Origin of the sequence: Enterobacter oligotrophicus (assembly GCF_009176645.1) — a bacterium.
GTDB classification, from domain to species: Bacteria; Pseudomonadota; Gammaproteobacteria; order Enterobacterales; family Enterobacteriaceae; genus Enterobacter; species Enterobacter oligotrophicus.
Window position 1 is genome coordinate 2,339,076 of the sequence record NZ_AP019007.1, and the last position, 57,671, is coordinate 2,396,746.

Here is a 57,671-nt window from a genome sequence, read left to right on the forward strand (position 1 = left end):
GGCGGACGCCGGATGATGACCTGTCAGATCAGCGACGGCACCGGCATTCTCACCATGCGCTTTTTTAACTTCAGTGCGGCAATGAAAAATAGCCTTGCCACTGGCCGACGCGTACTCGCGTATGGTGAAGCCAAACGCGGTAAATATGGCGCGGAAATGATCCACCCGGAATACCGCGTGCAGGGCGATCTCAGCTCGCCGGAACTGCAGGAGACGCTCACGCCTGTCTATCCGACGACTGAAGGCATCAAGCAGGCGACGCTGCGCAAGCTCACCGACCAGGCACTGGAGTTACTCGATACCTGCGCCATTGCCGAGCTGCTACCGCCTGAACTGGCGCAAGGGATGATGAGCCTGCCGGAAGCTATACGCACGTTGCACCGCCCGCCGCCATCGCTGCAGCTCATCGATTTAGAAAGCGGTAAACACCCTGCCCAACGGCGGCTTATCCTTGAAGAGTTACTGGCACACAACCTGAGCATGCTGGCACTTCGTGCAGGCGCGCAGCGTTTCCATGCGCAGCCATTAAGCCAGCGCGATGAACTCAAAGATAAGCTGCTGGCCTCCCTGCCGTTTAAACCTACAGGCGCACAGGCGCGTGTCACCGCCGAGATTGAACGTGATATGGCGCTGGATGTGCCGATGATGCGTCTGGTTCAGGGCGACGTCGGTTCCGGTAAAACGCTGGTTGCAGCACTGGCCGCACTGAGAGCAATTGCTCACGGTAAACAAGTGGCGCTCATGGCACCGACCGAATTGCTGGCTGAACAACACGCGAACAACTTCCGCACCTGGTTCGCGCCACTTGGCGTTGAGGTGGGCTGGCTGGCTGGCAAGCAAAAGGGCAAAGCGCGCCTTGCGCAACAGGAGGCCATTGCCAGCGGGCAGGTGCAGATGATTGTCGGCACGCACGCCATCTTCCAGGAACAGGTGCAGTTTAACGGCCTCGCACTGGTGATCATCGACGAACAGCACCGCTTTGGCGTACATCAGCGTCTGGCGCTATGGGAGAAAGGGCTGCAGCAGGGCTTCCACCCGCATCAGTTAATCATGACCGCGACGCCTATTCCGCGCACTCTGGCGATGACCGCTTACGCCGACCTCGATACCTCGACCATTGACGAACTGCCGCCGGGCCGCACGCCGGTCACCACTGTCGCCATTCCGGACACGCGTCGCAGTGAAATTATCGACCGCGTGCGCAACGCGTGTACTCATGAGGGGCGACAGGCGTACTGGGTCTGTACGTTGATTGAAGAGTCAGAACTGCTTGAAGCGCAGGCCGCAGAAGCGACGTGGGAAGAGCTAAAACTGGCGCTGCCGGAGCTGAGCGTTGGCCTGGTTCACGGGCGCATGAAGCCTGCAGAGAAACAGGCGGTGATGCAGTCGTTTAAACAGGGTGAGCTGCATTTGCTGGTCGCGACCACCGTGATTGAAGTGGGTGTGGACGTCCCGAACTCCAGCCTGATGATTATTGAGAACCCGGAGCGTCTGGGTCTTGCGCAACTCCACCAGTTGCGCGGCCGCGTTGGCCGTGGCGCTGTGGCCTCCCATTGCGTATTGCTCTACAAAGCGCCGCTTTCAAAAACGGCGCAGATGCGTTTGCAGGTGTTGCGCGACAGCAACGACGGCTTCGTGATTGCGCAAAAAGACCTGGAAATTCGTGGCCCCGGTGAACTGCTGGGTACGCGTCAGACGGGGAATGCAGAATTCAAAGTCGCTGACTTACTGCGCGATCAGGCGATGATCCCCGAAGTTCAGCGCCTCGCCCGCCATATTCATGAACGCTACCCCGAGCAGGCGGCGGCGTTAATTGAGCGCTGGATGCCGGAAACCGAACGGTATTCCAACGCCTGACGATTAGCCGAAGATCGGCAGCAGATTTTCTTGTCCTTTTTTGCTGGCAATCGTTTGCTTTTACCCACTGCTCAGCTAAAATGCCCGCTTTTCCACCGTGGGATTGCCGCCGATGTCCGTTAACACCTTAGAGTCGCCAGATGCGCAACCGATTGCGCAGAAGCAGAACAGCGAACTGATTTACCGCCTTGAAGACCGCCCGCCATTGCCTCAAACGTTGTTCGCCGCCTGTCAGCACCTGCTGGCGATGTTCGTTGCGGTGATCACCCCTGCGCTGCTGATCTGCCAGGCCCTTGGTTTACCGGCGCAGGACACACAACACATTATCAGCATGTCCCTGTTTGCCTCCGGCGTGGCGTCCATTATTCAAATTAAAGCATGGGGTCCGGTGGGCTCTGGGCTGTTGTCGATTCAGGGCACCAGTTTTAATTTTGTGGCACCGCTGATCATGGGCGGTACGGCGCTAAAAACCGGTGGTGCAGATGTTCCGACCATGATGGCAGCGCTTTTCGGCACGCTGATGCTGGCAAGCTGCACGGAGATGGTAATCTCCCGCGTTCTGCACCTGGCGCGTCGCGTGATCACTCCGCTGGTCTCCGGCGTGGTGGTGATAATTATCGGCCTGTCGCTGATTCAGGTGGGTCTGACCTCTATCGGCGGTGGCTATGCAGCCATGGCCGACCACACCTTCGGCGCGCCGAAAAACCTGCTGCTGGCAGGCGTGGTGCTGGCGATCATTATTCTGCTTAACCGTCAGCGTAACCCTTACCTGCGCGTGGCATCACTGGTGATCGCCATGGCGGCCGGTTACCTGATGGCATGGGCGCTGGACATGCTGCCGGAGAACACCGCGCCAACGAACGCCGCGCTGATCACAATTCCGACACCGCTCTACTACGGCCTGGGCATTGACTGGGGTCTGCTGCTGCCACTGATGCTGGTCTTTATGATCACCTCGCTGGAAACCATCGGTGATATCACCGCAACGTCTGATGTCTCTGAACAGCCGGTCTCCGGCCCGCTGTATATGAAGCGTCTGAAGGGGGGCGTGCTGGCGAACGGCCTGAACTCGTTTGTTTCAGCTGTGTTTAACACCTTCCCGAACTCCTGCTTCGGCCAGAACAACGGCGTGATCCAGCTGACCGGGGTTGCCAGCCGTTACGTTGGTTTCGTCGTCGCGCTGATGCTGATCGTCCTCGGTCTGTTCCCGGCGGTAAGCGGCTTTGTGCAGCATATCCCTGAGCCGGTGCTGGGCGGCGCGACGCTGGTGATGTTCGGCACTATCGCGGCCTCTGGCGTGCGTATCGTCTCCCGCGAGCCGCTGAACCGCCGGGCGATCATGATTATCGCGCTGTCGCTGGCCGTTGGACTGGGCGTGTCTCAGCAGCCGCTGATCCTGCAGTTTGCGCCGGACTGGGTGAAAAACCTGCTCTCTTCCGGTATTGCGGCTGGTGGTATCACTGCGATCGTCCTGAACCTTGTTTTCCCGCCTGAAAAAAATTGATCGTCATCACGGCAGGCTGTCAATGCCTGCCGTGACATCTCTTTACACCATTCCCGCCTTGAGCATTGCGCATAAATCGTGCATAACTCCTTTATGTGCGTTTCACGGGATGGAAGACCATGAAATTTATTGGAAAGCTGCTCGTCTATCTTCTGGTTGCCCTGCTTATTGTGGTGCTGACGTTCTATATTCTGCTCCAGACCCGCTGGGGCGCGTCGCAGGTCAGCAGTTGGGTAACGGCTAATACCGATTACGAACTCAGTTTCGACCTGATGGATCACCGCTTTTCATCGCCTTCCCACATCATTCTGGAAAACGTCACCTTTGGTCGCGATGGCAAACCCGCCACGCTGGTGGCTAAAAAAGTCGACATTGGTTTAAGCAGCCGCCAGGTCACCGATCCGCTGCATATGGATACCATCACCCTGTTTGATGGCACGCTGAATCTCTCGCCTCAGACCGCGCCGCTGCCCTTCCAGGCGGATCGTTTGCAGCTGAACAATATGGCCTTCAACAGCCCAAATACAGAGTGGGACCTGAGTGCGCAAAAGGTGACGGGCGGCGTTAATCCCTGGGAGCCTGAAGCAGGCAACGTGCTGGGTAAAAATGCGCAGATCCAGATGAGTGCCGGTTCACTCACCCTGAACGGCGTTCCGGCGACTAACGTGCTGATACAGGGGCAACTCAACGGTAAAGAGGTGGTGCTGAACACCATAGGTGCCGATATGGCACGCGGTTCGCTTACCGGCTCCGCCCTGCGCAATGCTGATGGCAGTTGGGTAATCGATACCCTGCGCCTGAATGACATCCGCCTGCAAAGCGATAAATCGCTGATGGATTTCTTCGCGCCGCTGAACACAATCCCTTCTTTGCAGATTGGCCAGCTGGAAGTGACGGATGCCCGTCTGCAGGGACCGGACTGGGCCGTTACCGATCTTGATTTAAGCCTGCGTAATCTGACGCTCAGCAGAGGAGACTGGCAGAGCCAGGAGGGGCGCTTATCGATGAATGCCAGCGAGTTTATCTACGGCTCATTGCACCTGTTCGACCCGATCCTGAATGCGGAGTTTTCTCCTCAGGGCGTGGCGCTGCGTCAGTTCACCTCCCGCTGGGAAGGCGGCATGGTGCGCACCTCCGGCAACTGGCTGCGCGATGGAAAGGTACTGGTACTGGATGATGTCGCCATCGCCGGGCTGGAATACACCTTGCCCGAAAACTGGAAATCGCTGTGGATGGCCCCCCTGCCAGAATGGCTGAACGGCATGACGCTGAAGAAATTTGGCCTGAGCCGCAACCTGGTGATCGACATCGATCCGACTTTCCCGTGGCAGATCACCTCCCTGGATGGTTACGGTGCCAACCTGCAACTGGTAAAAGATCACCAGTGGGGCGTGTGGGGCGGTAGCGCAACACTTAACGGTGCAGCGGCAACCTTTAACCGCGTGGACGTGCGTCGTCCTTCACTGGCGCTCAATGCTAATGCGGCAACGGTTAATATCTCCGAGCTGAGCGCGTTCACCGAAAAAGGCATCCTGGAGGCCACCGCCACCGTTTCGCAGCTGCCACAACGACAAACGACCATCAGCCTGAACGGGCGCGGCGTGCCTCTGAATATCCTGCAACAGTGGGGCTGGCCTGAATTGCCGATTGCAGGAGACGGGAACCTTCAGCTCACTGCCAGCGGCAGCATACAGGATAAAGTGCCATTAAAATCCACAGTGAATGGCAATCTGCGGGCAGAGAACATGGATAAACAACACGTTAATCAGACGTTACTTAATGGAGAAGAAATAAAAAACACGACTTCTCAGTAAGTGTAATATTATTAATCTGATTAAGTATAAATGGCATCCGGCTTTCTGAACCCATCCAGAAGCCGGATACATTGGAGGCATAAACAAGCAATATATCAATGAGATAATCGAGAACACATTTTTGTAATTTATTGCTTTAGTATAAATAAAAAACAATATTAGAAATTATAAAGACTATACTCAGATAGTTCTTAATATAATCCCATCACACCCATTCCTATTTTCTTGATTCATTATTCCGGAAAGGACTCCTGTGATGCGATTTTACGCAAAGATTACCGCCTGTTTGCAAATATTTCTGCAATTAATAATTATCTTCATCAATTCATTTGTTTTTTCAATTCCTGCTATTGCCAGCAGTCGCCAAACACCATCTTCACAAACGACGGCAGCAGCGTCAACCAGCACAGCAAAAGAAGACGATGCGGGTAAAAACCTCGCCAATGTGCTTTCCAGTACCGGTTCAATGCTGAGCCAGGATAATAAAACGGATGCCCTTATTAATTCAGCGATTAATAACAGCTCTGCATACGCCACTAATGAAATTCAGTCCTGGCTTGAGCAGTTTGGTACTGCGCGAATAAACCTGGGATTCGACAACAATCTGTCGCTGGAAAGTGCAAATCTGGACATGCTGTTACCGCTTTACGATGATAAAAAACAAAACCTTATCTTCACCCAATTAGGCACACGACGTGATGACGATCGCAACATCATTAATGCAGGCCTGGGTTACCGCTATTTCGCCGACACATGGATGTGGGGCGTAAACGCATTTTACGATCAACAACTGTCTGATAACACCCACCAGCGTTTGGGTCTTGGGGCTGAACTCGGCTGGGACTATTTCAGGCTAAGTGCTAACGGTTATCAGCGCCTTTCAGGCTGGAAAGATTCAAAAGATCACAAAGATTATGAAGAACGCGTAGCCAATGGTTACGACGTGCGGGCTGAAGGCTATCTTCCGTCTTATCCACAGCTCGGCGCTCAGCTGATCTGGGAACAATATTATGGCGATGACGTAGCCCTGTTTGGTGACAACGACGACGACCGCCAACGCGACCCTTATGCTGTGACTGCGGGTATCAACTATACCCCCGTTCCGCTGTTCTCTGTCGGGTTAAACCAAAAAATGGGTAAAGGCGATCACAACGATACCCAGGTTGAATTGGCGCTGAACTGGATGCTGGGTTCGCCGCTCAGTGCGCAACTTGATGCCGATAAAGTGAAAGATCGCCGCACGCTACTGGGCAGCCGTCTTGATTTGGTGAATCGTAATAACACCATTGTGCTGGAATACCGTAAAAAAGAGCTTATCTCGCTGAAATTACCAGCAAAAATATCCGGCATTGAAGCAGAAACCGTACCTTTTAACGTTAATGTGAAAAGCAAGTATCCGGTGGATCACATTACCTGGCAGGACGATAGCCTCGTTCAGAGCGGGGGGAAAATCGATGAAAAAAACGGTACGTGGACCGTTACCCTTCCTCGCTATCAGCAAAATGGCGCGGAGAAAAATATGTACGTCGTCTCAGCCACGGCGTATGACAACCAGGGGAATAAATCCGATGTCAGCCACATGACGGTAGCCGTTAGCGGGTTCAACCTTGCCGATGTTACGACAACGACGTCAGCGGCGAGTGCTTCGCTTCCGGCGGATGGCACGAGTACGACTCAGATAACCGTTACGGTCACCTCCGGCAGCGGCGAAAAGATCACCGGTCTTGCTGGCAGCCTCAGCGCGCAGTTGAGTCGTAGTGCGCAAAGCCAGAAGGTAAGCGCCTCCCCCGTTCAGGAAAAAATCAGTTCATTTAAAGAACAAACCCCTGGCGTTTACGTCAGCACCTTCACGGCCGGGACACTACCGGGTGCGGTAGTAGTCCAGCCTCTCTATAACCAGACGACGAAGCTCAGCAATACAACCGTTACCCTCACGGCGGTGAGTGATACATCTCATTTTGCCGCGCTTGATGCTTCTAAAACGTCGGCGCTGGCAAACGCCCAGGATGCGATTCCACTCAAAGCGCATGTTGTTGATGCAATGAATAACCCTGTTCAGGGTATGACCGTGCACTGGAGCAGCGAAAACGGGGATGCGCTTCTGGCCGCAACAACAAGCACCACTGACGCACAAGGTTATGCCGTCAACTCACTGACCAGCAGCAAAGTCATCACCACCACGGTTAGCGCGCAGCTTGATAACGGCGAAGCTATCCAGAGTAAAGCGCTGCAATTCACGGCTGACACCCGCAGTGCGCACGTCACCCAGATTAACGCCGATAAAAAAATCGCGCAGGCGGATAACCAGGATCAGATTACCGTCAGCGCCATGGTAACGGATGCCAGCCAGCACCCGCTGGTCAATCAGCCTGTTGACTGGGCAATAGACACCGCAAGCGGTACGGCACGTCTGGCCGACAAACAGAGCAATACCGATGAGAACGGTATTGCGACGGTGACGCTGAAATCGACAAAATCCGGACAAGGTATTGTCAGTGCCTCAACAGGAAGCAGCGACGCGTTAAAAACAGACGTGTTGACCTTCCTGCCGGATGTTAAAACCGCTACGCTCGGCAGCGTGTCAGCCACTAAAACATCGGCGCTGGCGAATGGCCATGATCCGGTCACCTTTAAAGTGAAGGTCGAAGATGCCAATAAAAATCCGCTGAAAGGCGTGAAAATTAACTGGAGCACGGCCAGCGCTCAAGCCAGCCTGTCCGGCGCATCCACCAGCACGGATGCGAAAGGTGAAGCAACCGTCGATCTAACCTCCACTACCGTCGAAAACACGTCAGTAACCGCAACGTTAGGGGAACAATCGCAGACATCACCGGCCATTAACTTCATCGCCGATAATGCAACGGCGTTCGTGCAAACGCTCGATACAGATAAAACACAGGCTGTCGCAAACCAAAACGATCGCATCTCGCTGACAGCACACGTCATTGATGCGAACGATCATCCGGTATCTGATAGCGCAGTACAGTGGAAAATTGTTGAGGGACAAGGCACGTTAAGCGCTGCGCAAAACAACACCAACGCTCAGGGTGATGCCACCGTAACGCTGGTTTCATCCATGCAGGGTAAGGTTGTTGTATCTGCCAGTGCCGCGGCAGGCGCGGCAGTAAACTCGCAGGAACTCACCTTTACCGCAGATACCGCGACGGCAAAAGTGACAAACGTTGCTGTGGATAAATCGGCGGCCATTGCTAACGGTAAGGATAAGATTACCTACACGGCTACCGTCACGGACGCCAAAGGCAACCCGGTGAAAGACCAGAACGTGAACTGGACGGCCTCACCCTCTACGGCAAAACTCTCTACCGCCACAACGAAAACGGACGTTAACGGAACAGCCTCCGTTACCGTCACCACCGTGAAAGCTGGCGAGGTCAACGTCACGGCTCAGGCGGGGTCGGGCGCGGCGTGGAATGCACCCGCAACGCGCTTCACAGGCGATGTCACCACCGCACAAATAGAAAACATCAAAGCGAGCAAAAACACTGCGGTCGCAAATGGCACGGATAGCATTACCTTCACCGGAACGGTTATCGATGCGAATAATAATATCCTTACAGGCGTAGAGGCAGCATGGACGGTAAACCCGACGACAGGCGCGCTGTCAGCATCAAAAAGCACATCAAATGATGCAGGGAAAGTGTCCGTATCCTTAACGTCAACCCAGGTGGAAAGCTACGCCGTCACCGTGAAGGTAAACGGCACGGATGAAACCTCAGAAACGGTGAACTTCACTGTTGATGAGAGTACGGCTGGCATTCATACGCTTACAGCGGATAAAACCGACAACATTGCCGCGGGCAGAGACAACGTCACCCTGACGGCAACGGTACAGGATGCTGCCGGGCATCCGATCCCGAATGCTACCGTGACCTGGTCATCTGATAACACCACCGGCCTCTTCAGCGAAACCAGCGTCACCACAGACGCAGAAGGTAAAGCGATCGCGACGTTCAGTGGCACACTCGCACAAGCTACAACCGTCACGGCCAGCAGTGTCAATAACAGCCAGAAAACGGTTCAGCTCACCCTTGTGCCGGATATGCTCAGTGCAAAACCTGTCACGATCACCTCACCGGGATATGATTACGACGCCATCGCCGACGGAAAAGATGTCATCGCTTTAACGGCTACGGTGAAGGATGATTATGGTAACGCCATCAATCAGGGCGACGTTAACTGGAAGGTGATACCTGCAGGTAATTACCATCTCTCAGCTAACACCCAGGCGACTAATGCGCAGGGGAAATCGACGGTGACCATTGCCTCTGAGGACGTGGTGGCCTGCAAAGCGGTTGCCACCTTTAACAACGTCAGCCTGACTTCCGGCACAATGCGCTTTATCGCCGATGTCACGACGGAGACAGTCACGGATCTCACTGCGAGTAAAACGACGGATATCGTCGCAGGTAAAGACGTGATTACGCTTCAGGCAACCGTAAAAGATGCGTCCGGTAATCCGGTGAACAATGAGACGGTGCACTGGGGTACTGATAATCCGGGCGGTACGTTCCAGCCATCCGATAGCAGCAACACCGACACTAACGGTGTAGCCAGCGTGTCCTACACCGCAACCAAAGCAGGCCCGACGGTTATCGGCGCGGGTATTAACCATTCTCAACAAACGGTGATAGTGAACATTATTGGTAACGTTGAAACCGCAGCGCTGTCGAACATCAAAGCGGATAAAACAAAAGCGGTAGCCGATAATACCGAGCTGGTTACCTGGTCCGTCACGGCGAAAGATGCAAATGGCAATATTCTGCCTGGAACCGCAATCACCTGGAGCAGCGATGACCCGGATCTGACGCTTGCCGCCAGCAGCAGTACGACCAATGAACAAGGTATTGCAACCATCACAGGCCGTACCATGAAAGCGCGTGATGTCATAGTCTCGGCCACCATTCCAGGGAATGGTCAAACACTGAAAGCGACAAAAGTCACCTTTATTGGTGATATCAAAACAGCCTCACTGCTTTCACTGACGCCGGACAAAACGACTGCGCTCTCTAACGGTTCAGATTCCGTCACCTATACCGTGGATGTTGAAGATGTTAACCACAATACGGTGCCTGATGCCGTAGTCGCCTGGCAAACAACGATGAACCATCTGTCAGCGGCGACAACCAAAACCAACAGTTCAGGAGTGGCCACTGTCAAGCTAAGCGGCAGCGATCAGGGCATTGTGACGGTGACAGCAACCATCAATACCTCGACGCTGGAAGAGAACAGCGTGAAATTTATCAATACCATAGAGGATACCTGGGTCATCACAACGGATTCATCAAGTTATACCTCAGCGCCTATCAAAGGATATTCAGACCTGGGCTTTATAACATCGTCACCAACCACCGGCCCGACGTCGCTGGACTGGGCTCCCTCCGGTGCCTCACAAGTTTCCACACCCGTCACTCTGGTGGATGACAGCGGCCAGCAGTATGAGGTTCAACTGAAAGGTTACCGTTTGTCCGATTGCTCGCAGCGTCCGCTCAATGCGGCCGTCGGGTGTAGCGGTCAAGGTGGCTACCGTGCGAAGTTTACCTGGAACATAAGTGACAACCCTGATATTCCACCGGGGCATTACACTGGTCTTATCCATTTCGCCGGTAAAGACTGGCACACCGACTGGGCGTTTGAATATCGCTTAACGATGGATTTAACCATCAATTAATCGACATAAAAAAAGCGAGCCGTTTGGCTCGCTTTTTGATTCCGCCGCGGTTACAGGTGAACCACCACCACCTCATTCCCTTGTGCGTTCACCACCACGCCCCACTCGCTGCCCGCATGTGAACCACCTTTCACGCCGCCGACCTTCTGCACGTTGCGCAGGCAGACTGACCAGTTCCGCGCCTCGCCTGCCCCCGTAATAGTCACTGTATCGCCCTGACGTGACGCCTTCAGCGTAAACGCCACAGAGCCGTCCGCCGCAGGCACTTCGCTCACCGCCGTTGCGCCATCATCCAGGTTAAACAGCTGGAAGGCCGTGCCCTCGTTCCACGCGTAGTCCGGTTTCTGGTTGTTGTTGCCCAGCGCCAGCAGCGTGTTGCCGCGCACGTAGACCGGCAGGCTCAGGAAATCATGCTGCTGTTTATGCCAGCGGCTACCCTGGATTTCATCGTTGTGCCACAGGTGTGTCCAGCGTCCTTCCGGCAGGTAAAACTGCACGTCGCCCGCTTCGGAGAACACCGGCGCAACCATCACCGAATCCCCCAGCATGTACTGACGGTCAAGGTAATCGCACGCCGGATCGTCCGGGAACTCCAGCATCATCGCGCGCAGCATCGGCGTGCCGAACTCGCGAGCCAGCGCGGCCTGACGATAAAGGTACGGCATCATCCGGCATTTAAGCTGCGTAAAGTGGCGCACCACATCGCAGGATTCGTCATCATAGGCCCACGGCACCCGGTAGGATTTGCTGCCGTGCAGGCGGCTGTGGCTGGAGAACAGCCCGAACGCGCACCAGCGCTTGTAGACGTGCGCCGGGGCGGTATTTTCGAACCCGCCGATATCGTGGCTCCAGAACCCGAAGCCGGACAAACCAATCGACAGCCCGCCGCGCAGGCTTTCCGCCATCGACTCGTAGTTGGCGTAGCAGTCGCCGCCCCAGTGCACCGGAAACTGTTGCGCCCCCACGGACGCAGAGCGGGCAAACAGCACCGCCTCTTCTTCACCGACCGTCTCTTTCAGCACGTTCCACACCAGCTCGTTATAGATATAGGCGTAGTGGTTGTGCATTTTCTGCGGGTCAGCGCCGTCGAACCACTGGACGTCGGTCGGGATGCGCTCGCCGAAATCGGTCTTGAAGCAGTCCACGCCGATATCCACCAGGCCTTTCAGCTTGTCGGCGTACCACCGGCACGCGTCCGGATTCGTGAAGTCGTAAATCGCCAGCCCCGGCTGCCATTTGTCCCACTGCCACAGGGAGCCGTCCGGACGTTTGAGCAGGTAGCCTTTCTCTTTTAACTCATTGAATACCGGTGATTTCTGCCCGATATACGGGTTGATCCACACGCAGACTTTCAGCCCTTTCTCTTTCAGGCGGCGGATCATCCCTTCCGGATCGGGGAATGTCACCGGGTCCCACTCAAAATCACACCACTGGAAGGCCTTCATCCAGAAGCAGTCGAAGTGGAACACATGCAGCGGCAGGTCGCGCCCGGCCATGCCGTCGATAAAGCTGTTGACCGTCGCTTCGTCGTAGTTGGTAGTGAACGAGGTAGTGAGCCACAGTCCAAACGACCACGCTGGTGGCAGCGCCGGACGGCCAGTGAAGCGGGTATAGCGGTTCAGTACCTCTTTCGGCGTTGGGCCGTCGATGACGAAATACTCCAGATACTCGCCTTCCACGCTGAACTGCACTTTGGAGACTTTCTCAGAGCCGATTTCAAAGGAGACGTTTTCCGGATGGTTCACCAGCACGCCGTAGCCGCGGTTGGTCAGATAAAACGGGATATTTTTGTACGACTGCTCGGTGCTGGTGCCGCCGTCGCGGTTCCAGGTTTCGACCGTCTGGCCATTGCGCACCAGCGCAGTAAAGCGCTCGCCCAGGCCGTAGACCGTTTCGCCCACGCCCAGATCCAGACGTTCAAACACATAGTTACGATCGGTATTGGTATCCTGTACGTAGCCGTTATTTTTCAACTGGCTGCCGGTGATGCGCTGCCCGTTACGCAGAAAATCCAGCGCCCAGACTTCACCTTTAGTGACGCGCACGCTGACGCTGCCGCTTTTTAGCTCGGCAAATTCCGCGTTGTTTTCAATCTCAACTTTTACATCCTTCAGAACGTTCAGCGGATAGTGCGGGCCGTTGTTCAGCGCCCCCTGGAAATGCTCAATGCGCACCCCGACAATCCCGTCCTGCGGGGCAAACAGGCGAACCGTGAACATCAACGTGTCGAGCTGCCAGGTGCGTTCGCGCACGTCACGCGGCGCAACAAAGACCACCAGGTCATTGCCCTGCTGCTCCACGTCAAACACCTGAACCGGATATGTCACGTTCAGGCCCGGTTGAATGAGCCAGTTTCCGTCACTGATTTTCATACTCTCGTCCTCTTAGTTCTGTAATTCTTTGCTGACCGGCAGGTTTTCGAATTCCTGCTGATTGCGGCGCGCGCCCTGCGCCAGCTCGCCCATAATTTTGATCAGGAATGGCGTTTTCAGCGTGTAGTAGCGTTTGGCGATCACCGCGCTCAGCACGTAGCAAACCGCTGGCACCAGCGTAAACAGGCCGATAATGATGCTGATGGTCGCACTGTTCTGGGTTTTCGCTGCGGCGTCATAACCGCCGCCTGCCAGCATCCAGCCAATCAACGCTCCGCCCAGCGCCAGGCCGAGTTTCAGCACGAACAGCGTGCCCGCAAAGCTGATGCCGGTAAGGCGTTTGCCGTTGGTCCATTCGCCGTAGTCGACGGTATCGGACATCATTACCCACTGAATGGGCGTCACTAACTGGTGCAGCACGCCGATGACGAAGATAAAGGCGAACATCAGTACGGTGGCATGCATCGGCACGAAGAACATCGCCACGCTGACCACCGCCAGCGCGGCGTTGGTCCACCAGAAGATGCTGACTTTGCATTTCCAGTCGGTGAGCGGTTTCGCCAGCGCGGAGCCAATCAGGTTGCCGACGCAGTAGGTGGTGAGGAACGCGACAAACACTTCCGGCGAGCCCATGATCCAGGTGCAGTAGTACATCATCGCGCCGCCGCGCACGCAGACGGCGAGAATGTTAAGGATGGTGAGCACACCGACGATGCGCCACTGGTCGTTGTGCCAGATGTCGCGCAGGTCTTCACGCATGGAGGTGGTGCTCGGCGGCACCTGGATGCGCTCTTTGGTGGTGAAGAAGCAGAACGCCAGCATCAGGAATGCGACCACCGACAGCACGGCGATCCCGCCCTGGAAGCCGAAGGCTTTGTCGTCGCCGCCGATCAGGTTCACCAGCGGCATCATCAGCACCGTGGAGAGCATGCCGCCCGCTGTCGCCAGCACAAAGCGCCAGGACTGGAGGGAGATACGCTGCGTCGGGTCGTTGGTGATAACACCGCCGAGCGCGCAGTAAGGGATGTTGACCACGGTATAGAGCAGGGTCAGCAGGGTGTAAGTTATAGCGGCGTAAAGCATTTTCCCGTTGAGGCTAAGGTCTGGCGTGGTGTACGCCAGCACACAGACGATGCCGAACGGGATAGCGCCAAACAAAATCCACGGACGGAACTTACCCCAGCGGCTGCGGGTACGGTCGGCAATCAAGCCCATGCATGGGTCGGAGATCGCATCCAGCGCGCGCGCCAGCAGGAACATGGTGCCGACAAACCCGGCGGGAATGCCGAAAATATCGGTATAGAAAAACATCATGTACAACATCACGTTATCAAAAATAATATGGCTGGCGGCGTCACCCATGCCGTAGCCAATCTTCTCTTTTACTGACAATACTTCGCTCATCTTTTTTTATCCTTCACGCTGTAGGGGGCGCTGAGACCGGTTACAGTGGTTTTAAACCATTGTTTCAAAGGCGGGTATTGCGTTTTCTGGTTAGCAGATTACGTTTCTTGTTTTTTGTGATCGCGGTAAATGTTGGGAGCACGAAAGGCTAACCTGAGGATTTTCTTAAGAATTAACCGAAACAGGGGTGTGCAGGTCAAAAGAGAGGTGAAAAAAGTGTGTCGGGGGATGTGGTAAATGCCTGAAAGTAGCTATAATGCGCCCCGCCTCCATGTAGCAATGCAGGCGCGGAAGATCGTCATCTCCGGTGAGGTGGCTGGACTTCAAATCCAGTTGGGGCCGCCAGCGGTCCTGGGCAGGTTCGACTCCTGTGATCTTCCGCCAAAAATGTTCATATTATATTCAAATATTTTTATATTTCAGTTGTCGTAACCTTCAAAATTAAGGAAAAGACATGAACTGGGCACTGGCTATCGCTACTATTTTTGCTACTCTTTTCAGTCCATTACTTGCGGTTAGAGTGCAAAAACTTATCGAAAAGCATTCAGAAAAAAGAAACATAAAAGTTAATATATTCACTGAACTTATGGCAACAAGATCAACAGCGGCCCGCCTTTCTAATGAGCATGTTAGAGCCCTGAATATGATCGACTTAGCATTCTATGGCGATATAAAAAGAAGTATCAGTAAAAGAACAAAATCAGAGAAAAAAGTCCTTGATGCCTGGAAAGAATACTTCACCCATTTATGTACACACTGTCCAGAAAATGAAAGCGGTAACACGTTGTGGAATCAGACTAGCGATAGATTATTCGTAAATTTACTTTCTGTTATGGCTGAAGATATTGGCTACGATTTTGATCGGGTTCATTTGCAGAATGCTATTTATATACCTGTTGCTCATGGACAAATGAATTTAGATAACCAAAAAATTCGCAAAGGACTAGCTTCAATTTTTTCTGGTGAGACTGCATTAAAGATGGATGTAATTTCTTTTCCTGAATCATCTGATGATCAAAAGTCGCAATAAAACTAACCTACATTTTTGGCTTAATACCTAATTTAAGTAATTCATTTCGCCCCAAGGATTTGAGCCAATTTCCCAAACTCATCCCCGCATCTTTCGCAGCCTCTTCAAACTGTGCTTTCAACTCCGGTGTAATACGAATCTGAAAAGTCGGTGCTTTTCCGGATTTAGATTTGTTAGGATCGCGTTTAGCTGTTGACATGTACGTACCTACAAGAGCAAGATATCTTCGCTGAGGTACGTACCTTAGCATACGAAAACCTCAAATTGAAACGCCCTCGCCAGGTACTCGCAATACCGGACGAGAGCTAACCTCACCAACTATCAAGGAGTTGATTATGGCTGATTCGCATTCTACCCCAGACACCGACCAATCCGGAACCGAGCGTTCGTTAATTGTGGGATACCGCCCGAATGTTTTCGACAAATCTACGCCGAAAATCATCCTTTCCGGCAAATGGCTGCGTGCGGCGGGGTTTGATACCGGGCATCAGGTCACGGTAAAGGTCATGAAAGGGTGCATCGTTCTGGTGGCGTATAACGAGCACGAACAAAGGTTGCTGGACGATTATAAACAAGCGAAGGCAAAGCTAACCGAAATCGAGGGTACGCTGTCGCTGCTACTTTCCTCTCCAGCCTGAATGGTAAAATGCCGGAAAGCGCCTCGCAGTTTCTTAATTGTGCTATCAAATTAATATCCCATTTTTGTCATACTCCGTTCCCCAAAGAGCTGGCTGCCCATGGCAGCCATTGCATTTATAAACTACAGCTTATCATGGACGAGAGCATGTGGACGGTACTGTTCAGTAAGGTGTTCGAGCCATGGTTGCATGAACAGGAAGAGGGATTACAGGAAAAGTGTTGGCAGACCTGTTGAACCTGCAAAACTATGGGCCTCGTCTTCCTCGTCCGTATGCGGCGGATACCGTTAAAGGTTCACGGTATAAGAATATGAAGGAGTTACGTATTTAGTTCGAGCTTTCTTCGCTTTTGATCCTGTACGTCAGGCCATTGTGCTGTGCGCAGGAGACAAAAGTCACGACAACACTTTTTATGAACGACTTATCCGTATCGCTGATGGCGAATTTTCTCTTCATCTGGCAACTCTGGAGGCAACAAAGTGAAAACCTTAAATGAAGTGATTGCATCCCGCACACCGGAAAGCCAGAAGCGCATCAAGGAAATGGGCGATGAAATGATTCTGGAAACCGGGCTTCAAATGATGCGTGAAGAGTTGAGGCTATCGCAAAAATATGTGGCTCAGGCAATGGGTATTAGCCAGCCAGCCATCACTCAACTGGAGCAACGGGGTAATGAACTGAAAATTGCCACGCTCAAGCGTTATATTGAAGCCATGGGAGGAAAACTCAGCATTGATGTTGAACTTCCCACCGGAAAGCGTGTGGCATTTCATATCTAGAAAGATTGAAAAGTATTGTATTGCGAGCCCCGTGATTAACCATGCAATCTCATACCCAGCAACGGAAACGGCTACCGTTTCCGGCACCCAGTCAAACCGAGCTACGCTTTCACCTCCATCACCGCATACACCCCATCTTTCGGCACTACCACGGTGACATTCTCCACCGGTACGCCCGCCGCGATGTGGATATCCTGCAGTTGCTGCAAAGTGCGCGGGAAGATAGGTTCCCAGCCAATACAACGCAAAACAAAGTCTATTTGCGGGCTGCTGGTCAACATATTGGACACAACCATCGCTCCTCCGGGCTTCACCAGCCTCAGGGCGCGTTGCAGGAAAATCACCGCATCGGTGTCGTTGAAATATTCGAAAATCCCCAGCGCGTCCACCAGCTCGGCCTGATGCTCACCCAGTTCAAGTAATAAATCTTCATTGCGCACCAGGGTATGGACCAAATCACGCCTGAGCAACGTCAGTTGTTCACCCACGGTAAGCCCCTCCTGAGCCGCCATGGTTTCGGCCCAATCCAGCGCAACAGGATCTTTATCTACCAGCGATAAAAACACCTTCTGCCCGTCAAGCGTTGCGTTACGCAGCGCCTCCAGCACGGGGATCGCCGCCCCGCTCGCCAGGCTCACCCAGTTGTTTTCGCTGTCGTTGTGGATGTATTTTTCAACCAACATACTGAGCACCTTCGCGCGGGAACGTACACCGATGGCGTCGTTGGCATGGATAAACCACTGGCGGCTTTCGCTGTCCATTTTTGTGCCTTCAGGGAGCCGTTCTTCGAGCGGGTTTTGCACCACAAAGAGCGCCAGCGCGCCTGGTACAAGCCGGGCGCGCCAGGCGGCCAGTGCGGGACGGTGGCGAAAAGCCTGTTCTGAAAAGTGATGTTGAGGGATCAAAACCGGCAGTCCTCCCTCTTCGTATTCACGGAGAGGCGGCTCCAGATCCGGGTTCGCTTTCAGGGCCTGATCAATCGCGTTGATCTCACGGGTTACGTCATCTTTCATCGGCCACTGGTCGCTGACATCGGGAAACGCCGCGCTATAAATGGTCATGTTTGCAGGTGCAGTACCGCGATACGGTTGCCAGTTCATCTCGTTCCCCCTTTGGCCATTAACGGAAGTCTACTTACCCGACCGTTTTTTTACCCTAAGAAGAAAGCACGAGATAACGCGCTTAATTTTCACCCGCAGGGTGTCGCTTTGGTCTGGTAAGAGACCGGAGCAATATGAATGAAAAAACTCACCTTCCTGCTGTTACTGCCGCTGCTGCTGAGCGGCTGTGCCGCTATCGTTGGCAATAATGAAGAGACAATCACGATCAACAGCCAACCGGCTAACGCATTCTTTATCATCGCGGACCAGAGCGGCAGGATCATCACAACAGGTAACACGCCAAAAACCGTCACGCTGAAGAAAGCGGACGGGAGTTATTTCGGCAAGCGCGAGTACACGCTCACGGTGAAACAGGACGGGTATTACTCATTGATAATGCCGCTGGAGACGCGCTTTAGCCACTGGTACACACTGGGCAATGTTATCTTCCTGGGCGTGCCGGGCTGGTTGATTGTCGATCCGTTCTTCGGCGGCATGTACACCTTCAAAACCGATACCCTTAACGCCGTGCTCCGTCCATGCCCGTCGGGGCCGTTTAACTACATGTGTACTTAACTCTGCGACGTGCGCCAGACGCCTGGCGTGCGGCCGTATTCCGTCTGAAAATGACGAATAAAATGCGCACAGTCGCTAAAGCCCATCCGCAGGGCAATGTCCGTAACGCTTTGTTGGGAATTTTTTAATAACCAACAGGCATAGCGCAGCCTGGCACTGCGGATAAACTCACGGGTGGTTTTACCAAATTCAGCATGGAAAAGACGGTTAAGCTGCCGCTCGCTCAGTGCCACTTCGCTGGCCAGCCCGGCGGTCGTCAGCGGGCGGGTGAGAAACTGTTCAATGAGCATCACTGCGCGACGCAAACGCGAGTCGGGGATCAGCGCAATATTGGCCGGACGGGGGGTGGCGAGTTCATGGGGAACAAGAGACAAACGCTGGCAGGCGGTACTGGCGGTATCACTGCCGGCATGTAAACGAATCAACTCGGTTGCCAGCGTGATGGTCGAAATGCCACCCGGACAGGTCAGCACATCGCCTTCATCAATAAAATCATAGCCTTGCTCAGCGTATACCTGAGGAAAAGCCTGTCGAAACGTCTCCAGGTGGAAGGGATGAATCGAAGCACGTCGCTCATTCAGTAAGCCTTCCTGGGCGAGCACAAAACTGCCGGTGCCTATCCCAATCAGCGGGACTCTGGCGTGATGGGCGTGCGCCAGATACTCTCTGTCTCCCTGGTAGCCGCGATTCAGATACTGCAAACCGCCGCCAATGACAGCAATATAGTTAAAGGAATCAGGGGGAGCGTGAGCGGAATCGGGTCTGATACTGATACCCGCATTGCTGGCGATCGGGATAGCAGGGAATTCGCTTATCAACCTGATTTTGAATGAAATTTTCTTTTGTGCTTTCGCTGCATAGCGCAGCGCTTCCATCAATCCGGATACCGCCAGCAGTGAATAGTGGGGCCATAAAAGCAACCCAATATGCAGCCGCATTTCCGGCGCAGGTAAACCGTGACCGGAAGGTTCAAATACAGTTTTCATCAACTTGCCAAAGTTAAATAACAATTACATTATTGCAACACGCTGGTTGCTTTTTATATTTCTAAGGTAATTCTCAAACCTTAAATCAAGCATAAATGAAATTTGAAGTCTTTATAACGTTTTTTTGGCCGGGTCATTCTTTTTTTGAACTGCGACACACATATGTTGGCAATGTGCCTAACGTGAAGAGATAGTTACCATTCTGTTGTTTATTTATACGTATATAAATACTTTTCTCTGGATAAACATAAAATTGCGGTTCATATTTTGCCAGCCAGCTATCTTCCACATTATCGTCCGGAAATTTCATGTTTTTTTCAGAGGTCAATAAATAGACGTTGTCCTTCCGCTCAATCTGGAAGGATATTTTCCGGTCGATTGTTTTATTTGAACCGCTCAGAGTGCTGCCATTCATGCTCAGCGTGCCACTTTTTCCATCAAACGTGTAATTCAGCCAGAGCGATAACGTCTCTGACGGATGGTGCTGCACCAGGTTTGCCTGGCAGGAAAACGGCTGAACATAGTATCGGTGCCACAGGTAGTAACCCATCAGCGCCCCGCCAGTGACCAGGCACGTCGCGAGAATATACAGCATCTGACGATAACGGCTCATGCTAGCGATCCTCAATGAAATAATCAGAGATACAGCGGTTCGGTTCTTTCATTGCTCTGTCACAGCGAATAACAGACGCACGCGGAAGGCGGGCGTACCAGCTGATATAAATCCAGGGATAATTTGCGCACTCAGCCTTAAATTGGTCCACATACGCCAGCGCCTTCGCGCGTTCGTTTTGGGTCTGAATATCGTTTGCCAGGTAGACACGGCAGCTTCCCACCGACGCCGCAAAACGATAATCATCGACAAAACGGTTTTCACGGGCGTTGCTGTGGCCAATCATCCCCACCCCCGCCAGTATGAAGAAAACAAACAGCATACCGCCCAGCCAGCGCGAATGCCTCACAGGTGATATTGTGGGTTCCGCTACCTGTTCAGGTGGCGGTAAAGGCTCGGTTATTGGCTGCGTCTCCACGAGCGGCTCGTCCACTGTTTCAGACGGGCGCGCGCAAGCACCTTTAATCGTTATTTGTGTATCGCTTGCCAGCGTCAATCCAATGCGGGGAATGGTCACAATAGGGTCAACGTCAAAACCAATCTTTTTGAGCCCTTTGCGCAGAATAGAGATGTTCTGATAATAGGTATTCGAAGAGACAAGCATGCCGCGGCTTTGCCAGACAACATCAAGAAACTCTTGCTGTGTCACAATCGATCCCGCTCTCTCGATTAATAACAACAGGCAACGACCTGCGGGTGAATTTAACACCACGACGCGGTCGGGATTGTTGAGATCGCGTAACGTGCTTGCCGCAGGGTGAAATTCAACAATGTTGTTAATAATATAATGCTTATGCATAGGGTCAGTATGAATTCTCCTGTTAATCCTGAAGCCGCCATGTCTGAACATGGATGGAGTATTTGCGTGATAACCGCTCGCAAGGATTAATGTGACTGATAAAGTTTATGCTGTATATCTCAGCAATTGGCGAAAAATCTTATTTTATCTCACATTCCTGCAGCTTCACTGAACTGAAAGACATACTGAAACCCTGGCATAATGCGGCCTGGAGCACTACTTCATAAACTAAACAACGCATTTCTCATCTTTTGTGAAGCTCCCTTTTATCATTCTGAAACATCTGAACCGCCCCTACTCCTGATTAATGATATAAACCTGAAAAGAGGGTTAGCCCACCTCTTGACATTGACAAAACCAGACAAAAGCTCAAATTGAACGCAATGGACATGGATGTCTGAAATATTCAGAACGGTTAAGTCTTAACTTTTGTGAATCTCCAGCAATATCAATATTTACGCCGCCACTCTGTATAAAATGCGCACACCTTATCATCAGTATAAATCGATGATAACACTCGGAAATTGTTATCCATCGTCAGTATCTGGCCCCTCCGATTGACACCAGCAGACACTCTCCTTACAAAACATTTATCAAAGCTAAATTTTCATTAAAAATTGCGGGTATGATTATTTGCAGACAACGAAGCGGGAGCAATCCAATAAGAGGATAACGTCGTCACCGGTGTCGATAACAGCGATTAACACAAATTAAGATTAATTCAGATTACCTCTTTATTGGCCAGCGTATAGTAGGCCTACACCATGCAATGCGTGATTGCTTCGAGAAAACAGGCTGACATCAACAGTAATGATCCGCCTGATACTATTATAAATCGAGGGAATAACATGGCGAGTAACTCCGAAACAACACAACCTATAAATATTGCATTGATGGGCGGCGATCATTATGCACGCCATGGTATTACAACATTATTAAGGAGCGTTAACCCGGATTCGCAAATAAAAATTTCCGTTGGCGACTATCAGCAACTGGATACGGCGTTGTCATCGAACCGCATTGATATTTTACTGGTATCTGGCGCTGAGAAATACCATACGGGATATGACTGCCTGAAATATATAAAAAACATCAAAGCGAATTATCCTGAAGTGATTATTTGTATGTACTCCGCTCCGGCCAATTCTCTGCTGTGGGTCAGGGGAGATATTGATGCCTATATCTCCTTGCAGGACCCCATATATCAGTGGCGAGCGAAGTTATTAAAAATGGTCGATAGCCGACATCGACCTAAAAAGAAACCCGCAGCGTTATCGCTGACGCCGGGAGAATGGAGGGTATTAAAGGAGATCAGGAACGGACTGGATATACGTTACATCGCAGAACTAGAAAAGCTGTCTTATCGCCGGGTTAGCGCATTAAAAAGCTCAGCGATAAGAAAACTTGGGCTCAGGAATAAGACAGATTTGCTGGTCTTTTTAACCAGTTAGACCTGCCGCTTTCAGAGCAAATCTCGTAATAAAAAATAAGGAATTAAGAAAATGAAAGCACGCGTAAAACACAACACTCTGCTGGCGTTAAGCATTGCAGCCCTGCTGCCAGCTGGCTCCGCACTGGCGGCGAGCACCAGCGGCGGTACGGTGAATTTTCACGGAAGCGTCGTCACGTCTGCCTGTGCCATCAGTGCTGGCAGTGCCAACATTGATGTCGATATGGGCGAAGTTCGTACCGCTACGCTAGCCGCTGCGGGAAGCGAGGCCAGCACCGCGAAAGCGTTCGCGATTACCCTGGAAGATTGCGAAATCGCAGACACCTCCGGCTCTACGGAAGAGAACCCGATCGCTGCAACAACCGTGGCCGTGACTTTTACCGGTACGCCAGATAACTCGGACGCCAACAGCCTGGCAGTAGGCTCTAACGGCAGCGCCACGTCAGCACAGCACGTCGCGATCCGCCTTTACGACGAGCAAGGCAACGTCGTGAAACTGGGTGAACCTGCCGCCGCGATCCCGCTGCGCAGCGGCTCCAACACCCTGAACTTCAGCGCGAAATATTACTCCCCGGAAGGCAATGCCACTGCGGGTGATGCCAGCGCAGTTGCGACTTATACCGTCACCTATTCGTAATTTTCAGGCCCGGTCTGTCGGCCGGGCCTGACTCAGTTTTCAGGAGAAGCACTATGCGCGCAACAACAGGGATCTGTCTGGCGGCCTCGTTATGTTCATCCGTCGTTTACGCAGGCGGCGTGGGATTGGGCGCAACGCGAATGGTTTACTCCAGTTCCACCACGCAATCCATGCTGCAGGTCAGAAACACCCATCCCGATGCCACATTCCTGATCCAGTCCTGGATGGAAAGTGAAAAAGGGGAACGCACCAACGACTTCGTCATTACGCCGCCGCTGTACGTCTTAAAACCGGCCAGCGAGAGCGTGGTGAAGATCATGTTTAACGGCAAAGCCCTGCCACAGGACCGCGAAACACTCTACTGGATGACGGTTAAAGCCATCCCGCAGCAGATGAAAAACGGTTCCGGCAATTCACTGCAGTTTGCCTCAGCGAACCGCATCAAGGTCTTTTATCGCCCGGAGGGGCTAGGGGAAGGCGCAGGTGATGCCTGGAAACACCTCAGCGGTGAGTACCGCGCAGGTAAAGTCACACTCACCAATCCGACGCCGTACTACCTCACCACCATTAACGTAAAAATCGACGGTATGCCGGTTCAGCCAGTGATGGTGCCACCAAAAGCAAGCGTGACGCTGGCAGAAACATTCAGCCATGCGAGTGACATGAGCTACCAGACCATTAACGATTACGGTGCATGGACGCCAGTCACCCGCTCGTCGTTGTCCCCAAAATAAAAGCATAAAGGCGTGAGTGCGTGAAAATAAACATCCTGTGCGCCATGGTGATATCCCTGGTCATTCGGCAAGCCATGGCTGCCGAAAGTGAGCTGCACTTTAATCCCGCGTTCCTCAACGGTGAGAGCGCGAACAGCGCCGATCTTGCCTGGGTCAACGCGGGAAGTGCGTTGCCGCCAGGTGAGTACAACCTCAACGTGTACATCAATAACACCTACGCATTCACAGGTAACGTGGTATTCCGCGTCGATGAAAATACCGCCGGTGAAGCCCAGCCCTGCGTCACGCCGGAGCAGATCGCCGCGCTCGGTATCGATAGCCACCAGGCAAAGGGCGGTGCGCTGCCGCCTGCTCAGCGCTGTCTCTTTTTACCGCAGACCTTTCCGGGAGCCAGTTTTGATTTCGATCAGAAAACGTTGACCCTCAGCTTCACGGTGCCACAAAGCGCGATGCGCAACCTGCCGCGCGGCTACGTCAGCCCGGCAAGCTGGGAGTCAGGCATCCCTGCCGCGTGGCTGAACTATGTGGTCAATGGCTCGAACAATGACTTTCAGGGCGAGACACGCACGCGCGAACAGCAGCTTTTCGTGAGCCTTAACAGCGGCGTTAATCTGGGCGCGTGGCGGTTGCGTGATTTCACCACGTGGACCAAAGACACCAACGAACTGACCCACGTGCAAACCTGGCTGCAGCGGGACATTTCAGCCCTGCGCGCCCAGTTTTATGCAGGGGAAACGTACACCTCTGCACAGGTTTTTGATTCCGTTGGGCTGCGCGGCATCGCCCTGAAAACCGATGACAATATGCTGCCTGCCAGCCTGAGCGGTTACGCCCCGGAAGTTCGCGGTATCGCCCGCAGCAATGCCACCGTAACGGTTCGCCAGAACGGCAACATCATTTATCAGACCGCCGTTCCGCCAGGGGCGTTTGTGCTGAAAGATCTCTATCCGACCTCTTCCGGTGGCGATCTGGCGGTCACCATTCAGGAAAGCGATGGCAGCCAAACGCAGTACACACTGCCCTTTGCCAGCGTGCCTAATCTGGTGCGTAACGGGCAGATGAAATATGCCCTCGGAGCCGGTAAATACCGTCCAACAGGCAATCAGGACGCACCTTCGTTCGCTCAGGGCGAGCTGTTCTACGGCTGGCGATACGGCCTCACCTTTTACGGCGGAGCGCAATTGTCCGATCGGTACACCGGTCTGGCCCTGGGCATCGGGCAAAACCTCGGCCGCTTTGGCGCATACTCTGTCGACCTGACCCACGCACGGAGTCAACTGGCTGACGATAAATACTACACTGGCGATTCGGTGCGCCTGCGTTACAGCAAGCTGCTGAACGATATCGGCACGCGCGTGAATTTCTTCTCTCTGCGCTACTCGACACAGGGATTCTATACCCTGAGCGATACTACCTATAAGGGCATGGCGGGCGGATCGCCAAAGCAGGTCGTGGAAAATGATGGCACCGTGACCACCCACTACGACACCGTCTATAACCTGCATATGTCGCGCAAAGCAAAGAATCAGCTGCTGCTATCGCAGCCGATGGGCGAATACGGTTCGCTGTCGCTGTCCTGGGATCAGCAAACTTACTGGAACACACCGAAAACCACACAGAGCCTGCAGTTCGCGTGGAACGCCACGTTTCGCAATGTGTCTCTCGGCGTAAGCCTGCAGCGCAGCACCAGTTTGTACGACAACCAGAAAGACAACATCCTGGCGATGTCGCTTTCAGTGCCGTTTGGCAACCCGAAACTGGCGACCCGCGCCCGGTTCACCACCACGCAGGCGAATTCTACCGGCAACACCACCAGCGCAGGCGTCAGCGGCTATATGCCAGGTGAGGAGAATCTGTTTTATAGCGTGAACCAGCGCTACAGCGCCCAACAGCACTACGGCGGCGACACCGCACTGCAGTACGAAGGCCAGAGAGGTAATTACAACCTGGGCTACAGCTACACGAGAGATTCACGCAACCTCAGCTACGGCATGAGCGGCGGCGCGGTGCTGCATGAAGACGGCCTGACGCTGAGCCAGCCGCTGGGCAACACCAACATTCTGGTGAAAGCGCCGGGTGCCAGCGACGTCGCCGTGCTCAACCATAAAGGCATCAAAACCGACAGCCGGGGCTACGCGGTGATCCCTTACGCCACGCCGTATCGGGTGAATCAGGTTGCGCTGGATGTCACCACCGTAGGTAACGACGTGGAGCTGGAAAACGCCATCGTTCATAAAACGCCAACGGACGGTGCGCTGGTTCGCGCCACGCTCACCACCCGTCAGGGAGCAAAAGCGATGTTTATCGTGCGCCACCGTCATGACGTGCTGCCGTTTGGCACGCTGGTCTCGCAGGCCGATGACGCCGCCAGCGGTATCGTCGGCGATGGCGGGAGCCTTTATCTGTCCGGGCTGGCACCGCAGGGCACGCTGCGGGCGGTGTGGGGACGTGGCAGCAACCAAAGCTGCACCATTGATTACCGTCTGAACAAACAGGATTACAACCCTCGCACCGGCCTTTATTCCCAGGAGGTGGTATGCCAGTAACGCTTCGTATCATCGGCATCGCCCTGCTGATGGTGTTTACCGTTCCGGTTCGCGGCTACGACGTGCTGGTTTCCGTGACCGGGAATTTGATCGGCAATACCTGCATCGTCGCAGCGGATTCGCAGGAACAAACCGTACCGCTGGGCACCATCGGCCTTAAGCAATTCAGTAAGGCAGGAGCAGTCAGCAATATCAAAACGCCCTTCACGCTCACGCTTGAAGAGTGCGGCCCGACGTTTGCTGGCGTGAAAATCCGTTTTAGCGGCACACCGGATGATGACAATCCGCAGCTTGTGAAAATTGCCGAAGGCGGGGCAACCGGCGTGGCAGTCCAGATCCTTGATAAAGACAGCGTGCTGATCCCGCTGGACACCCAAACCACCGCATACGGCGCAGCGGGGGATAAAAGCGTAAAAATGACCTTCTATGCGCGGCTGGCCGCCACAGGCGCGCCCGTCAGCGCCGGGGACGTTTCAGCAGTCGCCACCTGGACTACGGAGTATCAATAATGCGTTTTTTCATGTTTATCAGTTTGCTGATGGTCTCTGTGACGACCTTTGCGATGGAGTGGAAATCCGACATCGTGCTCTCCCCGCAGCCGATGACCTACAGCGGGCCTGCGGACTCCGTCATACCGGGCAATATCATCGGCTCGGCGTGGAGCGCCACTGCTGACGTGGAGGAAGTTTTCTGGTGCGGCTGGGTCTTTACCTGTACCAAAGGCACGCTGGAGCCTTCTGGCAGCGCCGTATCAAGCGGGATGACGGTCACTGTCGATGGTGTGAACTACACCATTTTCGAAACCGGTGTTCCTGGGGTGGGCTATATCATCGGGTTAAAGGATTTTAAGGGCACCACATACGTTCCGCTGCAAACGGGCATTACACAAAGCTATCCTGCGGACGGCACGAGCGGCTACGCGGCAAATTTAGGCTGGTCGGCAAAAGTGACCTTCATTAAAACTGGCACGGCGCTGAAATCGGGCGTTTATCAAACGCCGACAATCAACGCCGCCATCCTGACCGCTTATAACAACGAAGTTAAAACCGCGCAGGTCATTATCAACCCCACCACTATCACCGTTACGGCGAGCGGCTGCACCGTCGGCACCCAAAGTGCAAACGTCGATTTGGGCACGATTGATGTCCGCACCCTGCCCACCGTGGGCAGCACCTCGCCGTCGGGGGCATTTAACGTCGGCCTGACCTGCGATGCGAACGTGGCGGTTAACGCCGTGATGACCGATCAAACCACACCGTCAAACACCTCGTCAGTTGTTACGCTGACAGGTGACTCCACCGCTTCCGGCGTGGGCGTGCAGTTTTTCTATAACGGCACCGGGCCGCTGATGATGGGGCCGGACAGTTCGGCTGCAGGCACCACGAACCAGTTCTTTATCCAGACAACGACGGCAGCACAAACGTTGTCGCTGCCGTTCCAGGCGCAGTATATCCGCACTGGCGAGCTAATACCGGGCACGGCAAACGCGCTGGCAAGCATCACGTTTTCGTATCAGTAAGGATCGGTGTTTCATCCATACCAGCCGATCGACCCGGAAGCCCGGAGCACGTGCAGTGGGAAGTAAAGTGTAGCGCACCGCTTCGATGCTTCATTCCGTCGGGAAGGATTCGTAGTATATTGAGACTATTCTTCCTCTGTGGACACCGACATGGCTTACTCCATCGGCGAATTCGCCAGACTCAGCGGGATCAGCGCCACGACGCTGCGGGCGTGGCAACGTCGCTACGGTTTACTCAAACCGGGGCGGACGGAGGGCGGCCATCGTCTGTACAGCGAAGCGGACGTTCAGCAGGCCCTGCAGATCCTCGACTGGGTAAAAAAAGGTGTCCCAATCGGCCAGGTAAAAACGCTGCTGGAGCGCCCTGCGCCGCGTCGGACGGACAACTGGCAAACCCTGCAACAGTCTCTGCTGGCGCGACTCAAAGAGGGAAAAATCGATTCCCTGCGCCAGATGATTTACGATGCCGGCCGTGAATATCCCCGAGCAGAACTGGTCGCTAACGTATTACGCCCGTTGCGCAGCCAGGTGTCGGCCAACATTCCAGCCGCCATGACCCTGCGCGCAATCCTCGACGGCATCCTTATGGCGTACACCTCGTTTTGCATGGAAGGCGATAAAAAAGCCCCAGGCGATAACATCCTGCTGAGCGGCTGGTATCTGAACGACGCCTGTGAGGTCTGGCTCGAAGCCCTGATGCGCACCGGCCAGGGCCACCGTATCGACATCTTACCCACTCCCCTCACCGCGCTGGCACCGGACATTTTCCCGGATCGCAAATGGCTGCTGGTCACCAGTGGCAAATTAACCGCGGCGCGCCAAAAACAGCTGACGGAGTGGCAGAAGGCCCTCTCACTTGACATCATTATCCTCTGACACCTTCTCTTCCCGTGCCTGACTATCTCATTTTAATACGTTGATTATTTTGTACATTACAAAAAACACACAATAAAACTTAGACAAATAAACAATGTTGTGCAAATTTTAAGGAGGGCGTAAGAGGAGGCACAACATGAATAAACCCGTCATTGGTATTAGCGGATGTCTTACCGGTTCTGCCGTTCGCTTTGACGGCGGGCATAAACGTATGGCCTTCGTCATGGATGAACTGGCCCGGTGGGTGAACTTCAGGCCCGTCTGTCCTGAAATGGCGATCGGTCTGCCGACGCCGCGCCCGGCGATACGGCTTACGCTGACGACAAGCAATGAGACCCGGCTGCGTTTCAGCAAGCCGCCTCATGATGATATTACGCAGAAAATGGCTGACTTTACGGCGGAATATCTGCCAAAAATCGGCGATTTGGCGGGATTCATCGTTTGTGCAAAATCGCCAAGCTGCGGCATGGAACGCGTGCGGCTATATGATGAAAACGGCAACCGGGGCCGCAAGGAGGGTGTCGGGCTGTTCACCGCCGCCCTTCTTGAAACCTCGCCGTGGCTGCCCGTGGAGGAAGATGGCCGCCTGCACGATCCGATGCTGCGGGAAAACTTCGTTGAACGCGTCTTCGCGCTTCACGAACTGAATACGCTGCGCGCCAACGGCCTGACGCGCCGCGCGCTGCTGGACTTCCACAGCCGTTACAAGCTCCAGCTGCTGGCGCACCACCAGGCGGGTTACCGTGAAATCGGGCCTTTTGTTGCCTCGTTGCACGAATGGAACGATCTGGACGCCTTCTTCGTGGCGTACCGCGAAAAATTGATGGCGATCCTGAAAACACCCGCCTCGCGGAAAAACCATACCAACGTGCTGATGCATATTCAGGGCTATTTCCGTAACCGGCTGAACAGCCGCCAGCGTGGGGAGTTAAGGGATGTGATCCTGCATTATCGCGACGGATTACTGCCAATCCTCGCCCCGCTTACGCTGCTGAAGCACTATCTGGCGGAATACCCGGACCGCTACCTGATGACGCAAAATTATTTTGATCCCTATCCGGACAACCTGGCTCTGCGTCTGGCCGTAAGCTGAACATAAAAATGCGAGGAGCCCACAGACCCACAGAGGCTCCAGGCAGTACCCCGTTTCGACGACACCTCACTGTCGTCTTTTTTTGCTTTTCGTATAAAAAACTGTAATTACATACAGTTACGTGATGCATAAACAGGTGCGACGATCGATAAAATGGGGTCAATCAATAAACCGCGTCCGCACCCTTTCAAGCGGGGCAATAAGCAAGTTAATGAGTGGCTTACGATCGATAACGATATCGGCATTCACCGTCATCCCGCCCATCAACAGGCGTTTTTTCTTGTCCGGGTCGGTAAACCAGGAGGGAACCTGCACTTTAGCAAGATAGTAGTTTTGTCCTTCCTGGAGCGGGATCAGCGCCGAATGAGCATCAATATTCACTTCATAAAAATCAGCCAGGGTCGCTTCAACTGAGCCATATTTGTCCACAGGCCAGGAGTCAAAGCGCAGCTTGACCTTATCCCCTTTCGCCACTCGCCCGACACCCATCGCCGGAACATACAGATACCCTTCCATCGTCGCCGTGGTATTTTTGCGGATCACCACCACCACCTCGCTGTTTTGCGTAATGGCGCGGCCTGGCGGGAAGTTAATCGCCACCACATAGCCATCGGATGGTGCCAGCATAGCCATGGTGGAACTGCCCCGGCTGGAGAGATTACGGTCGATCTCGCTGATGCGGTTCTTCACGTACAACAACTCTTCGCTCAGGGAATCGATTTGCGACTGCGTACTGTCAGACAAACTGGTTTTCCGCGCTTCCAGGTCAAGGATCGTGCTCTCTTCCAGCGTCAGGTTTAGTTGGGCATTGAGTACGTCGTTATGGCTCTTATCGAGATCGACCTTCGAAACGTAACCCTTTCCCGCTATCGCTTTCCAGGCGTCGTAAGTGTCGGTACTGTTTTTCAGCAGCGCACGCAGCTTCGTGACCTTATCCCGTGAAACCGCAATCTGCCTGTCTGTAATCTTAAGCTGCTGGGCCAGGTTTTTACGGTATGACGCGACAGAATCCTCAATGGCCTGTATGCGCTGTTCGCTACGCTTTTTTTCCGCTTCCATCTGCTGGCGATCGAACTGCACGACCGATCCCTGCTTGCCGCCATAATCCTGCGACACGGTAAACAGCGGGTCATTTTCCTTCACGTATTCACCTGGCCGGACCGCGAAATCAACGATCGTACCGGACTCTCTGGCCCGCACTTCGACATCGCCCTGAGCGGGGATCAGCACGCCGCGCGCCAGCGTGGTTTCGGAAAAATTAAACACCACGGAAAAGACCAGCAGACAGAGAAAAAACGAAATGAACAGCGTCAGCACAGCCTTCAGCCGGGGGGCATTAATCTGGTAACTTTTCGAAAAATGGTGCGGGATCAGCGGTCGGCGCTGCCGGTTACGGTTTTTTAATTTCACGACATGTCATCCATGATAAATCACTGAAAGATCGTCCCAGGCACTCCAGAGCGTGGGGGTGTTTCGCAGCGCATTCAGCGTGGCAGTAGCGGCCTGACGGTAATCTGCTGGCGCATACCGCTGGCTCTCCAGCCTGAACGCAGGGGAGTGAAGTGAGCAGGCAGGCAGCAAGGTCCGAATGCCATACCCGTAACGCGTTAAAAAGCGCGTCGACACATCCGTTAGCCACGCCGGTTGTTCACCCGCGCGGGTCATGAACAACGATGCCCCCGCCAGCCGCTCGTCCATCATAAGCACCGTCACCCGACGCTGGCGGGCAAAGAAGGAGCCTGCGCGTCGGGCTTCGTGCGCGGCCATCAGCTTATGCAAGGCGGGATAGTGGGTAATAAACTGAAATTGCACATCGTCCGGCGCGGTGGATAAGAGCGCATCCATGACCAGCCCAAAACCCGCCCAGCGCATCCCCAGCAGCAGCGTGCGTGGCTGGCAGTAAAAATCCTGCTCGCGGGTCATTTCTGCCACGCGCTGGTACAGATCGAAACGCACATTACGCCGCCAGAGCGCAGGAGGAAAAACCTGCTCCACGAAGCCAAAACCGCTCAGCTCCCATGCGTTCTCACGCAGAAAATCAGCCGGAACATCGGCCTCCGGGCAATGCATAAACTGGCTGTAATTTTGCGTGATCCGGTTCGCCAGCAGCGAACTGCCAACGTGACGGGCGCAGAGCCGCGCATAGAGACGCGGAAGAAACATCATTGACTACACTCCCGCAACGTGCCGTTTTCCATGGAATAAAGACGCCCCTGGCAGCCAACGACATCCGGTGAGTGGGTAACAAACACCAGGCCGATCCCAAGACTGCGCAGATTCGCCAGTACCTTTTGCGCAGTGGTCTTATCCAGGTTTGCCGTCACTTCGTCGCACAGCAGCAACTTCGGCTGGCTGTACAGGGCACGCGCCAGCACCAGGCGCTGCATCTCCCCGGCAGAGAAAAAGGTGTTGCCCGGCAGGAGTTCAGTTTCATAACCGTGCGGCAGGCGTCTCACTACGTGGTCTACTTCCGCCAGCCGACAGGCGGCAATCACCTGTTCTTTGTCGGGTGCGCTGTCGAAACAGGCAATGTTGTCCAGAATCGAACCGGTAAACAGAATATCGTCCGCATGTACGATGCGAATATGCTGACGCAGCGAAGAGAGATCGCATTCGTTAATTGGGATCGTGTTGATCCGCAGCGAACCCGATGTCGCCAGCAGCATGCCGGAGATCAGGCGCAGCATCGTGGTTTTACCCGAACCGCTCTGGCCGACAATCACCGCCTCTTCCCCTTGTTTGAGGGTCATCGTGATATGTTGCAACGTTGCCTCGCGGCCAGGGTAAGCAAACGAAACGTCCTCAAATTCCAGGCTGACAGGTGAGGTAACAATCCGTTTACCAAACTGGCTGGCTTCTGAGGGGGAAAACAGCAGATCGCCCACGCGATCCAGCGGCCCTTTCAGGGCATTTTTATCCAGCAGCTTTTGCGCCACCTGCACCATCGCATCGGAAAAATAGCGCTTGTAGCTGATATAGGCATAGAGCATCCCGATGCTCATCTGCCCTTCCAGAATCAGCCACGCGCCAAAGCAGACGACCAGCAGTTGTTCAGCGTTGATGACCAGCAGCGAGGCCACGTCAAAGCGTGCCAGCAGCCGCTCTTTGCGCATCAGCCCCGCGATGTGCTCGCGCTGGGATTTATCCATCACCGCATCCCGCGCCTGCTCCATGTTGTTGGCTTTGAGCGTAATGATCCCTTTCTGGGTCTCCACCAGCAGCGACTCGTACTGTGCGGTACGCTCAATGGAGTCATCCACGGCGCGCTGATACGGGCCAATTAGCGAAAAGCGAATCAGGAAAAAGACGCCCATCAGCAGCATCGTCAGCACCGCAATCTTCACGTTATACAGCAACATAAACAGCAGGCTGGTGAAGGCAATCAGGCTGGAGAAGAGGATTTGCACATAGCCATTGCTGATAAACTCCGCACAGGCGTGCAGTGATTTTTCGATCGCCAGCACGATGCCCGGCGGGCGCGAGCGAAACCAGCTGGTCTGGGTGCGCAGCATGTAGTGGCGAACCGACTGACTCAGGTCGTCATAGGCAATGTTGCGCATCAGGATCTCAAGCAGTTGCTTGAGGAATTTACCAATGACTTCAAAAATAAAGACAATCGCAAAGATGGCGGTGAGCAAGATCACCAGGTCGTTATCGTTACGGGCAATGGCTTCATCCATGATCAGCTGCACATAGGTAGGGCTTGCCAGCATGGTGATAAGCGTAAAGATAGAGAGCACAAACAGCAGTAGCTGGCGCTGGAACAGGCTTGGAGATTTGTTGGCTAATCGCCCCAGGGTCAGCTTTTCGTCCGGCGATTTCTTTTCGAAACGCGGGGTGGGTTTAAGCTCCAGCACATAGCCGGAGAAGAGTTTTTCCGCCTCCTTGAGACGGTAACGGCGCACGCCGCTGGCGGGATCGTGAACAGTGACGCTGCGGCTGTCGACCTTCACAATGACCACAAAATGGTTACCGCGCCAGAAGGCGATAAGCGGTAGCTCCGAGGTTTCAATTTCAGTGATTTCGCCTTTTAACACCCGGCCGGTCATATTTTTGTCGCTGGCCAGGGTCATGAGTTCCGCCATGGACGTTCCCGCATCGGCGGAAACCGAGATCTCCCGGCGTAACTGGCTTACTGAGACATGGTGCTCATAGTGCCCCATCACCATCGCCAGGCAGGCCAGTCCACATTCGGTAAATTCATGCTGGCGAATAACAGGTGTCTTACCCTGTTTTTTATACTGAAAAAGCGAAAACATAATTATCCGTGGCTGAAATAAAAAAATGGCCCGGCAATGCGGGCCATGTGTGCATAGGTCAAAAACTTATGCGCTGAAGAAGCCGCCAATGAAGCCGCCCACCAGGCCGAACACACCGCCGATAGTACCGCCCAGCGCGCCTAACATCTGGCTGCCCGCGTTATATCCAGCGCTTGCGCCCTGCATAGCCGCAGCAAACGGGTCCCAACCACCGATGATGGCCTGTGCTTTTTTGAAATCGATAACTTGCATGATTCTCTTCCTGTTAACGTGAATTAGTTGTAGCTGCCAACCAGCGCGCCCAGGAAGCCCATTGCGCCACCCAGAATCCCGCCAACCACACCGCCTACCATGCCCATGATGCTGGCACCGGTGTCGTAACCGAGCTGTGCACCTTTAACCAGACCAGCAAACGGGTTCAACGCACCGCCGATAATATCTTTCGCTTCTGTGAATGAAATCGCTTTCATTTTTTTCTCCTGTAGTTATGGATCTTTAGCGTGATGCTAAAGGTTAATTTCCTTTTATGAAGGAAAGCGGTTGCTACGGGCAGGTTGAAAGCGGAATGATTTTATTTCCATAAATAATCATCCGCCTTGCAGGCTGCCCGGCATTATCTATTTCCAGCCGTTGTCCCGGTGGAAGATATTTCGAATTGTTATATTGCGTACTGCACCCGATCGAGGATACATATTTAAAATAGGTATTCCCCGTATTACTCACCACCCCGTTGCTAAACGCATAATCAAAATGTCTGGTCCAGGGACGGACAATCATAATTGCCTCAAGCGAAACCACCACATCCGACTGGATGCGTTGGCCTTTACTCATCACAACCCGCGCCTGGAGCGGCGTCTCGGTGAATTTTACGCGATAGTAGCGCTCTTTATTGTCGTGCGGGCCGGTATAATAAAATTTAAAACCGGCCCGTTCACCGCTCCCCAGCGTCAATTGCTTTGGCGAGAACATCAACTCGCCGTCCTTTATTTCAGTCTCTTTCCCTTTCTCTTTGGGAACGTCTACCTGAATAAGCGAGACGGTATAATTCTGCCGCTCACTGGTATCATTTTTTATAGGCTGAAAAACAACTTCCTTTTCTGGTAAAAAATCAATATTCAGACTTTCGATAATTAAAGCATTTGCGCCTGAGGAAATGAAGCAATTTATTGCAAAAATAGCTAGGAATTTTGCAGTCATATTCGTTTAATTCCAGGATGCGCTGACATCTATTTTCCCCTGAGCGGTAACTTCGCCAAACCAGCTATTTCCGTCAAAGGTCGTTTTCGATACCGGATTATCCATAACAAATTGCAGCACCAGCGGCGTTTTCCACAGCCACACATCCGTCACGCCGGAACTCATTTTGTCCCACTCTGCGGCATGGGTGGCAGGTGCAGGCACCTGAAGCACTTCGCCTTTACAGTTGTGCGCCAGTAGCGTCTGGCTTTTTCCCACCAGCACATTGCCCGGAATGGGCACAGTAAAACCGTTACCGCTGAAGGCACAGTAATCCACCCCGTTCAGGCTCTGCGTCGGCCCACTTACCTTAACCGTGACGCCGATGGCAGCATCGCTTTGCGCACCGCTGTAGGTAATGGTGTAGGGGATCGTAATGGGCGCTTCACCAATGGTTCCTTTACCGGAACCGCCCAGGCCATTTGGGTCAAGGGTATAATCAGGATTGTCGGGCACAATCGCCAGCCCTGGCTGGATCGGGTTGATCACCAGCCCGCCCCCAGGCTGGAAGCAGAAGTCGGCAGCCAGCGAGCTGTTCCCTGGCGTCAGACACAGGCTGACAATATTGCCAATGCTGCTGCCGTCACCCGCCTGTGCCACGCTTAAAATCAGCGCTTTAGGCAAAAAGATTTTGAGATACGCTTTTCCGCCGTTTTTCTGCGGCGCGGCAAGGAAGGTATTAGCCAGCACGCGGGTATCGCTCAGTATCCCGCCGGAAATGCTGTACCAGTTGCTCTCATCAAACGTCAGCTCGGCAGCCAGACCGGTTCCGCCGCTCATGTGTGACTGCAACACACTGTTGACACGCGATGAGGTCAGCGCCAGGCCAGGGCTGTAACCGGTGATATCCTCACCGACAAAAGTATATTCCAGCAGTTCACACAACACGCCCGACACCGTATTTCGCGTGTATTTGGTGCAGGCGCTTCCCGTGGAACCATCCACTATCGTGACCTCGCCGCTAATCGGATCGATACCCAGATTGAGCGCACGGGAGTTGGTCATCGTCAGCGTCCCCACCTTGTGCAGCGTGTTGGTGGTCGTCACCTTATTGATGGAACTGATTTGCGGCGTAGAGGTGATGGTGACTTCATCGCCCGGTGCCGAGTTGAGCAGGTAGTTAAAGAACGGATCGCCCAACACCCAGCGGCCATACGAGGTGCCGGGTTCAATCACCGGAGGCTTCACCACCATTGACGTGTCGGTGTAGCTTGTCGTCGGGGTGTAGCCCGTGGTGCCGCAGGATGAAGAACAGGAAGTGCCCTTAAAGAACGGAGAGGCACTGGACCCCGTCACCGAAAAGTTGATCGTCAGCGCACTGCCCGCCGGCCCGCTATAGCTGTTGTCCGGAATATAGGTGGCAATCCCGTTGTTGGTTTTGGCGCTGAGCGCTGGCCATTCACGTGAACCGTGTAAAAACGAGGTCGAGGTACTGTTCAGGCTGAACAGCGCTGCAGTGTTTCCCGTCCCGTTGTTATCAGGGTTATTAATGGCGAAATAGGGCATTTGCTGCGCCTGGGCAACCGCGCTCATCAGGAGCAAATTAAGAGCGAATATCTTTTTCATCGTCACGTTCCTGTGTTCCTTTTACTTCCTGCCAGACGTAATCGCCCTTATCGCAGGAGATGTCCCCCAGCCACAGCGCACCGCGGTTAGACTCGATATCCAGACGCACCTCGCAGACGCTGTCGTCCGGTGTGGCAATGCTCAGAACCGGGTTGTTTTTATCCACATCAATAACGAAGCGCCCGTCGTTTTCCGTGCGGGTCAGCCCGACGTGGTTTTTGATTTGCGTGGCGCGAATCGGATTGCCGTTTGCATCGACAAGACGCCCAAACAGGGTGACGATTTTCTTCACCTGCGGCTTCATCACCACCGTATTGCCCGGATAAACCGTGATATGACGACGCGCATTCGCGCCTATCTCGTAACTTTCGATGCCGGTTTCACTGTTCATCACTTCCAGGTCATAGGCCTGATACGCAGGCAATGACAGCCAGGTTTTATCGCCTTTGATACGTTCCGCGCGGCCGTTGAGCTTCAGCGTCAGTGCCTCGTCAGATTTGAGGCCAGTGCTGACAATCACGCCTGCACTTTCGGTTCCTTTCCCGGCGGCAATGGCCTCTTTGGACCAGCCAACGCTGCCGTCGCTGGTCAGCGTGGAGTTCCAGCCTTTGCTCATGCCGCTCTGAACGCTGAGGATGTTGCTGTTCCATGGTGTGTCAACGTTCACGCTGCCCCCGCCGCTTACGCTGCGATCCTGGGTGCTGTTAAAGGCTTTCGAGACGTTGGCCGTGGCCGATTTCAGATAATCACCGTCGAACTGGCGGCTGGCGCTGACGTTCAGTGCCGTACCGGTATCGCGGTTATGGGAAACGCCGACCGAAACGGTGTTACCCAGCGGAATGGAGAAGTCGAGCATCACGTAGCGATCTTTCTCTTCGTAATACCCATCGTATTTGTTGCGCGACATGCCGACGCGCAGGCGTGCCGTGCCGTAGCGTCCGGCGTATAACCCCTGGGAGTAATCCAGCTGGTAGCGCTTATAGCGGTACATTTCGTCTTCCTGGCGCATCAGGCTCAGGTTGCCCGCAGAGGGCAGGCCGAAAGAAGGCAGGCTAAATGACGCCCCCCAGGTGTTGCCTTTACTCTCATAGATATCGAGAAATTTGCCGCTGGAGAGCTGCTCGTGGGAGTACCAGACCGAGCCTATCTGCCACGGCAGGCTGAGATTCGCGCCATAGTTGGCGCGATACGTTCCGTCGGAGGCCGCCATCGTCTGCGTGTTCACCGAGAACGCGTCCGTCAGGTTCAGCGACGCCCACAGCTCGCTGACCACGTGCTCGCGCATCATGTAGGTCGACGCATTCCAGTCGACCATCCCGCTGCGTTTGCTGAAGGAGGCCCCCACCAGCGACATGGTGTCTTTATGTTTGGTGTCGTAATCGTAGTAGTAAGTGTTGTCCTGCTCGTTTTTGCGTTTGGCGTATTTCTTGTAATTGACGATGGATTTATCGCGGCTATAGACGCCACCCCACATTTGCCAGCGCAGCGTTTCCGACACATTGCTGGAGAACGGTTTATTCACGGTGTACATGCTGCGTGACACGGTGCGGCTACCGCTGACCACTTCCACCTCAACGCTGTAAATCCCGTAAGGCAGGCTGCTGGTGTCAATTTCATGGTTGCCGACGTCAAAGCGCTGAATGCCAATCAGCTGGCCGTCACGACGAATGCGGGCCTCGCCCGCCGTCGGGAAATAGACCACGACCGGCGTCAGGGAGAGCGTATTGTCACGCTTGCGCGAGTTGGCCTGGTTGCCCATCGACACGCCGTACACTTCCCCGCCAGCGATCCCGCTGACGCTGGCAAGGGACTGCATCGCCCAGCCGTTCAGCATACCGGCGGCGTAACGCATCCCCTGATAATCACGCTCCCACATTGCCGCGTTCATCTGGGTGTCGCTGCTGTTTTCGTTCACATAGCCAGAGCCGTCGATCAGCAGGTGGTCGACGCCCATCGAGATCCAGCTTTTCGCGTTGATAAAGCCGGATGACCAGCTATCACCGTAACCACTCTCGGTGTGGTACGCGCCGAGGTTATAGGAGAACGTTCCGCTCAGATCGTCAGACTCCGGCGCATCAATATCCACCTCGCGGGGGCGGATATTGACTCCATAATCGCTTCGGGACAGATTCAGCAGCAGGCGCATCTTTTTTTGATCCAGTTCGAACGCCGAGCCCGCACTCACCGGAATGCGCATCTGGTCATTAAACTGCTTGCCGTTAATGCTCTGCAGCAGGGTGCGCATCTCTTTCGACAAACGAATGCCGTTATCGGACTCCTGAACCTGCACATCCCTCAGCCCCAGTTTGAGATCCTTCGCAAAAAGCGTCACGTCACCGATACGTACATATTCGCTCGCCGTGGTGTGTTGCGCTTCTGTTGGTTGCGTATTGACCAAATAGACGGGGATTTTGATCCCCTGCTCCAGCAATCCATAAAGCGCGTCGGGAAAACGGTAATTAGCGATAACCACGGAGCTTGAGGCTGCATACGCAAACGCGGGCAGCGTGCCGGATGCGCAAGCCATCATCACCGGCAACACTAATTTATTTTTCACCATGCATCCTTACTTAACAGGAATGAACTGTTTCAGGTCCCAAATTCCGAGATGAAAATGGTTATCCGTAACGTTGATATCGTCGATAGCGCGTGAGGTTTCGGGCATCAGATAGAAGTTTTTGGTACACGGCGTAGACGGTGATTCCGGGTTCGGTTTCAGGCACGTCCCTGTCGCATTGACGCGAAACGAGGTGTTGCCTTTATTGGTGATCTTTCCCGCCACATAGACGAAATCGATCTTTTTATCCCTCGGTTGCACCACCAGGATGGTGCTCACTACCGCGCGCGTCATCCCTTTCCCGTTCTTTTGCGAACCGTTATCGCGATCTTCACTCACCCCTTCGTCAATGAAGGTAATGCGGTAATAGCGCTCTTTGTTATCAGCGTTACCGTGATAGTAAAATTTGACGATATTGCTGGTTCCGGCGGGCATCACCATCCGCGTGGGCGTCAACAACAGTTCGTCCACTTTCTCTGGATTAATCACGATCCCTTCATCCATCGGGCTGCTGATACGCTGTGCGCTAACGGAGACAATGCGCACGGTATCCGCTTCGTTTTTTAATTCCTTTGAGGTGGTATCCGCATCGGCAGGAATAATGGTGGTGACTTTGCCCACATTAATCGCCAGCGCGGAGGAAGAGATAAACATTAAAAAGAAGAAGGCGGATTTAAGGCTAAACATGATATTCCCCTGAACAGGGGCTTACGCCCCTGTATCTGTCAGGCCTTAGCCCCAGGTTGCGCGGAACGCAACGGACACAGTACCTTCCCACAGGCTGTTGGTCAGGTTTTTGAACTCTTTCGCGGCACCTGCATTGTCCTGAGCGGAATCAACGTAGAACACGAATTTGTCCTGGCCGGTGATCTCGGTATCAGCCACAGCGCCTGCGCTGGTGGTCAGGTTCCACAGGCCAGAAGAGACACCGGTGTTAGACGCAGAGTCAACCAGCGTGGTCCACGCGGTAGATTTCGCCCCCACAGAGCCGCCAATAGAGCCCAGGTCGTTGCCGCCCCAGCGAGCGCCGACTTTCAGTTTGGTCGCTTCGCCACCAACACTGAACAGGGTGTTATTGGAGTCGTCGAGGATAGCTTCCAGCTTAAACGTCGTCGCCGTAGAGTGATCGCCACGGATAGCCACATCAAACAGACCAGTATCGGTGTTGAATGATTTCGTATTTGCGCTGTAAACAAAGTTCAAAGCACGCGTTGGCGTAACGACCAGATCGGATTCGCTGTCTTTGGTCGCGGTTGCCTGCCAGGTAGCAGAAGCAGTCGTTTCCGCTGCATTCACAGCGCTCAGGGCAGAAAGAGACAGCAGAGAGCCCAGAACGATAGCGTTCAGTTTGTTCATTTAATTAATCCTTCAAAAAATAATCCACATGTATAAAAAGGGGTGCCCCTTTTTCGAGGCGGAGTATAGTCAGGCCAAAATTAGCGAGGCAATACAGAAAAATTCACTCACCCGCGATAAAAGATGAATATAAAAAATAAATATGTGTATCTTGTTGTTACATAATGAATAAATCGTTTGATTTTCAGAAAATAGATAATCATCGATTCTATTATTGACGTGAAATATCAGGATGTCGGAACAGCCACGCACATCATTACAGGCAATACCAGCCCTTTAATTAGCCACGCGTGTTTTTTGACTTTGTTGATATAGAAGAAGTTAATATTATCCAATAACATTTCATTTACAATTCCGTCAGGCGCAATATCATCCTCGGATTTATTCAGCTTTTTATCTTTGATGTAGTAAATATTACTTCCGTCGACCTTCTCGACATTAAGGATGTAATTGCGGTCGATCAGGTAACTGTGCCCTCCCTTTCGGAGAACGCCTTTATGAATGACCGTCACGACATCCGTGCTGTTAAACAGAAAAAGGGTCGTTAATGACATATCGGTCAAATCACCCGAGGAATACGTTTTCCAGGAAACGGTATCTGACTGGCAGCCAAATCCCTCTTCCTGGGTTCTCATAAAATAAAAGAACAGCAATGCGATGACAGACAACACCAGTACGACACCAAACAACACACTCAGGTTATGAGTCCTTGACATATTTTAACTCCCGGTCAGGCTTCTGTAAGAAATGCAATTCTTATAATCATCGACACTGTCCTGCTGGTAACAGAGAGCCAGAAAATAGTTTTCCATCTGCGACTTTTTGAAGTTTGAATAGTAAGCATCAGCAATTTGATGTTCGCAGTCGATTTGCCGTTTCGCGATGACCTCTTTAACGCGGTTAAAATAGAACTGTCGCGGCTGAAACATGTTCTTATCGATAAGGTATACCGTACACCTGTCCACTTTGCCGAGCAGATGGACGTCAGAATCTTTCATGTTGTCTGCATATGACTGTTTCTGAAAAAACAGATGGGCAAATCCAACAATCGTCACCAGGCATACTGCGCATAAGATTATAAAGGCAGTATGCAAGTGACGATATCGTTTGGGAGGGTCGGGATCTCGCTGCTGAATTTGAATATGCGATTCTTCCACCAGCGTCTGTTCAGGAGTGGGAGGGGTAACAGGTGGCCTGACCGTGTGATGTTCAATATGTGCCGCAAGACTAAAACCTTTACCGCGAATCGTTTTAATCAACATCGGATCGCGCCCCAAAATACGAAACGCCTTTCTGATTTCACTTATGGCAACATTAAGACTGACCGATGAACCTGAGAAGCCGTGTTCCTCCCAAACCTTTTTTATCAGGTCATCTCTGTCGAGAGTTTTACCATTATTGATGATAAGTTCATACAGTAAACGTGCAGCCTGATTTGATAACTTAATGGAAGATTCCTCCTCTCCATTAATCATGATCATACCGGTGTCTACTTCATAAAGCATTGCGAGATCAATGAGATACTTCATATTATTATTACACCACTGTTATAGATTTATGTATTTCCCTCGCAATAATAAGTCCAAAGTTAGTGTGGTCAAGTCAAGTAATATTATTTGAGTAGCGGATATAGAAAACTTCATTAATTAAGGATTATTAATTCATTAATTAAAACCTTCGAAAGAAGGCATTTGGGTTATGATCTTAAAAAAAACATTATAGCAAGATTATAATCTCTATTACCGAAACCAAACGGAATAATGTTTTGTTTTGTATCTTTTTGATGCAACATAATCTCGTCACGGCGTGTCTCTCACGTCGCTATGCGCTTTACCCGTTAACCGCGTGCTGCGCAGCCGAATAACATTCATTTTTATACAAAACAAAACATTATGGAGTTTATCATGTTCAAATCGATCATGACCGTTTCTTTGCTGGCCGCGGCTATGGCGTCTACCAGCGCGGTTGCCGCAGATAACTCAGCGGGGGGTGTAATTAACTTTACCGGTGCCATTACCGATACCACCTGTACCATTAACGGCGGTAAAAGCGCTGATTTTACTGTTGCGCTCTCACCAATTTCGGTAAAAGATGCCGGGACAACGGTTGGCCTGATTACCAAAAATAAAAAATCTATCGCCTTAACCTTCTCCGGCTGTTCCCCGGCGGCGGGCACCACAGGAACACCGTTGAAAGTGTACTTCTCCAGTGCGGATAATATTTCTACCGACGGAAAATACCTGCTGAATAACAGCGTTAACGAAAGCGATACAAGCGTTGCGCGTAACGTGGGCTTTGCTTTAGTTAAACCGGGTGCATCTACCCCAATTGCGCTGAATCAGGCTTACACAACCGATATTATGGGGACGGCAACAGCACCTGATTCAGAAACGCTGACGCTGGATGTTTATTACTATAAAACTAACGCCACCGCCGCAACGGTCGGCGAGTTAAGCTCCAACGTCACTTACACCATTTCCTACCTGTAATATTACTTTTTCAGGCTCTGTCTTTGCAGAGCCTGTATTTAAGGTTGCAATCATGCGTAAGGCTATTTTGCTGGCAGTGTTACTGCTCAGCACAGGTCAATCATGGGCCAATATCGTCATTAATGGCACCCGTGTTCTTTATCCTGAAAATAACAAAGAGGTGATTGTCCAGTTAATGAATACCGGAGATGCTCCCGCACTGGTGCAATCATGGATCGATGATGGTGATATTAACTCCACGCCGGAAACAGCAAAAGTGCCCTTCCTGCTCTCACCACCGGTCATTAAAGTGAGCGAACATAATGGTCAGCAGTTGCGCATTAAAAAGCTCCCGGCAAATTTGCCTGCGGATCGTGAATCTGTGTTTTTCCTGAACGTGCTCGACATTCCGCCGAAACCTGAAAATCTTCAGAACCAAAATACCGTTCAGCTGGCGATTAAATCGCGCATTAAACTTTTTTATCGCCCGGCGTCGCTGACAGGCTCGCTGGATGACGCCGTTAAAAAACTGACGCTTGTCGCCAACGGGGATCAATTCCGCATCAGTAATAACAGCCCGTACCATATTACCGTCGCCAACATTTCGCAGGGTAAAACCAAATTACTCCAGGATTCTCCGATGGTGTCGCCTTTTGGACAACTGACGGTAGCCACAAAAAACGCGGTGAAACGCGGTCAGACCTTCCAGGTGATGTATGTGGACGATCTGGGTGCGTATAAAACCCGGACTTTCACCAGCCAGTGATCGGAAAGACTCACCATGAAATTGAAACAAAACAGGCTCTACCTTCTGGCAGTCTGCTCGCTTCTGCTTTCGCATAAATCCGGGGCCGTGTCGTTTGATACCTCCCTGCTTGCTGGCGCATCCGGTGAGTCCGATCTGTCACGCTTCTATGAAAATAACGCCATGCCAGCAGGCAATCAGGAGATGGATATCTACGTTAACGGTAGCTGGAAGGGGCGCTATAACGTTACCTACGGCGAACAGCGTGATGACATTCGGCTTGCCTGGAAAGATGCGCAAACGCTCGGCATTAACACCCAATCACTGCCTGCCCCCGCTATTACCCAGGGCCAGGTACAACTGCACGATCTGGTGCAGGGCGGAGAGGTCAAAACCGATACCAGCACGTTGAGCCTGGCGCTCACCGTTCCGCAGGCGGCGGTGCTGCGTACCGAAGAGGGCTATATTGCCCCGCAATTCTGGGATGAAGGGATACCCGCGCTCATGCTCTCCTGGAATACCACCTGGTACAACACCCGTGCGAAAGGGACTTCCAAAGAGACGAACGATGATTTTTATGCCGGACTGGATTCCGGTGCCAACCTGTTCGGCTGGCAGTTTCGCGACAGCAGCACCTGGCGTAAAACGGCCAGCGGCGACAGTAGCTGGCAAAACAATACCCGTTACCTGCGTCGCCCCCTGGCCTCGCTGAAATCAAACCTGACGATGGGTGATTTTTATATCCCAGGCGATCTGTTTGATTCCCTCCGCGTGCGCGGTGTATCGCTGGCGTCAGACATGAAAATGCGGCCCAACTCGCAGCAAGGTTTCTCGCCGGTAGTGCACGGCGTCGCGCGTACCAACGCCCTGGTGAAGGTGATCCAGAACGGTAACATCATCTATCAGGAGAACGTTCCGCCGGGCCAGTTCACGCTCGACAGTATTCAACCCACCGGCTCGGCCGGGGACCTGTTAGTTGTCGTGCGCGAGGCCGATGGTTCACAGCAGTCCTTCACGGTGCCATTCTCAGCCGTGCCCGGCATGTTGAAAGAGGGCGTCAGCCAGTACAGCGTTGTGGCGGGTAAAGTGCACCAAAACACGCTCGATGCAGAACCGGCTTTCCTGCAGGCTACGCTGCGTTACGGATTTAATAATCTCATCACTGGCTACACCGGGATGATTATCAGCGATAACTACCAGGCCGGGCTTATTGGAACCGGCTGGAACCTTCCCTTTGGCGCGGTCTCTGTGGACGTCACGCAGGCAAAAACCACATTGCAGGATCGCACAGACAGCGGCCAGAGCTTTCGCGTGTCGTACAGTAAATTTATCGACACCACGGCCACCAACTTCACGCTGGCAGCCTACCGTTATTCCACTAAAGGCTATTACAGCTTCAGCGATGCGCTCTATTCGCGAGAAGGTTATCAGCGCCTGAAAGCGCAATACGACGAGTATGAAGATAAATTCGGCGTCGCCCCGGAGATGTCGCTAAGCACATGGGATGCCCTGCGTGCCGCGCAGCCTAAAAACACGTTCACGCTCAACCTCAACCAGCGCCTGGCTGATAACTGGGGCACGGTCTTTATTTCCGGCACGCAGCGCGATTACTGGAATTCGCAGCAAACCACACGTGAATACCAGACGGGTTACTCAAACTCGATTGGCCGCGCCAGTTATACCGTTTCGGCCAGCCGGGTTCGCAACAGCAACAGTGAAGAAGAGACGCGCTTTTATCTCTCCCTTAGCCTGCCGTTCTCGCTGTTTGATAACAATGCGTGGCTCACCTCCAGCCTGACGGCCAGCGATTCGCATTACGAGCAGAGCAATATCAGTATGAGCGGCAACGCGCTGGCGTCGAACCGCTTAAGTTATACCCTCTCCGGCAGCAACGCCCGCGGGGGACATAATTCGGCAAGCGTGAATACCGCGTATCGCTCGAATTTTGCCACGCTGGGTGGCTCATACAGTGAATCCTCCGATTACCGTCAGACGGGCCTCAGCGGTCGCGGCAGCCTGGTCGCCTTCCCGTGGCACCTCCTCGCCTCTAACGAAACCGGTACGACCATGACCATCGTGGATGCGCCGCAGGCGGAAGGGCTGATGGTCAATGGTGACGAAAGTATCGTGACCAACCACGACGGTGTCGCGCTGGTGCCATACGCCACGCCGTACCGTAAAAACGCCATCACGTTGTCAGAAACAGCAAACAGCTCGGGTGCTGAGGTGCTCGGCAATATGGCTAACGTCGCGCCTTACGATGGAGCAGTCAATTACGTCCGTTTTGAGACTGACAAACGTCAGTCGTGGGTGTTACAGGCCACGCGCGCCAACGGCAAACCGCTGCCTTTTGGAACGGAAGTGCTTGATGAAAACGGTGGATCGGTCGGCTATGTCGGCCAGGCAAGCGTGCTGTACATCCGCGCCGAACAGCCGCCGCGCGTCCTTAACGTCCATCTCCGTGGCGGAAAGTGCGAAATCACCACGCCAGCGTGGGGGCTGAACAATCCGCCATCGGTTTGCCTTTAATTACGGAATATCAATATGATACGGTTATTCACTTTTCTGTCGCTGCTCTGCATCAGCACAGCCAGCTACGCTACCTGCTCCGGTGGCAGCATTGTCTATGGCACACCGATCAGCATCGATTTGTCCGATAAGCTCAGCCCGGCCACGCCGACATGGACAGGAAGTTTTACCACGCAATACAGCGGCTCGTTTAATTGCTCAACCGGCAACAGCGAGTTTTCATACACACCGATCCTGTCGACCGACAACAGCTACGCCACGATTTTGGGCTTTAGTAATAATAAGTATATGGTGCGCGCGGAGATCACCAGCACGCAGGCCAACAAAACGCTGGCCGCAAGCGGTAGCCACACCGCCTCAGAGCTTAATACGCCTTTTACCGTCCGTTTCACGCTCGTCAGCCAGAGCGGTACAACGCTCACGGGAGACACGGCGAACATGAGCGACGTGATGTTCGTCAGCGATATGAGCGGCATGTCATTCTGGGAGATCATCACCTGGCCGATTAATCAGATGGTGAAGATTGTGCAATGGTTATTCAGCGGCTTTCAGTGGCCTTATGACAACCGGGATATGTTTGGCCAGCCAATGACCATCAAATATGCACCGAAACTGACCACCTGCTCGTTCGATAATGCCGGGCTGACCGTCAATCTCCCGACGCTCGGTATCCCCCAGCTCAGCGCCTCGGCTCAGCCAGGGCTGACACCTTTTACGCTGAATATGAGCTGTCAGAACGTGAGCGTAAATGGCAATTCAGACCGGGCGATTGAGATGTTCCTTTCCAGCACGCAATTGCTGTCAACCGACAGCTCGGTGCTGGTCGACAGCAGCAGCAGTGCCGCCCAGGGCGTTGGCCTGCGGCTCATCAAGCGAGATAACCCGCAGATGCCCGTGACATTCTCGACGTCCACCACCAGCCGTGGAAACGCCACAATGATTTTCAACGTGGCGGCAGGTGGTGCGCTGAGCGAACATTTCACCCTTCCGATGGCGGCGTACTATTACGTCTGGTCTCCCGCGAAACTGACGCAGGGAAAGATGAATACCTCAGCAACGTTGAATATTATTTATCCCTGACACACACCGGCCGGAATGGGTACACATTCCGGCTATTCATGATTTAACTGCCCATTTTTCCAACCGTATGCAGATATTTAATCAGCTCACTGTGGCTGGAAATATTGAGTTTTTTCATCGCATTATGTTTCTGCGTGGCGACGGTACTTATGGAACGGTTTCGATGACGCGCGATCTCCGTCACCGTATATCCCTCAACAATAAGGTGAATCACCTCCCACTCTCTGGCGGAAAGCACAGAACGCGAGCGCGATCCGGCACGCATCACTCCCCGCAGCCAGGTCGAGACAACAGGCTTTTGCGCATCGGTCACCATTAACGTTCGTAATTCATTTTTCAGCTCCGCCATTTCGTCCTGCAGGCTGATAGTCAGTTCAAACTTCATCTCCAGAACTTTTCTTAAAAGCCCATAATGCAATTCAGGAACAAAGAGTACGCGTCTGACATGGCGCGATTTACACAGGCTCGTTAATCGACTGCTGGTTTCCGTACTCCACTCCTTATGATTGAGGAGGTAATTAAACTCGGTAAAAAATATATCGACATCATTATCAGCAAGCGCGTCCAGAAGCTGTTCAGTGGAATCGACTATCGTGATGTGAAGCGAATAATCAGGAAGGATATTTTGCAGCGCAAGGGATATTATTTCCTGAAAGAGATTTATTTTGTAGAACACCATCACCCTGACGGGATTTTCAGCATTAATCATATCATTTCTGAATTATCTTAACCGGAGAAAAGCCGATAATAGTTTATGCATCCCTGGCTCACAACCTCTTCGCGCCAGGATTTTATCCTCCTGAATGCTAAAAATCTGAACAACCATATTAAATTAATAGAATTTTTTCTATTTTATTCTTAACTGTCATCTTAATACATTGGCAGGACCGAAGGCTTGCGCGTTTCTGACTATGATTATTTCTCCTGTAACACCCGTAAAACCACGAAAAAACCGTGGGTTAACGGCATTAAACACCAGAGCAATGCTTATGTTTCGCGCGTTATCAGGATAAAAATCTGATTTGAATGTCATGAAAAGATTAAAGAGATAATATATATCATTAAAACAATTTTTCAATTTTATCTTCCCCTAACAATTAGCATTTCCTTTACTCATCTGTTTCGGTTGGCTTACATTTACGCCATCACATTACATTTAAAAAAAGAGGTGTTCGCTATTCTTTTTGCAATTAAGAAATCGCGAGGCCGCCACCTTCTCTTATATGGACTGATTGCTCAGCGAAAGGAGAAAGCCAATGTCAAACAAAAAAACAATACATGTGGCTGTTGTTGATAGCTGCGAATTCACAATGATTGGCCTGCAATACCTTGTGAATCGTGATAATGATATGCAACAGGATGTCTTTTTTCATGGGTTTACCAATATCGAAGACCTTGCCCTAAGCGAACAGTGCTTTGATATCATCATTTATGATCCGCTGAATACGCGCCATTTCAGGGTAACGACCAACGACGACATTTTATGTATTAAAGAGAAACAGCCAGGGGCAAAAATTTATATTTATTCGCTGTCCGTGGGCTATTTGAAATTTAAACATGTTGATGGCGTGATCAGTAAAAGAGTGTCGCTGGGGGATATCAAAGCACTTTGGCAGATTCTGATGAGCCAGACGCCGCAAGAGTCCGGCCTTTACAAGGTCAGCATGACGACCCGACAACGCACGCAGGCCAGATTGTCCAGCGAGGAAGCCAGCGTCTTGCGCGGCTATTCCTGCAACCTCAAAACCAAGCAAATTGCACGACAGTTAGGTTGCAACGTCAGGCTTGTTTATTTTTATAAAAACAATGCCATGAATAAGCTAAAAGCCGTGCGGGGCCCGTCGTTCTATCAAAGCATCCGCTGGATATTGAATTAACTATTTGACCGTGTGTCGTTTGCCTTTTGTTCCCGTGTCCGCGGGAACCTTTTTTTATCTCCTGAAGGCGCTGCCATGTATACCGTTCTTCCTTCTCCTGTATTGCAGAACATTTCAGGGCTGCGATTCCAGCCTCTTATTGATTTTCGTTCAGGCCAGGTTGTCGCCCACGAAGTCCTTGTGGAGATCCACAACGTCAATCTTGAGGTGCTTTTTGCGTCGCTCCCCTCACGTTGCGCGCTGCAGATTTTTTTCTGGCAGGCTAATACGCTTCTGCAGATGCCGGGGCGGGGCCATTACTGGCTAAACCTGCCAGCAGAACATTTTCTCAACGCCCAGGCGATCAGTTTGTTGCTCGCGTTACGTCATCAGCAGCGTTTAACGATAGAAATTCAGGACCCCCTGACCCCGACCCGGATGAGTAAAGCGGAGCAACACACGCTTCATGAAACGCTGCACCGGCTGAAAGCCGCTGGCTGGAAAATCTGGCTGGATGACCTGACACACGAACTGGCAGAAGACTACGTGCGTCTTGCCCTGCCGGTGGACGGCGTAAAAATCGATCGTTCAGAGCTGAAGAGACACACGCAGCTTGCCTCGTTTATCCACTACGTCAGACGTGAGATTGCGAAGCCTGTCCTCATCGAAGGGATTGAAAATTCTCAGGATCTGGAGCGAGCCCGCGCAACAGAGGCGCAGTTCGGCCAGGGTTTTCTCTGGCCGGAAAGTCGAATTGATGCCCGTGTGACGCTCTAAGACCAGCAGATTACCAGCCCGGCACCGCGCCGCCGTTAAAGATAGTCTCCGCCGCTTTCGCCACTTCAGGTGACTGATAAGACTGAATAAACGCTTTTACGTTTTCTGCATCTTTGTTGTCTTCCCGCGTTACCACGATGTTCACGTAGGGCGAGTTTTTATCTTCAATAAAGACGCTATCGTGAACCGGAGACAACCCGGTTTGCTGGAGGTAGGTGGTGCTGATGATGGCAACATCCACTTTTGGGTCATCCAGCACACGCGGAAGCTGTGCACCTTCCAGTTCCATGATGTTCAGGCTTTTGGGATTGGCAGTGATATCCAGCGCGGTGGGCAGCAGGCCCACGTCAGGTTTCAGGGTAATCAGCTTCTCTTTTTGCAACAGCAGCAGTGCGCGGCCAAGGTTGGTTGGATCGTTTGGAATAGCAATGGTAGCGCCGTCCTTCAGTTCAGACACCGCTTTAATCTTGCGAGAATAACCCGCCATCGGGAAAACGAAAGTGTTAGCGACAGCAACCAGCTTGTAGTTATGCGCTTTATTATCTTCCGCCAGGAACGGGCGATGCTGGAAAACGTTGGCATCCAGTTCCCCCTGGTTAGTCGCATCGTTGGGCAACAGCGAGCCGCTAAAACCCACCAGCTCTACGTCCAGACCGTACTTCTCTTTCGCCACCTTTTTGGCAACTTCTGCCACATCCTGTTCGGCACCGTTAATCACGCCGACTTTAATGTGTCTGGCATCATTGCTGCTTTGATCACAGCCTGCAAGCAGCAGGCCGGTCAGGAGAAGCGCACCCAATCGACATTTCACAAGACAGTTCCTTTTGACAGATGTTTTAGTAACTATATCGACAACGCGACGGCACGCTAAAAAACGAAAAGGAATCAATAAGAAGGATAAGTTATATGTCGGTGCGCGAGTAATGTAGGCCCGGTAAGCGTAGCGCCACCGGGCGATGGGCATCAGGCTACGGTAGTCCAGTCCTCAACCGTGAGATCCTGCACCATCCCGAACGCACGATCGTTAGTCACAATCGTCGTGCCCCGGCTAATAGCATGCGCAGCAATCAACTGATCGAGATCCCCCATCACTTTCCCTTTCTTTTCCATTGCCGCACGCAGCTCGCCATAGGTGGCTGCGGCTTCGCTATCCCAGTCGCAGATAGTGATGGTTTCAAGAAAAGATAATATTGTCTCTTTCAGGCCGATGCTCTGCTTCTTATCGGCACCATAGAGTAATTCCGCTTCCGTGATGCTCGAAATACAGACATCCCCTGGAGCCAAACAAGCCATACGGGTGACAACTTCAGGATGTTTTTTAAATAGATGGCTCACAATATTCGTATCAAGCATATGCCTCATGAACAAACCCCATCCAGAGGGTCTCTTTTCGTCACACTCTGCTTTCTCTCCTCCTTGTTCAGAAATGAATCAGGCACACTGGTATTTTCCAGAAGCCGGAAGAAATTATCCCAGCTTTTTACCTGAGCAGCCTTTGCCGTCAAAACAACATTCCCTGCCTCATCACGGCGGATGTAGACACTCTCTGCATCAAATGCGAACTCAGCGGGCAGAACAACAACCTGCTTTCGCCCCTTTTTGATCAGTTTTGCTGTGCGCTCCATTGCAACCTCTGCTGGTTTATTGACCTGACCAGAGCATGCGCTACGACGAGAAGGCAAGACAAGCACGACGCTTCAATTTCAGAAAGCGACTCGCAATAAATAGCCGAATCGCTAACCTCACGCCTGCCCGCGTCGCAACGGTGCTTCACGTAGAAACCACGACAACACAAACGCCAGCACCATAATCCCTGCCGCGAGCAGGAACACGGCGTGGATCGCCGAGCCGAACGCATCCAGATAATCCAGTCTCAGCGCATCCGGCAACTGGTGAATGGCCGTTGGGTTCAGCTCACGTGGCAGCTCGGCCCCCTCCGGTATACGCTCCATCAGACCCGATTGCAGAATATGCGTGAACACCGCGCCAAACAGCGCAACGCCAATGGCCCCGCCGATAGAACGGAACAGCGTCACACCGGAAGTCGCCACGCCGTACTGGTCGGCAGACACGCTGTTTTGCACCGCCAGCACCAGTACCTGCATCACCAGCCCAAGCCCCATTCCCAGCACGCCGGTGAACAGATAAAGCTGCGAGGTCGGAGAGTGAATCGAAATTCGCGTCAGTAAAAACATCCCTACCACCCCAAGCAGCGTGCCGAGGATTGGGAACAGGCGGTATTTCCCGGTACGGCTGATAATGCGCCCGCTGATAATCGACGTCAGCAACAGCCCACCCATCAACGGGATCAGCTGCAAACCGGCCTGCGTTGGTGTGGCATCTTTTACCACCTGCAGATAGAGCGGCAGGAACGTCACCGAGCCAAACAGCGACATCCCGATGATAAAACCAATCAGGCTACAGAGCAGGAAGCTACGGTTACAGAACAACGACAGCGGAATGATCGGCTCCCACGCCAGCCGCTCCTCATAGATAAACCCGGCGATCCCCGTCAGGCCGAACGCCAGGATGCACCACAGCTGCGGGTCGCTCCACGGGCGGATTGTTCCACCCTCGGTCGTGAACAAGATGATGCACAACAGCGCCATGCTGAGGTAAATCGCCCCCAGGTAGTCAATCTCATGTTTGTTGCGACGGGAGCTGCCCTGGAACACGGCACCAATCACCAGCAGCGCAAACAACCCCAGCGGAAGGTTGATGTAGAAAATCCAGCGCCAGGAGGCGTGCTGCACGATAAATCCGCCGATCAGCGGCCCGATTACCGTCGCCAGACCGAACACGCCGCCAAACAGCCCCTGATAGCGGCCGCGTTCCGCAGGCGGGATCACATCTGCTACAGCAGCCATACTGATGACCATCAGGCCACCACCGCCCAGCCCCTGCAGGGCGCGCATCAGCACCAGTTGGGTCATATTTTGTGCCAGTCCGCAAAGTACGGAACCGGCCAGAAACAGCACGATCGCAATTTGCAGGACGATTTTACGGCCAAACAGATCGCCAAATTTGCCGTACAGCGGCACCGCGATGGTCGAACTCAGGATATAGGCGGTGACTACCCATGAGAGCTTATCCAGCCCGCCCAGCTCACCGACAATGGTTGGCAGCGCCGTGGAGACGATGGTTTGATCAAGCGCAGAGAGCAGCATCACCAGCAACAGCGCGCTGAACAGCAGCTTGATCGACGGCGCGTGTTGCCCGGCGGCAGATTGGGTTTGAGTCATTACGTCGGACTCCATAAGAGATCGCTTGAAATTAATTAATCGTATAATTAATATTTGTGGAAGTGATGAATAAGATCAAGAGATCCCGTGACCATGCCAGCACAAAAGGACAATTCTGAACCCCGCCGTCCCGGACGCCCTCGCGGTGGCAAGCGCATTACCGCCAGCCGCGAGCAGTTGCTGGATATCGCCCTGAACCTCTTTTCTCGCCAGGGGATCGCCAACACGTCACTGAACGCCATTGCCAAAGAAGCGGGCGTAACGCCTGCGATGCTGCACTACTACTTTAATTCCAGAGAGCAACTTCTCGATGTAATGATTGAGGAGCGTTTCCTGCCCTTACGCAGCAAAATTGGCACCATTTTCGCCAACAACCAGGATTCGCCAGTTAATGCCCTCACGGAAATGGTGAAGGTGCTGGCTGAGCTGGCCGAAACGCATCACTGGTTTGCACCGCTGTGGATGCAGGAGGTAATTGGTGAAATGCCGGTTCTGCGCATGCATCTGCAGGCGCGGTTTGGCGATGAGCAATATCAGACGACGCTAACCACCATCAAAGGCTGGCAGCAGCAAGGGAAACTGAACCGGGAGCTTGCGCCGGAACTGCTGTTTACCACCTTACTGAGCCTGGTGCTGGTGCCGTTCTCACGCATGCGCAATGACGAGAGGCTACAAGCTCTCTCGCCGGAGATAATTGTGCGTCATGCGCTGGCTGTAATTGGTAATGGGATCGGGGGTTAACGATTTAATGCACCGTTACAGGCTCTCAACCCCGTTAATAACGCTTCTTTTTCTTGCGGCGTGACATTATCAGTCGTGCTCAGATGCATATTACTCTCCTTATTTTCAGCGCAATCTGAATATCTCACAGCTTAACCTTCATAAAAACTCCTTATTTCCTCCATTGTTTATACCTGGAAATATTCATTCAATATGTAAATAAAAAAAGCCTTTCCAATACGCACCTAAAACGTATAATGAGAACGATCATTCTCACTTTTTACACGGTAGCCGACAATGAGTACAAAACTGGAAGAACGACAAAAACAGCGTCAGGACGAGATCATCACCGCCGCGCGCCGCTGCTTTCGCGCCAGCGGGTTTCACGCCGCCAGCATGTCGCAAATTGCCAGCGAGGCGAAGCTCAGCGTCGGGCAAATTTACCGTTATTTCAGTAACAAAGACGCGATTATCGAAGAGATGATCCGTCGCATCATTGACTCACGCATTGCGGAGATGCAGGGTAAAACGCTGGTAGAAGGGATGCCGCAGGCGCTCGCCTGGCGACAAACCCTCAGCGAAGATGATGATGCGCTGATGCTCGAAATGTCCGCTGAGGCCACGCGCAATCCGCAGGTTGCGGCCATGTTAGTTGAAGCGGAAGCCCGCATGTTTTCTAACGCCTGTGCGCATCTTAAAAAGCAGTTCCCCCACCTGAGCGATGAACATATTCGCTGCTGCGTGGAGATTACCGCCGTAATGATCGAGGGAACGATTTACCGTCGACTTACGCCGTTAAAAGTACCCTCAGAACAATTAGCGCCCATTTATCAGGATATTTTAAATATGCTTTTCACTGCGAAGTAATCATATTCGAATAATTAGCGGGAACAGGTAATTCCCCTTTATTTCATTTCCGGCTCTGCCGGAGATGCGGTATCGCTGTGCCTTTAAATAGCCCTCCTCCCTGTTAAGCCATTAACAGGGCAGGCTTCGTTCACCCTGGAAAAAGATTATGAAAACCATAACAACCTCCATCGCGGCATTACTCCTCCTGACAGGGTGCGATAATGCGCAAACATCTGCTCCCCAGCGTCCTCTTCCGGAAGTGGGGATTGTCACGCTTATGAGCCAGCCAGTTTCCGTCGTCAGTGAACTGACTGGCCGCACCACCGCCGCGATGAGCGCCGAAGTGCGCCCGCAGGTGGGCGGCATTATCCAGAAGCGGCTCTTCACCGAAGGCGATACCGTGAAAGCGGGACAGGCGCTGTATCAGATTGACCCCGCCAGCTACCGCGCCGCTTACGATGAAGCGGCGGCGGCGCTGAAACAGGCGCAGGCGCTGGTGCAGGCCGACTGCCAGAAAGCCCAGCGCTATGCGCAACTGGTGAAAGACGACGGCGTGTCGCGTCAGGATGCCGAAGACGCCAAATCCACCTGCGCGCAGGACAAGGCCAGCGTCGAGTCAAAGAAAGCCGCGCAGGAGAGCGCCCGCATTAACCTCAACTGGACCACCGTCACCGCGCCAATTTCCGGGCGCATCGGTATCTCCTCCGTTACGCCTGGCGCGCTGGTAACCGCTCAGCAGGATACGGCCCTCGCCACCATTCGCGGTCTGGATAGCATGTATGTCGATTTGACGCGTTCCAGCGCCGATCTGCTGCGATTACGTAAGCAAACCCTCGCCACCAACAGCGATACGCTGAGCGTGGCGTTAATTCTGGAAGACGGCAGTACCTACAGCGAAAAGGGCCGTCTGGCGCTCACCGAAGTCGCGGTGGATGAATCGACCGGCTCGGTGACCCTCCGCGCCGTCTTCCCGAACCCGCAACATCAGCTTTTGCCGGGCATGTTTGTCCGCGCCAGAGTGGATGAAGGCATCATGAGCGATGCGATCCTCGCGCCACAGCAGGGCGTTACCCGCGACGCGAAAGGCAATGCCACCGCGCTGGTGGTGAATGCCAGCAACAAGGTCGAGCAGCGTCAACTGGAAACGGGCGACACCTACGGCGACAAATGGCTGGTCCTGAGCGGCCTGAAGGCGGGCGATAAGCTGATTGTGGAAGGCACCGACAAAGTCACCGCCGGACAGGAAGTGAAAGCCGAAGAGATGAAAGCCACCGGAGGAAACGCCTGATGTTTTCCCGTTTCTTCGTGCGTCGCCCGGTCTTTGCCTGGGTGATCGCCATTCTCATCATGCTCGCCGGGATGCTGGCGATCCGCACGCTGCCGGTGGCGCAGTACCCGGACGTCGCCCCGCCGTCGATCAAAATCTCGGCCACCTATACCGGCGCATCCGCGCAAACGCTGGAAAACAGCGTGACCCAGGTCATTGAGCAACAGCTCACCGGGCTGGATAACCTGCTCTACTTCACCTCCACCAGCAGCTCGGACGGTTCGGTGAGCATTAATGTCACCTTCGAACAGGGGACCGACCCGGACACCGCGCAGGTGCAGGTGCAAAACAAAGTCCAGCAGGCGGAATCGCGCCTGCCGACCGAAGTACAACAGTCCGGTATCACGGTGCAAAAATCGCAGAGTAACTTCCTGCTGATCATGGGCGTGTACGATAAAACCGACACCGCCAGCAGCTCGGATATCGCCGACTGGCTGGTGAGTAATATGCAGGACCCGCTGGCGCGCGTGGAAGGCGTGGGGAGCCTGCAGGTGTTCGGGGCGGAATACGCGATGCGCATCTGGCTCGACCCGGCGAAGCTGGCGTCGTACTCGCTGATGCCGTCCGACGTGCAAAGCGCGATTGAAGCGCAGAACGTGCAGGTCTCTGCCGGTAAAATCGGTGCGCTGCCCTCGTCAAACGCGCAACAACTGACCGCCACCGTGCGCGCTCAGTCGCGCCTGCAGACGGTGGATCAGTTTAAAAATATCATCGTGAAGAGCCAGTCCAACGGCGCGGTCGTGCGCATCAGCGACGTCGCACGCGTGGAGATGGGCAGCGAAGATTACACCGCTACCGCGAAGCTGAACGGTCACCCGGCAGCGGGGATGGCGGTGATGCTCTCGCCGGGCGCGAATGCGCTCAACACCGCCACGGCGGTGAAAGAGAAAATCGCCGAGTTTAAAAAATCGATGCCGGAAGGCTACGACGTGGCCTACCCGAAAGACAGCACCGAGTTCATCAAGATCTCGGTTGAGGACGTGATTCAGACCCTGTTCGAAGCCATTATCCTCGTGGTGGTGGTGATGTACCTGTTCCTGCAAAACATCCGCGCCACGCTGATCCCGGCGCTGGCGGTACCGGTGGTG

At 53.2% G+C, this 57,671-nt stretch carries 50 protein-coding genes, 1 tRNA gene and 1 pseudogene (2 of these 52 cut by a window edge); 28 read left to right on the forward strand and 24 right to left on the reverse strand.

Translation table 11 applies throughout. From position 1 onward, the window contains the following. The 4 genes from recG to EoCCA6_RS11285 all read left to right on the forward strand — a co-directional run. Positions 1–1,857, forward strand: the 3' portion of a protein-coding gene (gene recG, locus EoCCA6_RS11270; RefSeq protein ID WP_152082726.1) for an ATP-dependent DNA helicase RecG. Its footprint begins 225 nt before the window's first position; the window shows 1,857 of its 2,082 coding nt (coding positions 226–2,082); its start codon lies off the left edge, out of view; its stop codon occupies positions 1,855–1,857. A 112-nt stretch (positions 1,858–1,969) separates the two neighbouring features. Next, positions 1,970–3,361 (forward strand): nucleobase:cation symporter-2 family protein, encoded by a 1,392-nt coding sequence (locus tag EoCCA6_RS11275; protein WP_152082727.1) that lies wholly within the window; start codon positions 1,970–1,972, stop codon positions 3,359–3,361. Between the two features lie 119 nt (positions 3,362–3,480). Beyond that, complete coding sequence (locus EoCCA6_RS11280; protein ID WP_152082728.1) at positions 3,481–5,175, forward strand: AsmA family protein; 1,695 nt, start codon at positions 3,481–3,483, stop codon at positions 5,173–5,175. Positions 5,176–5,431: 256 nt separating this feature from the next. Further along, the gene (locus EoCCA6_RS11285; protein ID WP_152082729.1) at positions 5,432–10,864 is read left to right on the forward strand and encodes an Ig-like domain-containing protein; all 5,433 of its coding nucleotides are present in this window, start codon (positions 5,432–5,434) and stop codon (positions 10,862–10,864) included. 50 nt (positions 10,865–10,914) lie between these two features. Here EoCCA6_RS11285 and yicI read toward each other — a convergent pair whose 3' ends face one another. Further along, positions 10,915–13,236 (reverse strand): alpha-xylosidase, encoded by a 2,322-nt coding sequence (gene yicI / locus EoCCA6_RS11290; protein WP_152082730.1) that lies wholly within the window; start codon positions 13,234–13,236, stop codon positions 10,915–10,917. Positions 13,237–13,248: 12 nt separating this feature from the next. Then, entirely contained in the window at positions 13,249–14,640 is a 1,392-nt protein-coding gene (locus EoCCA6_RS11295; RefSeq protein WP_152082731.1) for a glycoside-pentoside-hexuronide family transporter, read from the reverse strand. Between the two features lie 289 nt (positions 14,641–14,929). On the opposite strand from EoCCA6_RS11295, the gene EoCCA6_RS11300 reads away from it, so the two are divergent. Together EoCCA6_RS11300 and EoCCA6_RS11305 are read left to right on the forward strand one after the other, a co-directional pair. Further along, a tRNA-Sec gene (locus tag EoCCA6_RS11300) sits at positions 14,930–15,024 on the forward strand. Between the two features lie 70 nt (positions 15,025–15,094). Next, positions 15,095–15,670 carry a DUF6680 family protein gene (locus EoCCA6_RS11305; RefSeq protein ID WP_152082732.1) on the forward strand — a complete coding sequence of 192 codons (576 nt, stop codon included), beginning with the start codon at positions 15,095–15,097 and terminating at the stop codon, positions 15,668–15,670. 7 nt (positions 15,671–15,677) lie between these two features. Here the strand turns inward: EoCCA6_RS11305 and EoCCA6_RS11310 are convergent, their stop codons facing one another. Continuing rightward, positions 15,678–15,869 carry a toxin-antitoxin system HicB family antitoxin gene (locus EoCCA6_RS11310; protein ID WP_152082733.1) on the reverse strand — a complete coding sequence of 64 codons (192 nt, stop codon included), beginning with the start codon at positions 15,867–15,869 and terminating at the stop codon, positions 15,678–15,680. 136 nt (positions 15,870–16,005) lie between these two features. Here EoCCA6_RS11310 and EoCCA6_RS11315 point away from each other — a divergent pair, with 136 nt between their 5' ends. The 3 genes and pseudogenes from EoCCA6_RS11315 (at position 16,006) to EoCCA6_RS11325 (ending at position 17,087) form a co-directional block, all read left to right on the forward strand. Continuing rightward, on the forward strand, positions 16,006–16,308 hold the full coding sequence (locus EoCCA6_RS11315; RefSeq protein WP_152082734.1) for a SymE family type I addiction module toxin: 303 nt from the start codon (positions 16,006–16,008) through the stop codon (positions 16,306–16,308). Positions 16,309–16,454: 146 nt separating this feature from the next. Beyond that, positions 16,455–16,791, forward strand: a pseudogene (locus EoCCA6_RS11320) (type II toxin-antitoxin system RelE/ParE family toxin). Beyond that, complete coding sequence (locus tag EoCCA6_RS11325) at positions 16,788–17,087, forward strand: helix-turn-helix domain-containing protein (protein ID WP_152082735.1); 300 nt, start codon at positions 16,788–16,790, stop codon at positions 17,085–17,087. The pseudogene EoCCA6_RS11320 and the gene EoCCA6_RS11325 overlap by 4 nt, the downstream one beginning before the upstream one ends. A 101-nt stretch (positions 17,088–17,188) precedes the next feature. Here the strand turns inward: EoCCA6_RS11325 and EoCCA6_RS11330 are convergent, their stop codons facing one another. Continuing rightward, positions 17,189–18,187, reverse strand: coding sequence for a class I SAM-dependent methyltransferase (locus tag EoCCA6_RS11330; RefSeq protein ID WP_152082736.1), 999 nt, complete (start codon positions 18,185–18,187; stop codon positions 17,189–17,191). Between the two features lie 138 nt (positions 18,188–18,325). On the opposite strand from EoCCA6_RS11330, the gene EoCCA6_RS11335 reads away from it, so the two are divergent. Next, entirely contained in the window at positions 18,326–18,763 is a 438-nt protein-coding gene (locus EoCCA6_RS11335; RefSeq protein ID WP_152082737.1) for a hypothetical protein, read from the forward strand. Here the strand turns inward: EoCCA6_RS11335 and EoCCA6_RS11340 are convergent. The 3 genes from EoCCA6_RS11340 to EoCCA6_RS11350 all read right to left on the reverse strand — a co-directional run bounded on the left by EoCCA6_RS11340 (position 18,760) and on the right by EoCCA6_RS11350 (position 21,161). Continuing rightward, the gene (locus EoCCA6_RS11340; RefSeq protein ID WP_152084441.1) at positions 18,760–19,641 is read right to left on the reverse strand and encodes a GlxA family transcriptional regulator; all 882 of its coding nucleotides are present in this window, start codon (positions 19,639–19,641) and stop codon (positions 18,760–18,762) included. The two genes, EoCCA6_RS11335 and EoCCA6_RS11340, sit on opposite strands and share 4 nt — an antisense overlap. Positions 19,642–19,882: 241 nt before the next feature. Next, a complete protein-coding gene (locus tag EoCCA6_RS11345) occupies positions 19,883–20,362 on the reverse strand; it encodes a hypothetical protein (protein ID WP_152082738.1) in 480 nt (159 codons plus the stop codon). Between the two features lies 1 nt (position 20,363). Then, positions 20,364–21,161, reverse strand: a complete 798-nt coding sequence (locus EoCCA6_RS11350; protein WP_152084442.1) for a winged helix-turn-helix domain-containing protein — start codon at positions 21,159–21,161, stop codon at positions 20,364–20,366. An 848-nt stretch (positions 21,162–22,009) separates the two neighbouring features. Between EoCCA6_RS11350 and EoCCA6_RS11355 the strand changes: the two genes are divergently transcribed. The 8 genes from EoCCA6_RS11355 to EoCCA6_RS11390 all read left to right on the forward strand — a co-directional run bounded on the left by EoCCA6_RS11355 (position 22,010) and on the right by EoCCA6_RS11390 (position 30,016). Beyond that, the gene (locus tag EoCCA6_RS11355; protein WP_152082739.1) at positions 22,010–22,612 is read left to right on the forward strand and encodes a LuxR C-terminal-related transcriptional regulator; all 603 of its coding nucleotides are present in this window, start codon (positions 22,010–22,012) and stop codon (positions 22,610–22,612) included. Between the two features lie 51 nt (positions 22,613–22,663). Beyond that, positions 22,664–23,248, forward strand: a complete 585-nt coding sequence (locus EoCCA6_RS11360) for a fimbrial protein (RefSeq protein WP_152082740.1) — start codon at positions 22,664–22,666, stop codon at positions 23,246–23,248. Between the two features lie 53 nt (positions 23,249–23,301). Then, the gene (locus tag EoCCA6_RS11365; RefSeq protein WP_152082741.1) at positions 23,302–23,982 is read left to right on the forward strand and encodes a fimbrial biogenesis chaperone; all 681 of its coding nucleotides are present in this window, start codon (positions 23,302–23,304) and stop codon (positions 23,980–23,982) included. A 20-nt stretch (positions 23,983–24,002) separates the two neighbouring features. Beyond that, positions 24,003–26,528 (forward strand): fimbria/pilus outer membrane usher protein, encoded by a 2,526-nt coding sequence (locus EoCCA6_RS11370; RefSeq protein WP_152082742.1) that lies wholly within the window; start codon positions 24,003–24,005, stop codon positions 26,526–26,528. After that, positions 26,519–27,037: a fimbrial protein gene (locus tag EoCCA6_RS11375; RefSeq protein ID WP_152082743.1), complete on the forward strand. Its 519-nt coding sequence runs from the start codon at positions 26,519–26,521 to the stop codon at positions 27,035–27,037. The genes EoCCA6_RS11370 and EoCCA6_RS11375 overlap by 10 nt, the downstream gene beginning before the upstream one ends. Further along, positions 27,037–28,047 (forward strand): fimbrial protein, encoded by a 1,011-nt coding sequence (locus EoCCA6_RS11380; RefSeq protein WP_152082744.1) that lies wholly within the window; start codon positions 27,037–27,039, stop codon positions 28,045–28,047. Before EoCCA6_RS11375 ends, EoCCA6_RS11380 begins: the two co-directional genes overlap by 1 nt. 150 nt (positions 28,048–28,197) lie before the next feature. Next, a complete protein-coding gene (locus tag EoCCA6_RS11385; RefSeq protein ID WP_152082745.1) occupies positions 28,198–28,923 on the forward strand; it encodes a MerR family transcriptional regulator in 726 nt (241 codons plus the stop codon). Positions 28,924–29,059: 136 nt separating this feature from the next. Then, positions 29,060–30,016 carry a YbgA family protein gene (locus tag EoCCA6_RS11390; protein WP_152082746.1) on the forward strand — a complete coding sequence of 319 codons (957 nt, stop codon included), beginning with the start codon at positions 29,060–29,062 and terminating at the stop codon, positions 30,014–30,016. A gap of 159 nt (positions 30,017–30,175) precedes the next feature. Here EoCCA6_RS11390 and EoCCA6_RS11395 read toward each other — a convergent pair whose 3' ends face one another. From EoCCA6_RS11395 to EoCCA6_RS11450, 12 genes are all read right to left on the reverse strand, one after another. Next, complete coding sequence (locus EoCCA6_RS11395) at positions 30,176–31,426, reverse strand: HlyD family secretion protein (RefSeq protein ID WP_152082747.1); 1,251 nt, start codon at positions 31,424–31,426, stop codon at positions 30,176–30,178. Positions 31,427–31,432: 6 nt separating this feature from the next. Next, the gene (locus EoCCA6_RS11400; protein ID WP_152082748.1) at positions 31,433–32,182 is read right to left on the reverse strand and encodes a hypothetical protein; all 750 of its coding nucleotides are present in this window, start codon (positions 32,180–32,182) and stop codon (positions 31,433–31,435) included. Beyond that, complete coding sequence (locus tag EoCCA6_RS11405) at positions 32,179–34,275, reverse strand: peptidase domain-containing ABC transporter (protein ID WP_152082749.1); 2,097 nt, start codon at positions 34,273–34,275, stop codon at positions 32,179–32,181. Before EoCCA6_RS11405 ends, EoCCA6_RS11400 begins: the two co-directional genes overlap by 4 nt. Before the next feature lie 66 nt (positions 34,276–34,341). Further along, positions 34,342–34,527 carry a hypothetical protein gene (locus EoCCA6_RS11410; protein WP_152082750.1) on the reverse strand — a complete coding sequence of 62 codons (186 nt, stop codon included), beginning with the start codon at positions 34,525–34,527 and terminating at the stop codon, positions 34,342–34,344. Positions 34,528–34,550: 23 nt separating this feature from the next. Next, complete coding sequence (locus EoCCA6_RS11415) at positions 34,551–34,745, reverse strand: hypothetical protein (protein WP_023302847.1); 195 nt, start codon at positions 34,743–34,745, stop codon at positions 34,551–34,553. A gap of 73 nt (positions 34,746–34,818) precedes the next feature. Then, on the reverse strand, positions 34,819–35,472 hold the full coding sequence (locus EoCCA6_RS11420) for a hypothetical protein (RefSeq protein WP_152082751.1): 654 nt from the start codon (positions 35,470–35,472) through the stop codon (positions 34,819–34,821). 6 nt (positions 35,473–35,478) lie between these two features. After that, entirely contained in the window at positions 35,479–37,077 is a 1,599-nt protein-coding gene (locus tag EoCCA6_RS11425) for a receptor (protein WP_152082752.1), read from the reverse strand. Next, positions 37,055–39,637, reverse strand: coding sequence for a CS1-pili formation C-terminal domain-containing protein (locus EoCCA6_RS11430; protein WP_152082753.1), 2,583 nt, complete (start codon positions 39,635–39,637; stop codon positions 37,055–37,057). Before EoCCA6_RS11430 ends, EoCCA6_RS11425 begins: the two co-directional genes overlap by 23 nt. Before the next feature lie 6 nt (positions 39,638–39,643). Then, positions 39,644–40,321 (reverse strand): EcpB family pilus assembly chaperone, encoded by a 678-nt coding sequence (locus EoCCA6_RS11435; RefSeq protein WP_152082754.1) that lies wholly within the window; start codon positions 40,319–40,321, stop codon positions 39,644–39,646. Between the two features lie 45 nt (positions 40,322–40,366). After that, positions 40,367–40,990 (reverse strand): common pilus major fimbrillin subunit EcpA, encoded by a 624-nt coding sequence (locus tag EoCCA6_RS11440; RefSeq protein ID WP_152082755.1) that lies wholly within the window; start codon positions 40,988–40,990, stop codon positions 40,367–40,369. A 227-nt stretch (positions 40,991–41,217) separates the two neighbouring features. Beyond that, positions 41,218–41,706: a hypothetical protein gene (locus EoCCA6_RS11445; protein ID WP_232623255.1), complete on the reverse strand. Its 489-nt coding sequence runs from the start codon at positions 41,704–41,706 to the stop codon at positions 41,218–41,220. A 3-nt stretch (positions 41,707–41,709) separates the two neighbouring features. After that, the gene (locus EoCCA6_RS11450) at positions 41,710–42,519 is read right to left on the reverse strand and encodes a winged helix-turn-helix domain-containing protein (protein ID WP_152082756.1); all 810 of its coding nucleotides are present in this window, start codon (positions 42,517–42,519) and stop codon (positions 41,710–41,712) included. Between the two features lie 375 nt (positions 42,520–42,894). Here EoCCA6_RS11450 and EoCCA6_RS11455 point away from each other — a divergent pair, with 375 nt between their 5' ends. The 4 genes from EoCCA6_RS11455 to EoCCA6_RS11470 are packed head-to-tail and all read left to right on the forward strand — an operon-like array spanning position 42,895 to position 47,812. Beyond that, positions 42,895–43,479, forward strand: coding sequence for a fimbrial protein (locus EoCCA6_RS11455; protein WP_152082757.1), 585 nt, complete (start codon positions 42,895–42,897; stop codon positions 43,477–43,479). A 52-nt stretch (positions 43,480–43,531) separates the two neighbouring features. Continuing rightward, positions 43,532–44,224, forward strand: a complete 693-nt coding sequence (locus tag EoCCA6_RS11460; RefSeq protein ID WP_152082758.1) for a fimbrial biogenesis chaperone — start codon at positions 43,532–43,534, stop codon at positions 44,222–44,224. A gap of 15 nt (positions 44,225–44,239) precedes the next feature. Continuing rightward, a complete protein-coding gene (locus tag EoCCA6_RS11465; RefSeq protein ID WP_152082759.1) occupies positions 44,240–46,732 on the forward strand; it encodes a fimbria/pilus outer membrane usher protein in 2,493 nt (830 codons plus the stop codon). 15 nt (positions 46,733–46,747) lie between these two features. Continuing rightward, positions 46,748–47,812, forward strand: coding sequence for a fimbrial protein (locus tag EoCCA6_RS11470; protein ID WP_152082760.1), 1,065 nt, complete (start codon positions 46,748–46,750; stop codon positions 47,810–47,812). A 43-nt stretch (positions 47,813–47,855) separates the two neighbouring features. On the opposite strand, the gene EoCCA6_RS11475 is transcribed toward EoCCA6_RS11470, so the two are convergent. Further along, positions 47,856–48,521 carry a response regulator transcription factor gene (locus tag EoCCA6_RS11475; RefSeq protein WP_225903512.1) on the reverse strand — a complete coding sequence of 222 codons (666 nt, stop codon included), beginning with the start codon at positions 48,519–48,521 and terminating at the stop codon, positions 47,856–47,858. Positions 48,522–49,068: 547 nt separating this feature from the next. Here EoCCA6_RS11475 and EoCCA6_RS11480 point away from each other — a divergent pair. Together EoCCA6_RS11480 and EoCCA6_RS11485 are read left to right on the forward strand one after the other, a co-directional pair. After that, complete coding sequence (locus EoCCA6_RS11480) at positions 49,069–49,689, forward strand: LuxR C-terminal-related transcriptional regulator (protein WP_152082761.1); 621 nt, start codon at positions 49,069–49,071, stop codon at positions 49,687–49,689. Positions 49,690–49,764: 75 nt separating this feature from the next. Further along, entirely contained in the window at positions 49,765–50,445 is a 681-nt protein-coding gene (locus EoCCA6_RS11485) for an EAL domain-containing protein (RefSeq protein ID WP_152082762.1), read from the forward strand. A gap of 10 nt (positions 50,446–50,455) precedes the next feature. On the opposite strand, the gene nlpA is transcribed toward EoCCA6_RS11485, so the two are convergent. The 4 genes from nlpA to EoCCA6_RS11505 all read right to left on the reverse strand — a co-directional run bounded on the left by nlpA (position 50,456) and on the right by EoCCA6_RS11505 (position 53,702). Further along, positions 50,456–51,256 (reverse strand): lipoprotein NlpA, encoded by an 801-nt coding sequence (nlpA, locus tag EoCCA6_RS11490; protein ID WP_152082763.1) that lies wholly within the window; start codon positions 51,254–51,256, stop codon positions 50,456–50,458. 152 nt (positions 51,257–51,408) lie between these two features. Next, on the reverse strand, positions 51,409–51,807 hold the full coding sequence (locus tag EoCCA6_RS11495) for a type II toxin-antitoxin system VapC family toxin (RefSeq protein ID WP_152082764.1): 399 nt from the start codon (positions 51,805–51,807) through the stop codon (positions 51,409–51,411). After that, positions 51,804–52,070 (reverse strand): antitoxin, encoded by a 267-nt coding sequence (locus tag EoCCA6_RS11500; RefSeq protein WP_152082765.1) that lies wholly within the window; start codon positions 52,068–52,070, stop codon positions 51,804–51,806. Before EoCCA6_RS11500 ends, EoCCA6_RS11495 begins: the two co-directional genes overlap by 4 nt. A gap of 117 nt (positions 52,071–52,187) precedes the next feature. Next, entirely contained in the window at positions 52,188–53,702 is a 1,515-nt protein-coding gene (locus EoCCA6_RS11505; RefSeq protein ID WP_152082766.1) for an MDR family MFS transporter, read from the reverse strand. Positions 53,703–53,780: 78 nt separating this feature from the next. On the opposite strand from EoCCA6_RS11505, the gene EoCCA6_RS11510 reads away from it, so the two are divergent. The 4 genes from EoCCA6_RS11510 to EoCCA6_RS11530 all read left to right on the forward strand — a co-directional run. Continuing rightward, a complete protein-coding gene (locus EoCCA6_RS11510; protein ID WP_152082767.1) occupies positions 53,781–54,428 on the forward strand; it encodes a TetR/AcrR family transcriptional regulator in 648 nt (215 codons plus the stop codon). 276 nt (positions 54,429–54,704) lie between these two features. Next, positions 54,705–55,274, forward strand: coding sequence for a TetR/AcrR family transcriptional regulator (locus EoCCA6_RS11520; protein WP_152082768.1), 570 nt, complete (start codon positions 54,705–54,707; stop codon positions 55,272–55,274). Positions 55,275–55,422: 148 nt separating this feature from the next. After that, entirely contained in the window at positions 55,423–56,544 is a 1,122-nt protein-coding gene (locus EoCCA6_RS11525) for an efflux RND transporter periplasmic adaptor subunit (RefSeq protein ID WP_152082769.1), read from the forward strand. Then, a protein-coding gene (locus EoCCA6_RS11530; protein WP_152082770.1) for an efflux RND transporter permease subunit crosses the window boundary here: on the forward strand, positions 56,544–57,671 show its 5' end (the start). It continues 1,983 nt past the right edge of the window; 1,128 of the gene's 3,111 nt are visible here — the first part of the coding sequence; the start codon lies at positions 56,544–56,546; the stop codon falls past the right edge of the window. Before EoCCA6_RS11525 ends, EoCCA6_RS11530 begins: the two co-directional genes overlap by 1 nt.

Bases quoted from the DNA above. Each gene is read 5' to 3' on its own strand.
- EoCCA6_RS11275 (WP_152082727.1), top strand. From the start codon at position 1,970: ATGTCCGTTAACACCTTAGAGTCGCCAGATGCGCAACCGATTGCGCAG.
- EoCCA6_RS11280 (WP_152082728.1), top strand. From the start codon at position 3,481: ATGAAATTTATTGGAAAGCTGCTCGTCTATCTTCTGGTTGCCCTGCTT.
- EoCCA6_RS11285 (WP_152082729.1), top strand. From the start codon at position 5,432: ATGCGATTTTACGCAAAGATTACCGCCTGTTTGCAAATATTTCTGCAA.
- yicI (WP_152082730.1), bottom strand. From the start codon at position 13,236: ATGAAAATCAGTGACGGAAACTGGCTCATTCAACCGGGCCTGAACGTG.
- EoCCA6_RS11295 (WP_152082731.1), bottom strand. From the start codon at position 14,640: ATGAGCGAAGTATTGTCAGTAAAAGAGAAGATTGGCTACGGCATGGGT.
- EoCCA6_RS11305 (WP_152082732.1), top strand. From the start codon at position 15,095: ATGAACTGGGCACTGGCTATCGCTACTATTTTTGCTACTCTTTTCAGT.
- EoCCA6_RS11310 (WP_152082733.1), bottom strand. From the start codon at position 15,869: ATGTCAACAGCTAAACGCGATCCTAACAAATCTAAATCCGGAAAAGCA.
- EoCCA6_RS11315 (WP_152082734.1), top strand. From the start codon at position 16,006: ATGGCTGATTCGCATTCTACCCCAGACACCGACCAATCCGGAACCGAG.
- EoCCA6_RS11330 (WP_152082736.1), bottom strand. From the start codon at position 18,187: ATGAACTGGCAACCGTATCGCGGTACTGCACCTGCAAACATGACCATT.
- EoCCA6_RS11335 (WP_152082737.1), top strand. From the start codon at position 18,326: ATGAAAAAACTCACCTTCCTGCTGTTACTGCCGCTGCTGCTGAGCGGC.
- EoCCA6_RS11345 (WP_152082738.1), bottom strand. From the start codon at position 20,362: ATGAGCCGTTATCGTCAGATGCTGTATATTCTCGCGACGTGCCTGGTC.
- EoCCA6_RS11350 (WP_152084442.1), bottom strand. From the start codon at position 21,161: ATGCATAAGCATTATATTATTAACAACATTGTTGAATTTCACCCTGCG.
- EoCCA6_RS11355 (WP_152082739.1), top strand. From the start codon at position 22,010: ATGGCGAGTAACTCCGAAACAACACAACCTATAAATATTGCATTGATG.
- EoCCA6_RS11360 (WP_152082740.1), top strand. From the start codon at position 22,664: ATGAAAGCACGCGTAAAACACAACACTCTGCTGGCGTTAAGCATTGCA.
- EoCCA6_RS11365 (WP_152082741.1), top strand. From the start codon at position 23,302: ATGCGCGCAACAACAGGGATCTGTCTGGCGGCCTCGTTATGTTCATCC.
- EoCCA6_RS11375 (WP_152082743.1), top strand. From the start codon at position 26,519: ATGCCAGTAACGCTTCGTATCATCGGCATCGCCCTGCTGATGGTGTTT.
- EoCCA6_RS11380 (WP_152082744.1), top strand. From the start codon at position 27,037: ATGCGTTTTTTCATGTTTATCAGTTTGCTGATGGTCTCTGTGACGACC.
- EoCCA6_RS11385 (WP_152082745.1), top strand. From the start codon at position 28,198: ATGGCTTACTCCATCGGCGAATTCGCCAGACTCAGCGGGATCAGCGCC.
- EoCCA6_RS11390 (WP_152082746.1), top strand. From the start codon at position 29,060: ATGAATAAACCCGTCATTGGTATTAGCGGATGTCTTACCGGTTCTGCC.
- EoCCA6_RS11400 (WP_152082748.1), bottom strand. From the start codon at position 32,182: ATGATGTTTCTTCCGCGTCTCTATGCGCGGCTCTGCGCCCGTCACGTT.
- EoCCA6_RS11405 (WP_152082749.1), bottom strand. From the start codon at position 34,275: ATGTTTTCGCTTTTTCAGTATAAAAAACAGGGTAAGACACCTGTTATT.
- EoCCA6_RS11410 (WP_152082750.1), bottom strand. From the start codon at position 34,527: ATGCAAGTTATCGATTTCAAAAAAGCACAGGCCATCATCGGTGGTTGG.
- EoCCA6_RS11415 (WP_023302847.1), bottom strand. From the start codon at position 34,745: ATGAAAGCGATTTCATTCACAGAAGCGAAAGATATTATCGGCGGTGCG.
- EoCCA6_RS11420 (WP_152082751.1), bottom strand. From the start codon at position 35,472: ATGACTGCAAAATTCCTAGCTATTTTTGCAATAAATTGCTTCATTTCC.
- EoCCA6_RS11425 (WP_152082752.1), bottom strand. From the start codon at position 37,077: ATGAAAAAGATATTCGCTCTTAATTTGCTCCTGATGAGCGCGGTTGCC.
- EoCCA6_RS11430 (WP_152082753.1), bottom strand. From the start codon at position 39,637: ATGGTGAAAAATAAATTAGTGTTGCCGGTGATGATGGCTTGCGCATCC.
- EoCCA6_RS11435 (WP_152082754.1), bottom strand. From the start codon at position 40,321: ATGTTTAGCCTTAAATCCGCCTTCTTCTTTTTAATGTTTATCTCTTCC.
- EoCCA6_RS11440 (WP_152082755.1), bottom strand. From the start codon at position 40,990: ATGAACAAACTGAACGCTATCGTTCTGGGCTCTCTGCTGTCTCTTTCT.
- EoCCA6_RS11445 (WP_232623255.1), bottom strand. From the start codon at position 41,706: ATGTCAAGGACTCATAACCTGAGTGTGTTGTTTGGTGTCGTACTGGTG.
- EoCCA6_RS11450 (WP_152082756.1), bottom strand. From the start codon at position 42,519: ATGAAGTATCTCATTGATCTCGCAATGCTTTATGAAGTAGACACCGGT.
- EoCCA6_RS11455 (WP_152082757.1), top strand. From the start codon at position 42,895: ATGTTCAAATCGATCATGACCGTTTCTTTGCTGGCCGCGGCTATGGCG.
- EoCCA6_RS11460 (WP_152082758.1), top strand. From the start codon at position 43,532: ATGCGTAAGGCTATTTTGCTGGCAGTGTTACTGCTCAGCACAGGTCAA.
- EoCCA6_RS11465 (WP_152082759.1), top strand. From the start codon at position 44,240: ATGAAATTGAAACAAAACAGGCTCTACCTTCTGGCAGTCTGCTCGCTT.
- EoCCA6_RS11470 (WP_152082760.1), top strand. From the start codon at position 46,748: ATGATACGGTTATTCACTTTTCTGTCGCTGCTCTGCATCAGCACAGCC.
- EoCCA6_RS11475 (WP_225903512.1), bottom strand. From the start codon at position 48,521: ATGATTAATGCTGAAAATCCCGTCAGGGTGATGGTGTTCTACAAAATA.
- EoCCA6_RS11480 (WP_152082761.1), top strand. From the start codon at position 49,069: ATGTCAAACAAAAAAACAATACATGTGGCTGTTGTTGATAGCTGCGAA.
- EoCCA6_RS11485 (WP_152082762.1), top strand. From the start codon at position 49,765: ATGTATACCGTTCTTCCTTCTCCTGTATTGCAGAACATTTCAGGGCTG.
- EoCCA6_RS11495 (WP_152082764.1), bottom strand. From the start codon at position 51,807: ATGAGGCATATGCTTGATACGAATATTGTGAGCCATCTATTTAAAAAA.
- EoCCA6_RS11500 (WP_152082765.1), bottom strand. From the start codon at position 52,070: ATGGAGCGCACAGCAAAACTGATCAAAAAGGGGCGAAAGCAGGTTGTT.
- EoCCA6_RS11505 (WP_152082766.1), bottom strand. From the start codon at position 53,702: ATGGAGTCCGACGTAATGACTCAAACCCAATCTGCCGCCGGGCAACAC.
- EoCCA6_RS11510 (WP_152082767.1), top strand. From the start codon at position 53,781: ATGCCAGCACAAAAGGACAATTCTGAACCCCGCCGTCCCGGACGCCCT.
- EoCCA6_RS11520 (WP_152082768.1), top strand. From the start codon at position 54,705: ATGAGTACAAAACTGGAAGAACGACAAAAACAGCGTCAGGACGAGATC.
- EoCCA6_RS11525 (WP_152082769.1), top strand. From the start codon at position 55,423: ATGAAAACCATAACAACCTCCATCGCGGCATTACTCCTCCTGACAGGG.